General features: G+C 60.9%; 48 protein-coding genes, 1 tRNA gene and 1 pseudogene (1 of these 50 running past the window's edge). 22 read left to right on the top strand and 28 right to left on the bottom strand.

From position 1 onward, the window contains the following. Positions 1 to 101: 101 nt before the first annotated feature. Together tusD and IE061_RS15115 are read right to left on the bottom strand one after the other, a co-directional pair. Positions 102 to 491: a sulfurtransferase complex subunit TusD gene (gene tusD / locus IE061_RS15120; RefSeq protein ID WP_039177900.1), complete on the bottom strand. Its 390-nt coding sequence runs from the start codon at positions 489 to 491 to the stop codon at positions 102 to 104. A 101-nt stretch (positions 492 to 592) separates the two neighbouring features. After that, the gene (locus tag IE061_RS15115) at positions 593 to 1,270 is read right to left on the bottom strand and encodes a Bax inhibitor-1/YccA family protein (RefSeq protein WP_039177898.1); all 678 of its coding nucleotides are present in this window, start codon (positions 1,268 to 1,270) and stop codon (positions 593 to 595) included. Between the two features lie 161 nt (positions 1,271 to 1,431). Between IE061_RS15115 and IE061_RS15110 the strand changes: the two genes are divergently transcribed. Continuing rightward, positions 1,432 to 2,193, top strand: a complete 762-nt coding sequence (locus IE061_RS15110) for a dienelactone hydrolase family protein (RefSeq protein ID WP_193461963.1) — start codon at positions 1,432 to 1,434, stop codon at positions 2,191 to 2,193. Positions 2,194 to 2,274: 81 nt separating this feature from the next. Here IE061_RS15110 and IE061_RS15105 read toward each other — a convergent pair whose 3' ends face one another. The 3 genes from IE061_RS15105 to IE061_RS15095 form a co-directional block, all read right to left on the bottom strand. Next, the gene (locus IE061_RS15105; RefSeq protein WP_016913867.1) at positions 2,275 to 2,439 is read right to left on the bottom strand and encodes a hypothetical protein; all 165 of its coding nucleotides are present in this window, start codon (positions 2,437 to 2,439) and stop codon (positions 2,275 to 2,277) included. A gap of 104 nt (positions 2,440 to 2,543) precedes the next feature. After that, complete coding sequence (locus tag IE061_RS15100) at positions 2,544 to 3,542, bottom strand: aldo/keto reductase (protein ID WP_193461962.1); 999 nt, start codon at positions 3,540 to 3,542, stop codon at positions 2,544 to 2,546. A 29-nt stretch (positions 3,543 to 3,571) separates the two neighbouring features. After that, positions 3,572 to 4,567: a hydrolase gene (locus IE061_RS15095; RefSeq protein ID WP_193461961.1), complete on the bottom strand. Its 996-nt coding sequence runs from the start codon at positions 4,565 to 4,567 to the stop codon at positions 3,572 to 3,574. 111 nt (positions 4,568 to 4,678) lie between these two features. Here IE061_RS15095 and IE061_RS15090 point away from each other — a divergent pair, with 111 nt between their 5' ends. Next, on the top strand, positions 4,679 to 4,873 hold the full coding sequence (locus IE061_RS15090; RefSeq protein WP_016913870.1) for a hypothetical protein: 195 nt from the start codon (positions 4,679 to 4,681) through the stop codon (positions 4,871 to 4,873). Positions 4,874 to 4,875: 2 nt separating this feature from the next. On the opposite strand, the gene IE061_RS15085 is transcribed toward IE061_RS15090, so the two are convergent. The 5 genes from IE061_RS15085 to IE061_RS15065 form a co-directional block, all read right to left on the bottom strand. Then, positions 4,876 to 5,121, bottom strand: a complete 246-nt coding sequence (locus IE061_RS15085; protein WP_230478482.1) for a hypothetical protein — start codon at positions 5,119 to 5,121, stop codon at positions 4,876 to 4,878. A gap of 13 nt (positions 5,122 to 5,134) precedes the next feature. After that, the gene (locus IE061_RS15080) at positions 5,135 to 5,854 is read right to left on the bottom strand and encodes a DUF6694 family lipoprotein (RefSeq protein ID WP_193461960.1); all 720 of its coding nucleotides are present in this window, start codon (positions 5,852 to 5,854) and stop codon (positions 5,135 to 5,137) included. Between the two features lie 80 nt (positions 5,855 to 5,934). Next, on the bottom strand, positions 5,935 to 6,909 hold the full coding sequence (locus tag IE061_RS15075; protein WP_230478483.1) for an Abi family protein: 975 nt from the start codon (positions 6,907 to 6,909) through the stop codon (positions 5,935 to 5,937). A 293-nt stretch (positions 6,910 to 7,202) separates the two neighbouring features. Next, a tRNA-Ser gene (locus IE061_RS15070) sits at positions 7,203 to 7,293 on the bottom strand. Between the two features lie 58 nt (positions 7,294 to 7,351). Then, complete coding sequence (locus IE061_RS15065; RefSeq protein WP_193461958.1) at positions 7,352 to 9,058, bottom strand: potassium/proton antiporter; 1,707 nt, start codon at positions 9,056 to 9,058, stop codon at positions 7,352 to 7,354. A gap of 268 nt (positions 9,059 to 9,326) precedes the next feature. Here IE061_RS15065 and IE061_RS15060 point away from each other — a divergent pair, with 268 nt between their 5' ends. Both IE061_RS15060 and IE061_RS15055 read left to right on the top strand, forming a co-directional pair. Continuing rightward, entirely contained in the window at positions 9,327 to 10,412 is a 1,086-nt protein-coding gene (locus IE061_RS15060; protein ID WP_308429562.1) for an ABC transporter substrate-binding protein, read from the top strand. A 21-nt stretch (positions 10,413 to 10,433) separates the two neighbouring features. Beyond that, complete coding sequence (locus IE061_RS15055; protein ID WP_193461956.1) at positions 10,434 to 11,822, top strand: exonuclease domain-containing protein; 1,389 nt, start codon at positions 10,434 to 10,436, stop codon at positions 11,820 to 11,822. Positions 11,823 to 11,858: 36 nt separating this feature from the next. On the opposite strand, the gene IE061_RS15050 is transcribed toward IE061_RS15055, so the two are convergent. The 3 genes and pseudogenes from IE061_RS15050 to IE061_RS15040 form a co-directional block, all read right to left on the bottom strand. Then, positions 11,859 to 12,665, bottom strand: coding sequence for an alpha/beta fold hydrolase (locus IE061_RS15050; protein WP_039177879.1), 807 nt, complete (start codon positions 12,663 to 12,665; stop codon positions 11,859 to 11,861). A 16-nt stretch (positions 12,666 to 12,681) separates the two neighbouring features. Beyond that, positions 12,682 to 13,350 carry a 7-cyano-7-deazaguanine/7-aminomethyl-7-deazaguanine transporter gene (locus IE061_RS15045; protein ID WP_016913879.1) on the bottom strand — a complete coding sequence of 223 codons (669 nt, stop codon included), beginning with the start codon at positions 13,348 to 13,350 and terminating at the stop codon, positions 12,682 to 12,684. Between the two features lie 138 nt (positions 13,351 to 13,488). Next, a pseudogene (locus IE061_RS15040) lies at positions 13,489 to 15,426 on the bottom strand (propionyl-CoA synthetase); the annotation flags it as partial. Between the two features lie 255 nt (positions 15,427 to 15,681). On the opposite strand from IE061_RS15040, the gene IE061_RS15035 reads away from it, so the two are divergent. Further along, entirely contained in the window at positions 15,682 to 16,002 is a 321-nt protein-coding gene (locus tag IE061_RS15035) for an ArsR/SmtB family transcription factor (protein ID WP_039177873.1), read from the top strand. A 10-nt stretch (positions 16,003 to 16,012) separates the two neighbouring features. Here the strand turns inward: IE061_RS15035 and sohB are convergent, their stop codons facing one another. Beyond that, entirely contained in the window at positions 16,013 to 17,059 is a 1,047-nt protein-coding gene (gene sohB / locus IE061_RS15030) for a protease SohB (RefSeq protein WP_144984840.1), read from the bottom strand. A gap of 162 nt (positions 17,060 to 17,221) precedes the next feature. Here sohB and IE061_RS15025 point away from each other — a divergent pair, with 162 nt between their 5' ends. Next, positions 17,222 to 17,533, top strand: a complete 312-nt coding sequence (locus tag IE061_RS15025) for an SCP2 sterol-binding domain-containing protein (RefSeq protein ID WP_144984837.1) — start codon at positions 17,222 to 17,224, stop codon at positions 17,531 to 17,533. A gap of 4 nt (positions 17,534 to 17,537) precedes the next feature. Here IE061_RS15025 and nudC read toward each other — a convergent pair whose 3' ends face one another. The 4 genes from nudC to IE061_RS15005 are packed head-to-tail and all read right to left on the bottom strand — an operon-like array spanning position 17,538 to position 20,304. Beyond that, positions 17,538 to 18,311, bottom strand: a complete 774-nt coding sequence (gene nudC / locus IE061_RS15020) for an NAD(+) diphosphatase (protein ID WP_144984834.1) — start codon at positions 18,309 to 18,311, stop codon at positions 17,538 to 17,540. Continuing rightward, the gene (gene dnaQ / locus IE061_RS15015) at positions 18,304 to 19,053 is read right to left on the bottom strand and encodes a DNA polymerase III subunit epsilon (RefSeq protein ID WP_144984830.1); all 750 of its coding nucleotides are present in this window, start codon (positions 19,051 to 19,053) and stop codon (positions 18,304 to 18,306) included. Before dnaQ ends, nudC begins: the two co-directional genes overlap by 8 nt. Then, positions 19,041 to 19,523: a ribonuclease HI gene (gene rnhA / locus IE061_RS15010; protein ID WP_039177860.1), complete on the bottom strand. Its 483-nt coding sequence runs from the start codon at positions 19,521 to 19,523 to the stop codon at positions 19,041 to 19,043. The genes dnaQ and rnhA overlap by 13 nt, the downstream gene beginning before the upstream one ends. Beyond that, the gene (locus IE061_RS15005; RefSeq protein ID WP_144984827.1) at positions 19,516 to 20,304 is read right to left on the bottom strand and encodes a class I SAM-dependent methyltransferase; all 789 of its coding nucleotides are present in this window, start codon (positions 20,302 to 20,304) and stop codon (positions 19,516 to 19,518) included. Before IE061_RS15005 ends, rnhA begins: the two co-directional genes overlap by 8 nt. 110 nt (positions 20,305 to 20,414) lie before the next feature. Between IE061_RS15005 and gloB the strand changes: the two genes are divergently transcribed. The 6 genes from gloB to IE061_RS14975 are packed head-to-tail and all read left to right on the top strand — an operon-like array spanning position 20,415 to position 28,134. Continuing rightward, positions 20,415 to 21,182 (top strand): hydroxyacylglutathione hydrolase, encoded by a 768-nt coding sequence (gloB, locus tag IE061_RS15000; protein ID WP_144984824.1) that lies wholly within the window; start codon positions 20,415 to 20,417, stop codon positions 21,180 to 21,182. Positions 21,183 to 21,211: 29 nt separating this feature from the next. Continuing rightward, on the top strand, positions 21,212 to 22,435 hold the full coding sequence (locus IE061_RS14995; RefSeq protein ID WP_039177854.1) for a transglycosylase SLT domain-containing protein: 1,224 nt from the start codon (positions 21,212 to 21,214) through the stop codon (positions 22,433 to 22,435). Positions 22,436 to 22,488: 53 nt separating this feature from the next. Then, the gene (locus IE061_RS14990) at positions 22,489 to 24,354 is read left to right on the top strand and encodes an extracellular solute-binding protein (RefSeq protein WP_193461955.1); all 1,866 of its coding nucleotides are present in this window, start codon (positions 22,489 to 22,491) and stop codon (positions 24,352 to 24,354) included. Positions 24,355 to 24,400: 46 nt separating this feature from the next. Next, entirely contained in the window at positions 24,401 to 25,474 is a 1,074-nt protein-coding gene (locus tag IE061_RS14985; RefSeq protein ID WP_039178423.1) for a microcin C ABC transporter permease YejB, read from the top strand. Between the two features lies 1 nt (position 25,475). Further along, the gene (locus tag IE061_RS14980) at positions 25,476 to 26,549 is read left to right on the top strand and encodes an ABC transporter permease (RefSeq protein ID WP_193461954.1); all 1,074 of its coding nucleotides are present in this window, start codon (positions 25,476 to 25,478) and stop codon (positions 26,547 to 26,549) included. Beyond that, complete coding sequence (locus IE061_RS14975) at positions 26,542 to 28,134, top strand: ABC transporter ATP-binding protein (protein ID WP_230478481.1); 1,593 nt, start codon at positions 26,542 to 26,544, stop codon at positions 28,132 to 28,134. The genes IE061_RS14980 and IE061_RS14975 overlap by 8 nt, the downstream gene beginning before the upstream one ends. A 155-nt stretch (positions 28,135 to 28,289) precedes the next feature. Here IE061_RS14975 and IE061_RS14970 read toward each other — a convergent pair whose 3' ends face one another. Together IE061_RS14970 and IE061_RS14965 are read right to left on the bottom strand one after the other, a co-directional pair. Further along, entirely contained in the window at positions 28,290 to 28,994 is a 705-nt protein-coding gene (locus tag IE061_RS14970) for a pseudouridine synthase (protein WP_193461952.1), read from the bottom strand. Further along, complete coding sequence (locus IE061_RS14965) at positions 28,994 to 29,809, bottom strand: amidohydrolase (protein WP_039177846.1); 816 nt, start codon at positions 29,807 to 29,809, stop codon at positions 28,994 to 28,996. The genes IE061_RS14970 and IE061_RS14965 overlap by 1 nt, the downstream gene beginning before the upstream one ends. Positions 29,810 to 29,881: 72 nt before the next feature. Here IE061_RS14965 and rarD point away from each other — a divergent pair, with 72 nt between their 5' ends. Continuing rightward, positions 29,882 to 30,787 carry an EamA family transporter RarD gene (gene rarD / locus IE061_RS14960; protein ID WP_193461951.1) on the top strand — a complete coding sequence of 302 codons (906 nt, stop codon included), beginning with the start codon at positions 29,882 to 29,884 and terminating at the stop codon, positions 30,785 to 30,787. Here the strand turns inward: rarD and IE061_RS14955 are convergent. Next, positions 30,743 to 32,407, bottom strand: coding sequence for a methyl-accepting chemotaxis protein (locus tag IE061_RS14955; RefSeq protein WP_193461950.1), 1,665 nt, complete (start codon positions 32,405 to 32,407; stop codon positions 30,743 to 30,745). The genes rarD and IE061_RS14955 overlap by 45 nt on opposite strands. A gap of 238 nt (positions 32,408 to 32,645) precedes the next feature. Here IE061_RS14955 and IE061_RS14950 point away from each other — a divergent pair, with 238 nt between their 5' ends. The 8 genes from IE061_RS14950 (at position 32,646) to IE061_RS14915 (ending at position 43,845) form a co-directional block, all read left to right on the top strand. Continuing rightward, complete coding sequence (locus IE061_RS14950; protein WP_193461949.1) at positions 32,646 to 34,349, top strand: SulP family inorganic anion transporter; 1,704 nt, start codon at positions 32,646 to 32,648, stop codon at positions 34,347 to 34,349. Positions 34,350 to 34,582: 233 nt separating this feature from the next. Next, on the top strand, positions 34,583 to 35,743 hold the full coding sequence (locus tag IE061_RS14945) for a TAXI family TRAP transporter solute-binding subunit (protein ID WP_193461948.1): 1,161 nt from the start codon (positions 34,583 to 34,585) through the stop codon (positions 35,741 to 35,743). A gap of 49 nt (positions 35,744 to 35,792) precedes the next feature. Then, entirely contained in the window at positions 35,793 to 37,799 is a 2,007-nt protein-coding gene (locus tag IE061_RS14940) for a TRAP transporter permease (protein WP_193461947.1), read from the top strand. Between the two features lie 21 nt (positions 37,800 to 37,820). Continuing rightward, positions 37,821 to 38,966: a TAXI family TRAP transporter solute-binding subunit gene (locus IE061_RS14935; protein WP_193461946.1), complete on the top strand. Its 1,146-nt coding sequence runs from the start codon at positions 37,821 to 37,823 to the stop codon at positions 38,964 to 38,966. Between the two features lie 274 nt (positions 38,967 to 39,240). Further along, positions 39,241 to 40,737: an enoyl-CoA hydratase/isomerase family protein gene (locus tag IE061_RS14930; protein ID WP_193461945.1), complete on the top strand. Its 1,497-nt coding sequence runs from the start codon at positions 39,241 to 39,243 to the stop codon at positions 40,735 to 40,737. Then, positions 40,734 to 41,927 (top strand): acyl-CoA dehydrogenase family protein, encoded by a 1,194-nt coding sequence (locus IE061_RS14925; RefSeq protein WP_193461944.1) that lies wholly within the window; start codon positions 40,734 to 40,736, stop codon positions 41,925 to 41,927. The genes IE061_RS14930 and IE061_RS14925 overlap by 4 nt, the downstream gene beginning before the upstream one ends. A 9-nt stretch (positions 41,928 to 41,936) precedes the next feature. Further along, complete coding sequence (locus IE061_RS14920) at positions 41,937 to 43,055, top strand: acyl-CoA dehydrogenase family protein (protein WP_193461943.1); 1,119 nt, start codon at positions 41,937 to 41,939, stop codon at positions 43,053 to 43,055. A 10-nt stretch (positions 43,056 to 43,065) separates the two neighbouring features. After that, on the top strand, positions 43,066 to 43,845 hold the full coding sequence (locus tag IE061_RS14915; protein WP_193461942.1) for an enoyl-CoA hydratase/isomerase family protein: 780 nt from the start codon (positions 43,066 to 43,068) through the stop codon (positions 43,843 to 43,845). Here the strand turns inward: IE061_RS14915 and IE061_RS14910 are convergent. The 7 genes from IE061_RS14910 to IE061_RS14880 form a co-directional block, all read right to left on the bottom strand. Next, on the bottom strand, positions 43,827 to 44,786 hold the full coding sequence (locus tag IE061_RS14910) for an NAD(P)H-dependent flavin oxidoreductase (protein WP_193461941.1): 960 nt from the start codon (positions 44,784 to 44,786) through the stop codon (positions 43,827 to 43,829). The two genes, IE061_RS14915 and IE061_RS14910, sit on opposite strands and share 19 nt — an antisense overlap. A gap of 70 nt (positions 44,787 to 44,856) precedes the next feature. Next, a complete protein-coding gene (locus tag IE061_RS14905) occupies positions 44,857 to 45,783 on the bottom strand; it encodes an electron transfer flavoprotein subunit alpha/FixB family protein (protein WP_193461940.1) in 927 nt (308 codons plus the stop codon). A gap of 40 nt (positions 45,784 to 45,823) precedes the next feature. Next, positions 45,824 to 46,573: an electron transfer flavoprotein subunit beta/FixA family protein gene (locus IE061_RS14900; RefSeq protein ID WP_193461939.1), complete on the bottom strand. Its 750-nt coding sequence runs from the start codon at positions 46,571 to 46,573 to the stop codon at positions 45,824 to 45,826. A 149-nt stretch (positions 46,574 to 46,722) separates the two neighbouring features. Beyond that, positions 46,723 to 48,108: a hypothetical protein gene (locus tag IE061_RS14895; protein WP_193461938.1), complete on the bottom strand. Its 1,386-nt coding sequence runs from the start codon at positions 48,106 to 48,108 to the stop codon at positions 46,723 to 46,725. Further along, positions 48,105 to 48,575 (bottom strand): PaaI family thioesterase, encoded by a 471-nt coding sequence (locus IE061_RS14890; protein WP_193461937.1) that lies wholly within the window; start codon positions 48,573 to 48,575, stop codon positions 48,105 to 48,107. The genes IE061_RS14895 and IE061_RS14890 overlap by 4 nt, the downstream gene beginning before the upstream one ends. Beyond that, a complete protein-coding gene (locus IE061_RS14885) occupies positions 48,572 to 50,173 on the bottom strand; it encodes a class I adenylate-forming enzyme family protein (protein WP_096922943.1) in 1,602 nt (533 codons plus the stop codon). Before IE061_RS14885 ends, IE061_RS14890 begins: the two co-directional genes overlap by 4 nt. Beyond that, positions 50,173 to 51,324, bottom strand: a complete 1,152-nt coding sequence (locus IE061_RS14880; protein WP_193461936.1) for an acyl-CoA dehydrogenase family protein — start codon at positions 51,322 to 51,324, stop codon at positions 50,173 to 50,175. The genes IE061_RS14885 and IE061_RS14880 overlap by 1 nt, the downstream gene beginning before the upstream one ends. Positions 51,325 to 51,566: 242 nt before the next feature. Here IE061_RS14880 and IE061_RS14875 point away from each other — a divergent pair, with 242 nt between their 5' ends. Beyond that, positions 51,567 to 53,077: the 5' portion of a 3-hydroxyacyl-CoA dehydrogenase gene (locus IE061_RS14875; protein WP_193461935.1), read on the top strand. The gene runs 22 nt beyond the window's last position; 1,511 of the gene's 1,533 nt are visible here — the first part of the coding sequence; the start codon lies at positions 51,567 to 51,569; its stop codon lies off the right edge, out of view.

Genomic DNA, 53,077 nt, shown 5'->3' with positions numbered 1-53,077 from the left:
CAGGCGGCTGGCAACACGCTATGAGCGACTGGCGAGAAACTACCAGTCGCTACTCAACCTTGTATCCGCCGTCATATGGCTGGCCTAATTGTTAACGCTCCCTAGGCAAAGGTGATCAAGCGATCACACTGCTGCTGTAACGTTAAAAGCTGGCCAAGCCCGGTCAGCGAGAACGGAGCCTCCAGGTTGGCCACGCTCTTGCCATGGCGTTTCGCCTCGGACTCATCGAGCAACCCCCGACGCAAGGCCGCCGCCACGCATACATCGAGCATCACACCGTGGGTATGATGGAGCTCAACCCACGCCTCGCGCAGGTTGAGCTCATCCTGGGGCGGCGTCATCAACGACGACGCATTGTGAACGCCATCGCGGTAGAAGAACACACCGGTAACCCGATGCCCACTCGCAATGACCTGATGGGCAAAGCGCAGCGCTGAATGAGGAGCGGCACTTGAATACGGAGCGCCCATCACTAACAGGCCATACTGCATGGCTCACCTCTCGTTTTAGCGAAGCCAAAAAAACAGACCCTACTGGGTAGGGTCTGTTGGTACTTGCATGATGCTCTCATTCAGTGAGCATCCCTGCTACATCAATCGTTGCTCATGATGCCCAGAATGGACAGCAGGCTGATGAACAGGTTGTAGATCGATACGTAGAGAGTGACGGTCGCCAGAATGTAGTTGGTTTCGCCAGCCCGGTGAACGATCTCACTGGTTTGGTACAGGATTGCCGCCGAAGCGAACAGCACAAAGCCCGCGGACACCATCAAGGAAAGCGCGGGAATGTTGAAGATCAGCCCGGCGACCATGGCCAGCACCAGCACGATCGCGCCAGCCAGCAGGAAGTTGCCCAGGAAGCTGAAGTCTTTCTTGGTGGTCAACGCAACGGCCGACAGACCGATGAACGTCAGCCCCGTCATGGCCAGCGCGTTCATGATCAGCGCGCCACCGTTGGGCAGTGTCAGGTAGGCCGAGATGATGGGGCCCAGCGTAAAGCCCATGAAACCGGTGAACGCGAAGGTTGCCAACAGGCCTGCGGCTGAATTGGCAGTCTTGTGCACCAGGAACATCAGGCCGTAGGCGCCGATGAAGAACACGAAAATGTTCAGCTGCTGAATGCCCATGGCCACAGACACCCCTGCCATGACGGCAGAGAACAGTAGCGTCATCGCCAGCAGCGCGTAGGTGTTTCGCAGAACCTTGTTGGCACTGGCACCACTGACCGTGGTGGTCTGTGCTCTCGCCAGGTTGGAATCGTTAAAAGCCATTATCAGTGCTCCCTATATGGTCATACTCACAACGGACAAGAATGCCGTCCTCAGGTTCCAGACGCAAGTTTTTGTCTTTAAACGCAACGAGTGTCTTGCGTTGTCGCCTCGAGCGGCGATTCAACTATGCTGATATTTCCCGACATACATTGGACACGACAATGCGCCACAAGATCCCTGTCATCATCTCTTCCGTAGGTTGTTTCGCCTTGGCGACGGCCGCCCATGGCTTTACCCCGCAGGGCGAAGACACACGCTATGAGGTCGATGGTGAGTCCTTCAGCGGTTACTTCGTCTCTGGCGGTGACAACCCGAAAGGTAGTGTCATCATCGTCCATGACTGGGACGGCCTGGATGACTATGAGCGCCAGCGCGCCGACATGCTGGCCGAGGAGGGTTACGATGCGTTTGCCGTCGACCTGTTCGGTGAAGGCAATCGCCCCCAGGCCATCGAAGACAAACAGGCTGCCACGCGAGCACTCTATGAAGACCGCGAGCGCATGCGTCAATTGACCCTGGCAGGCCTTGCCCATGCCCGTGAGATAGGCGCCGCTTCACGCAGCGTGATCATGGGGTACTGCTTTGGCGGCGCCGTCGCGCTGGAAATGGCCCGTTCAGGCGAGGCGGATGACATCGCGGCCTATACCAGCTTTCACGGCGGCCTGGACACTCCTGAAGGCCAGGCATACGCAGCCGATACGGCACCCATCTATATCGCCCACGGTGGCGCCGATGATGCGGTGAGCCTGGAGGATGTCGCCACCCTGGCAACGGAGCTCGAAGCCGCAGGCGTTACCTACGAGATTGGCATCTACTCTGGTGCGCCGCACGCCTTCAGCGTATTCGGCAGCGACCGCTATCACGAACGCGCCGACCAGCAGTCCTGGGCCACGTTTCAACAGTGGCTGGCAGAGATGCTTTGATCAGCACCCAAAAAAACGACGGCAGCTTTGAAAGCTGCCGTCGTTTTTTATCCAGCCACGGTCAACGAACAACGCTGCCCCTTACACGGACGATTCGCTATCGCCCTCTTCATCCCGATGCGGTGTCACCACGGTAGAAGCAGACTGGCGGGCATCCTGAGCATTGTAGAGACGCGCATCGATCACGTTCAGTACCGCCAATTGGGCAAACAGTACAGCGAAGCAGATAATCAGACCTTTCAACATGGCGGTATTCCTTAGGGGGCTAACAGCCTGTTAGCATAATTTGGATGTTAGCCAAATGCTGAAAGAATGCAACGGCACCGAAAAAATAAAATGACCCAGGCGCATCAGAACTCTTCGGTATCGATATCCGCCTGCTGTGCATCGCTGTAACGGCTGCCTGCTACCGTCTCTGGGCCCATCATCTGGCGGAGGCTGACCAATACATCCGCATCGAGGCGAAGGTTCTCTGCCGCCAGGTTCTCACGCATGTGCTGGGTAGAACAGCTGCCCGGTATCGGTACGACGTTCTCCCCCTGTGCACAGACCCAGGCCAGCGCCAACTGGGCAGGCGTCCACCCTTGGCGTGCGGCCAGCGCCTTGACATCAGCCAGTGCTTGTACGTTCTGCACCAGGTTATCGCCCGTGAAGCGTGGCATATTGGCCCGCATGTCGCCCTGAGGGAACGTCGTATGCGTGTCCATCGTTCCCGTCAGGAAGCCTCTGCCCAGGGGGCTGAAGGCTACCAACGTCACTCCAAGCGCTTCACAGGCCTGCTTGAGGGCAATTTCGGGGTTGCGGGTCCACAGCGAATACTCGGACTGAACGGCCGCAATGGGGTACTCGGCATGAGCCCTGCGTAACGTCGCTGCTGAAATCTCCGATAGCCCCACCGCGCCCAGCTTGCCCTCCTCTACCAGGCGCCCCAGCGCGCCCACGCTCTCTTCGATCGGCACCTGACGGTCAAGGCGATGCAAGTAGTAGATATCGACATGATCGGTTTTCAGGCGCGCCAAGCTCTCTTCACACTGTCTGCGCAAGGTATCGGGGCGACCGTCGATCACCCGCTGGCCGCGCTCCATGTCCATGGCCATTCCGCCTTTACTGGCCAGCAGCAGCGCGTGACGTTTGTTGGCCAGGGCGCTCCCCAGCAGCCGCTCGTTGGCCGTACCGCCATACAGCGTGGCGGTATCGAAATGGCGATATCCCATCTCGAAGGCTTCTTCCAGGGCACGGATGGCCTCGGCGTCCGATACGCGTTGGCCATACCCATGGGACAGGTTCATGCAGCCCAGGCCAATGCGGGGTGATCCGACCTCGTTCAACCGCTTCAGAAATGCAGACATGAATAACCTCGACTTGCCTATTCAAGTGATCAGGACACGGCGCCGTGTACGGCTATTTGTGCAGCGAGCCAGTGTGGCACGCGGTGTTCGAGATAATAGCGTGGCCGCCATGGCGTGCCTTCGATAAATCCCACATGGCCCCCCTGTGCATGCAGCTCCAGCGTGACGCAAGACGCCCACTCACCGCTCGGCGGCACGCTATGAGGATAAACGAAAGGGTCATCCGACGAATGAATCACCAGCGTGGGTCTTGCGATGCTGCCAATGAAGTAAGCACTGCTACAACGCCGATAATACTCGGCCGCACTGGCAAACCCATGCAAAGGCGCCGTCACGCGACCATCGAAGTCCCAGAAGGTGCGCATTCCCTCCAGACTTTGCAAAGCGCTCAAACGTGCCAACTCTTCCTCGCGGCCCTGGGCTTCGAACGCGTGACGCTTGTTCTCCACGTAGCGGCGCAGGTCACGCAGAAAGCGCGCCTGATACACCTTGGACGCCCCCTGGCTGATACGGTCGGCACAGTGGTCGAGCCGAAAGGGAACCGACACCGCCACAGCAGCCTGTAAAGGGCACTGCTCGCCGGTTTCTCCCAGGTACTTCAGCAACACATTGCCACCCAAGGAGTAACCGACGGCGGCCAGCGGTTTCTGCGGCGCCCGTGCCACCAGTTGGGCTACGATATCGGCCAGATCCTCGCTGGCCCCGGAGTGATACCCTCGGGCTCGGTGATTCGGCTCACCTGAGCAGCCACGCCAGTTCACCGCAACGCTTTGCCAGCCCATGGCCGCCAAGGCCAGCTGCTGGCCAACGATATAGTGAGAAGAAGCACTGCCCGTCAGACCATGCAGCAACAAAGCACAAGGCACCTGTGGCCCTTCAGGCCCATACCAATCCAGGTCGATGAAATCCCCATCCTGCAGGGTCAGGCGTTCACGGTGGCGCGACAGGGCCGCACGGCGACGTAACAGCGGGCTATACACAGTTTGAAGATGGCCATTGACCAGCCAGCGGGACGGCTGAAACACAGGCAGGGCTCCTGTTACACGCTCAAGTGGCCGATAAGCTTAACAAACTTTCGGCAACCGCTGCCGATATGCGCTAGGGTTAACGTACCCATCATGACCAAGGAGAGGATTATGGAACGTTTTGCCGTCTACCGTGCAGTAAAGGAAGGTGCCGAAATCGACGACCAGCCCGAGTGGTGGGTGGTCGACACGAGGGATGAAAACGAACGCGATGGCGAGCTGGTTCGCCACCGAGGCGCCACCAAGCCCGAAGCCGACGATGTGGCCAATACTCTCAACGAGCAAACACACGACGAGCAGCCATAAGGCTACTCATCCACGTCGACCTTGCGCAGGTCTTCCACGGCCACGCCTTCCGGCAAATCGTCGGGCTGAGCAGCCAGCCACACGGGCGACAGGTCGCTATCCTCTCGTCCATCATCATGACGATGCCCTGGTATTCGATAAACCACCCGCTCTCGGCGATGGTCCCAGGCAAACACTTTATCCATGGTGCGCTCCTGCGCAAGTGATACCTCGATCAACACCCGCCTTGGCGGGTGTTGATGCGTCATGTCAGGCGCTTTCTCAAGGCCTTTCCCACAGCATGTCACCGGTGGGGCCATCCAGGCGCAGAACCTCGATACTCAGCTGCGCATCGTCGCTGATCGACGGATTCCCCCATGCTCCGGTGCTATCCGGGGCCAGGCTCCACTCCAGCGTTTCACCAGGCTCGATGCCCCCGGAAATGGTATAGAAGAAGGTTTCATCCACCCAAGGCGTCGACCGCCCCGGGCTTTGCAGTACGCCTCGAAAATGGGCCTGTGCCACCGGTTCGCCCGTATTGTTGGTAACTCGAAGTTCGATCACCGGCGTGCTGCCAGAACCCCCTTCATCGCTTAACCGATACTCGGCACTTTCCACCACGAACCGGCTCAGCATTTCTTGAGCAATGGGCTCTTCCAGCTCATGGCCTTCCTTGTCTTTCTCGGGCAAGTTCCCTGCCAGGGCCAGCACTTGCGGCCCACTCAACCCGTGCAAACTGCGCCGGGCCTCGGTCGCGAGGGCTTCCAGCTCGTCATCACGTAGTTCACTGAGCTGAACGATGGTCAGCCCCTGCTGGGAACGGCGCATCAGCAGCGTATTCACGGCCTCGTCGAAGCGTTCAGCCTCGCTGTCATCCAGTGAAGCACGAATTTCATCGAGGGACCGGTCAAAGTATCGCGGGTTGGAAGCGTCGATGGTCGGGTCTGCAAAAGCAACGCCCGCCATGGCCATCGTCATCGCTACCGCTAATATCCGTTTCATAGAGTCACCATCCTGTTGGTTGATTTAACAACATAAGCTATCTGGTGGCGCTTCGGAAATAGCCTTCGAGGGCGGATTGATCACTTGAAACTGCCCTTCGGGCCAGTGGCAGCCAGTGCTGTCCGCCAGTGATCGGGAAGGTGCATCGCTACGTGGGTGGCTTCGGTCTGCTTTTCTAGAAGGCTATACAACCGCCGCGGCCAGGATGTTCCAGGATTGATTACCACCATCAGGTGGCCAAGCATCACGAAATGGTTATAGATGTAACGGGCCTGTTCACCGGGTGTTTCTGGATGCAAGAGAAGCGGCATCCTACGGATGTGGGGATATTTTTTCGAGAAGCGACGGTTCCATAAGCGTGCATGATGGGCACACACATTACGCAGCTGACTGAGGTTATGAAAAATGCCTTTGGCTATTTCGATGGTCGGTAGATCAAGCTGCTGAATCACTACCTTTTTAATTTCTGTAGGCATGGTGAGTTCAACCCACTGCGATAGCGCTCCAAATGTCAGTGTTTCCGCCATGATCCAGATAGGGGGCAATCCAGCCCCACGATACTTCTGGCGATAGTGCTTTACAAACGCCTCTTCATTGTCTTGTAGATCGTTGGCTGCTCTGGCCACCTGCTTGGCGTGTTTGTAAGGACAATGAAAGTACTGAGCATCCAAATACGCATGCGGTCCTTTTTGAAGAGCAAATGCATTCACCCATAACGAGCGCAGGGAGACTTCCACCCGCTCCAAGGCTTCAATACAAATCAGACGTAACTCACGGTCAAATATATAATGCTGGAGCACATCATCAAACGAGGTACCAGCAACGAAACGGTGGGTACGCCCAACGTCAGCGAGCGCATTAGGCTCTTCAAAAGGCAACCAGTAAGCGCTTAAGCGGTAATAGCCAATATGCGTGAGGTAATGCTCGGCACGAGCGGTATCTGGCACATTCATGCCCCGCTTGCGGAGTAGCGACACTTGCTGCTCAATAGGGATAGGAGGCTTGTCATAGTACATTTTGGAAGCCCCAAAATAGTAACCCCCCAGTTTGAGCATCACCGCAGCGCGCTGCAGGATAGGCTTGGGGGGTGTTGTTGAAATCTATTATAGGCATGTTGCTCATCAGCAGCAAGATAAACCCCGCGTTGACAGGTACTGGTTAATCGACAAGGCCCACCTGATACATATCCATGGTATCAAGCAGGCAGGCAGGCAGGCAGGCAGGCGCCCTGACGATAGCGTCCCTTTAAGTAGCGCTGGCAACGAATACAGATGGAGATAAATACATTCTCGGCCAAATCACACGCATAAAAAAAGCCCCTGACGAATCAGGAGCTTTTTCAAATAAGTGGCGGAGGGACAGGGATTCGAACCCTGGATAGGCTATTAACCTATGCCGGTTTTCAAGACCGGTGCATTCAACCGCTCTGCCATCCCTCCGGCTTATGGGTGCGTATAATAACAGCTTTCCCTTGGAAGTCAACGCCTTTTGAATCAATTAGTAGAGTCTTAAGCCTACTCGGGTAATGTCGCCGCCTTCCATCTCGCTGACCACCCAGTGAATGCCGTGCCAGTCCACGTCGTCCCCCACCACCGGGTGGCCGCCTACCCGCAGGGAGACGAACTCGGCCAGGGTCATCTCCTGCTCGCCGGGGCTCAGGGTCAGGCCGTAGGCCTGGGCGATGTCTTGCATCTGAGCGGTGCCGTCCAGGGTAAAGGTACCGAAGAACGCCCGCTCCTGCTTGAGCTTGGCATCGCCATTGAACAAGCGATTCAGGGCCACCAGGTCTTCACTGCGACCAATCACGCAGATCACATCCCCCAGCTTCAATCGGGTGCTGCCTTTGGGGTGGAGCATGACGTGGTTGCGGAACAGCGACGAGATCAAGGCGCCGGAGGGAAACCGCAGCAGCCGGATAGGCACATCGTCCAGGTCCTGGTTTTCCACCGTGTAGACGAACATTTCAAAATCGTTTTCCGGCAGGATGCCCAACGGGCCGCGCCGATTGGGCGTGGTGCCCACAGGCACCTGCACCTTCAACCAGCGGGCCACCAGATTGAGCGAACCGCCTTGAATCAGCAGCGACATCAACACCACGGCGAAGGCCACGTTGAAGTAAAGCGAAGCATTTTCGACGCCGCCAATAACCGGGAAAATGGCCAGCACGATAGGCACGGCACCCCGCAAGCCAACCCAGGCAATAAAGAAGGTCTCGCGCCAGCGGAACTTGAAAAACGGCTTGATGGTGATCAGTACCGCCAGCGGCCGCGCGACAAAGATCAATGCCAACGCCACTAAACTGGCCGGCAACGCCACTTCCCAGAGCTGGCTGGGCACGACCAGCAGGCCCAGCACCAGAAACAGGCCAATCTGGCTTAACCAGGCCAGCCCGTCATGCACCGGTAGAATAAAGTTGAGGTGCCTGCCTGGCTGATTGCCGATCATCAGCCCAGCCAGGTAAATGGCCAGGAAGCCACTGCCGCCCAGCACGCTGGTAAGGCCAAAGACACTGAACCCCAAGGCAAGCGCCAGCATGGAGTAGAGGCCTGGCGCCAGGTCCAGCCAGCGCAACAACTTGGCGCTGCCCCAGCCGCCCGCCACGCCCACCAGCAGGCCGATGCCGAACTGAGAAACGAAAAACAGCAGCGTCTCGCTGATGCCACCAATATCCCCCACCAGCATCTCGACCAGCATCAGCGTCAGGAAAATCGCCATCGGGTCGTTGGTGCCTGACTCGATCTCCAACGTTGCCCCAACCCGCTCGTTGAGGTTTACCCCACGGCCACTGAGCATCGAGAACACGGCCGCCGCGTCGGTGGAGCCGACAATAGCCCCCACCAGCAGCCCCTGAATCAAGGTGAGGTCGAAGACCCACATGGCGATAACGCCCACGATGGCGCTGGTGATGAACACCCCCAGCGTTGCCAGCGAAAGGGCTGGACGAAACCCTACGCGAAACGTCTTGAGTCGTGTACGCAACCCACCATCCAGCAGAATCATGGCCAGCGCCAGATGGCCGATGATGAAGGCCATGGAGTAGTCATCGAACTCGAGACCCAATAAGCCCTCCTCCCCGGCCAGCATTCCCAGCCCCAGGAAGATCAGCAGCAGCGGTACGCCCATCATGGAGGACAAGCGGCTCGCTAGAATGCTAAGCGCCATGAGGGTACCGCCTACCAGAAAGAAGGTATTAATAGTGTCCATGAGTCTCCGTCTCTACATCAATGCCTTTCTATTATTGCATGTCCAAGCGAATTTTACTGGGCGAGTTGGCCAGATGGCCCCAGGGCTAGCCAGAGACTTCCCCAGACAGCTAAACTCCGCCGTCGTACCCTCTGGAGTTCAGGTTATGTTGAACGCATTATTGCGTGCCCGTTCCATACTTACCCTAGTCTTAGCGTTTTTTTTATTATTTTCAATTTCAGCCACTTACGCAAATGATACAGAAACACCCGACACTCGCTCCGCGCCCTTGCAGCTTGAAAGTGATCTGGTGCTGCCTGAAGGGCTGTGGCCAAGCACTCCCCCCCCCGAGGTAGAAGCGGCGCCCGTCGGAAGCGACAAGCCTGAGACATCTTCCCCGGAACAAGCATCCAGTGAAGACGATGCTCCCAGTATGGCGCTGGTACCACCGCCTCCTCTGGACCCACCGCCCATGAAGCGTCTCAGCCTGATGCTGGATTGGTACCTGAGCCCCCAGCATGCCCCCCTGATCGTTGCCAGGGAGCGCGGGCTATTTGCCCTACAAGGGCTGGAGGTGGAGCTGCAGACGCCCGCCGACCCGGCTATCGCCATCAAGCTGCTGGCGGCCGGCGAGGTAGACCTGGCGCTGTCGCGCCAGCCGCTGCTACACCTGAGTGTGCATGATGGTGCCCCCATCGTACGGATTGCCACGCTGGTCGAAACCCCGTTGAATGCCGTGGTCGTGGCAGGCACCGCCACTTCGCCCGACCCCCTCCAGGGATTGGGCAGAGTCCACTATGGCTTTTCGACCCGCGAAGGGCGCGACCTGCTGGCGGAACCGCTGGTGCCCCTGTCGCTGCGGCAAATCGATGAATTTTCGCCCGCCGAAAACGTCCACTTCGATGCGGCCGGCGCCCTGCGCGAGGGGCGCGTCGACGCCATTGCCGACGGCTTTTATCTGACCCTGCCGGAAGAGCTGGCCTCAGACGGTATCGTCACCCACACGGTGCGTTATCAAGCGCTTGACATTCCCCGCCATGACGGCCTGATCCTGCTGGCCAACAGCGATTCTGTCGCGCGGCGTGCAGCCACCTGGTCGCGCCTGGTGACGGCCCTGGAAGAAGCCAGCAACTGGATCGTCGACCACCCCGATGAGGCCTGGCAACTGGTGATCAACACTCAGCCAGTGCTCGACAACCCGGTCAACCAGGGCGCCTGGGCAAATATCGTGCGCCGCTTGGCGCTGAGCCCGGCCGCTTTGGATGAGCGTCGTTACAGCGCCTTCGAACGTTACCTGCTGGCCTCCGGCACGATAGACGCCACGCTGCCTGCCTCCCGGCTGGCACTCAATCCGCATACCCTGGCCGAGCCATAAGCGCGCCCAGGCGGGAGCCGCATGAACGATACGCCACTGATTTTCATCGACATAGAAACCACCGGCACACGCGCTACCCGTGACCGCATCACGGAAATTGCCGCCTTGAAAATCAACGGCGGTCACGTCGTGGAGCGCTGGGTCAGCCTGATTCAGCCCACAACGGGAGTACCGGCCCATATCAGCCGACTGACAGGAATCGACGATGCAATGCTCAGGGAGGCGCCCACCTTTGCTTGCATTGCCGAGGAGCTCAACGGGTGGTTGGGGCGTGACACGCTGGTGGCGCACAACGCTCGCTTCGATGCAGGCTTCCTGCGCAACGAGTTCAAACGCGCTGGAATTGCTTACCGACCCAGGGTGATCTGCACCCTGCGCCTTGCCCGGCGACTGGCACCGCAGCTGGCCAAGCACAATCTGACGGCATTGCTGGCCCATTACGACGTTCCCAGAACCAACGCCCACCGAGCCGAAGAGGATGCGCAAGCCCTGTGGGGCCTTTGGCAAACCTGGCAACAGCGGTTCGATGCACCGACCTGGCAGGCGGCGTTGGCTGACGAGCAGCGTCACCGCAGCCTGCCCGCGCACCTTCCCAGCGAGCAGCTGGCGGGGCTGCCGGAAGCACCGGGCGTCTACCTGTTTTATGGGCACAACCGCCTGCCGCTCTATGTGGGAAAGAGCGTCAACCTGCGCTTGCGGGTGCTCGGCCACTTCCAGCGTGATCATCAGGATGACAAGGAAATGCGCCTGGCCCAGCAGATCCAGCACGTGGAATGGGAGGAAACGGCAGGCGATCTGAGCGCCCAACTGCGAGAAGCGCAGCTGGTAAAGCAGTTGATGCCCATCATGAACCGACAGCTACGCCGCCAGGGCAAGCTACACACCTGGTACTGGCCGGACGATGCGGCGCAGCCCACGCTGGCCAATGGCAAGCTGCTGGGGCAACCTCAGCCGGGGAAGCTGTTTGGCCTGTTCCGCAGCGCCAAGGAAGCCAAGGAGGCACTTCGCCACTTGGCCGAAGCACATCAGCTCTGCCCGCAGGTATTGGGGCTGGAAAAGGGCAAGGGGCGCTGCTTTGCCCACCAGCTGGGGCGATGCCGGGGGGCGTGTTGCGGCGAGGAAACACGAGAGGCACACACGCTGCGTGCCCAGCAAGCGCTGGCGGGCCTGCAGATCAGCGCCTGGCCGTGGCCTGGCCGCATCATTCTGCGCGAACAGAGCTGCCCCACGGGTCCGGCGGCCTATCACTTGATCGATCACTGGTGCTATCTGGGCAGCGCCCCATCGCGGCAGGCGGCGCTGGCGTTGAAAACACCTGCCGGGCAGTTCGATATGGATACCTACCGCATTCTCAACCGCTTCATCCGCGACGCCGATCAGCACGGGCTGTCGATCGAGCCGCTGGGTTGAGTGGCTGGATTGGTGGTTGGATTGAGTGGGCCAGCGTCAGGAGTGCGCCGCAATAAAAGCGTCGACCCCCTGCTGAAACGCTTCGGGCTGGTCGGCATGCAGCCAATGCCCAGCATTCTTCAGCGTCACCAGGCGGGCCCGTGGCAGCACTTCGCGTAGCCTGGGCAGCATCTCATCCGTCACGTAGTGAGAGTTGGCCCCACGCAGCACCAGCGTTGGCCCCTCGTAGGCAGCCTCTCCTTCCGGCTCACCGATGATGTGCTCATAGCCACGCTGAATTTCGTCCAGACCCACGCGAATGCTCATCCCCCCCTGCTCGTCTCGTACCAGGTTGGTGGCCAGGAACAGGCGCGTGGGCCGCTCGCTGACATGCTCCGCCAATAGCGCATCGGCTTCTCGGCGGTTGGCAGGCTTGGCGTCTCTGACGCGATTCAGCGCCGCGAACACATCGTCATGACCATGCTGGTAGGCCACCGGAGCGATGTCAGCCACCATCAGCGACAGGCAGCGCTCGGGGGCTTGCCGAGCCAGCGTCATGGCCACTTTTCCGCCCATGGAGTGGCCAAGAATATGCGCATCCTCGATGGAGAGCTTGTCCATCACGGCCAGCACGTCATCGCTCATGGCGGTGTAGCGCATGCCTTCGGCATGGGGCGAGCGGCCATGATTGCGCAGATCCACCGCCACCACCCGGCGCTTGCGCTGCCACACCTTGAGATGCGAGCGCCAGTTGTCGGCACTTCCCAACAATCCATGAATGACGATCAGCGGCGCTTGCTCAGGTGCTTCCACCTCGGCGGGCAGATCGATCACGTGCAGGTCGACAGTGGCCTGTTCGGTCATGGGGGCTCCTTGATGATTAAGCGGTGCGTGGTTCGGCGTCTGTCTGGCCGGTCCATACCACCAGCCTGCGCGTCAGCCACGCCAGCAATAAGCCGTACAGCGGCAGGAAGAACAACAGGCTGATCGCCAGTTTGATGACGTAATCCACCGTGGCAATTTCCACCCAATGGGCGGCCATGAACGGATCGGGGCTGTTGTAAAAGGCGGTCGCAAAAAAGGCAAAGGTATCCGCCAGGTTACCCAGGATGGTGGAGCAGACCGGCGCTACCCACCAGGCCCATTGGCGCAACCGGTCAAAGACCTGCACATCCAGCAATTGGCCCAGCACGTAGGCCAGGAAGCTGGCCAGGGCAATCCGCGCCACGAACAGGTTCCACTCGCCCAGCGCTTCCAGGCCCGCGAAACTGCCACGGGGAAACACTACCGACACCACATAGGATACCAGCAGCGCGGGAAACATGACCCGTAATACGATAGTGCGTGCAGGCCCTTTACCAAACAGGCGCACGGTCAGGTCGGTGGCCAGAAAGATGAACGGAAAGCTGAAGGCTCCCCAGGTGGTGTGAAAGCCGAACAGCGTAAAGGGAAGCTGCACCAGATAGTTGCTGGCGGCAATGATGGCAATATGGAAAAGGACCATTACCGTCAGGCAACGGCGATGCTGAAGATCGGTGAGCGCAAACATGGAGCGAGACCTTTTTTTGGTGGCAAGAGGGGTTAGGGAACCCTCGTGAACAGCGTAATGACGCTACTGGGGCGCGCATTATACGCCTTCTCGCTGGTAATGAAAGCCGCCCAGGCTATCCGGGCGGCCAACCTGGTTTCAGTCCTGCTGCGGCTTCGCTTGCTCAGCGGCACCGATCTGACGCTGGCACATGGCTTCATGCACGTCATCGAGACTGGTGGGGTCATCGATGGTCGATGGAATACCGTAGGACTTGCCATCGGCGATATTGCGCAGCAGCTTGCGCAATATCTTGCCCGAACGGGTTTTCGGTAGCCGATTGACCACCAGCACCTGCTTGAAGCAGGCAATCGGGCCGATATGTTCACGCACTCGCTCGATCAGCTCGGCTTCCAGCGTCGCTTCGTCGCCCTGGAAGCCATCCTTGGGGATGACCAGTCCTATCGGGAGCTGCCCTTTCAACTCGTCATGAATGCCAATCACCGCGCATTCGGCCACCGCCGGGTGGGCACCCACCACTTCCTCCATTTCACCGGTGGAGAGGCGATGCCCCGCCACATTGATCACGTCATCGGTGCGCCCCATGATGAACAGGTAGCCCTCCTCATCGAAATAGCCGCCATCTCCGGTGAGGTAAAAACCTGGGAAAGCTGCCATGTAGGCGCTGTGGAAACGCTGCGGGTCCCGCCATACGCCGATCAGGCAACCTGGAGGCAACGGCTGCTTGATCACCACGCTGCCCTGCTGCATGGACTCGGCCTGCTCACCGTCGCGATCCAGAATGCGTACGTCGAAGCCGGGCACGGGATATGTGGCCGAACCGGCCTTGGTGGGCACGGTTTCGATGCCGGGCAAGTTGGCGGCAATTGGCCAGCCGGTTTCGGTTTGCCACCAGTGATCGATCACCGGCACGTCCAGCAGGTCATCCAGCCAATGGAACGTGGGGGGATCTAGCCGCTCCCCCGCCACATACAGATGTTTCAGGCTGCTGATATCGTATTGCGAGAGTCGCTTGGCGTCCGGGTCCTCTTTCTTGATGGCCCGGAACGCCGTAGGCGCCGTAAAGAAGCTCTTGACGCCATACTCCTCGATCAGCCGCCAGAACGCCCCGGCATCCGGCGTGCGCACGGGCTTGCCTTCGTACACCACCGTGGTGCAGCCACGCAGCAGCGGCGCATAGACGATATAGGAGTGCCCGACGACCCACCCCACATCAGAAGCCGTGAACATCACGTCGCCCGGCGCCAGGTCGTAAATGGCCTCCATGGAGTAGTGCAACGCCACGGCGTAACCACCCGTATCGCGCACCACGCCCTTGGGCTTGCCCGTGGTACCTGAGGTGTACAGGATATACAGCGGGTCGGTCGCCTTGACGGGCACACAGTCGGCGGCCTGGGCGCTGGCTTCGAGCGTCGCCCAATCGTGATCCTCCGGCTGCAGCTCGGCCCGGTGGGCATCGCGTTGGAACACCACGCACGCCTGTGGTTTGAAGCTGCTCAGCTCGATGGCACGCTCCACGATGGGCTTGTAAGGCAGCACCTTATCGACCTCGACCCCGCAAGAAGCCGCAATCACCACCTTGGGCTCGGCATCTTCGATGCGTACTGCCAGCTCGTGGGGGGCAAAGCCGCCAAAGACCACGGAGTGCACCGCGCCCAGGCGGGCACAGGCGTACATGGCAATCAGCGCCTCGGGCACCATGGGCATGTAGATGATCACCCGGTCACCTTGGGTGACGCCCAGCTGTGCCAAGCCACCGGCTACCTTGGCGACTCGGTCACGCAGCTGACGGTAAGTGAGCGTCTGTTTGCAGCGGGTGACCGGCGAGTCCCAGAAAATGGCCGCCTGTTCGCCGCGGCCCTGCTCTACGTGCACGTCGATGGCGGCGTGACAGATATTGAGCACACCATCGCCGAACCAGCGGGCGTGCTGCTGCTCGTCGTAACTGAGGATGGTGCTGGGAGGGGTGAACCAGGGCAGCTTGCGAGCCTGCTCGGCCCAGAACGCTTCTGGCTGTTCCACCGACTGGCGGTAAACGGAGTGATAACGATTCATGGTGGCCTTGTCATTGTTGTGAGCTTGATTGTTGACACTCTACAAAGCAAAGCATGCTTTCACCCTCATACTATCGGCTTAAATTCGACCAAAGCAAAAGCAAAAAACACCAATTGTCGACAAAAAATCAGCACTTATCATTGATAGAACGTTAAACGTGGTTTTGGACAAAAAGCGCTAAATTAATGATCATTCAACAACCAAATCCTCGCGACGCGACGATGGCTACATAATCAATAACAACGCTGTCACCACAGTGTAGGCAAGGAGAGTTTCATGTCTGCTTCTACTAGCGCCGCTGCACGCCTTCTGGAACACAATGGACTCGCCATTGAGGCAGGCACTCAATTGCTCAAGGCCCTGGCCAATGAAAAACGTTTGCAAATCCTTTGCTTGCTGGCAGAAACGGAACTGTCTGTCACGCAGATCAATCAACAGCTGGCGTTGAGCCAGTCCGCGCTCTCCCAGCATTTGGCCATTCTACGGCGCGACAAACTGGTCGAGACGCGCCGCGAATCACAAACCATCTATTACTCGCTCAACAGTGACAGTGCCAGGGCGATCATCAGCACCCTGGCCCAACACTATGCGGCCTGATTTTTTCAGGTCAACGACGCAGCCAACCGGCTGATTCGATCACCCCCAACGCTTTCACCAGCGCATTTTCGATACCCGCCGACACTGCAAGGCCAAACCTGCGCCCCATGGTTTTCGGCGGCTCCAGCTTCACCCGGTATACCTGCGCATCGGCCATGCGCTCGACCAGGTAGGCTTCGCTGGTGCCTACGCTGTCCACCAGTTTGTTTTCCAGCGCTTCGCTGCCGTACCAGATTTCTCCCGTGGCCAGCTGTTCGATGTCCATCTCGGGACGGTGGCTGGCAACGAAAGATTTGAACAGGCGATGGGTATTCTCCAAGTCATCAATGAACTTCTCACGCCCTTCCTGGGTGTTTTCTCCCAATATCGTCAAAGTACGCTTGTACTTGCCGGCAGTGAGCAACTCCACATCGATATCGTTGCGTTTGAGCAAACGATGAATATTGGGCACCTGGGCCACGACGCCGATGGAGCCAATGACCGCAAACGGGGCCGCTTTGATGTGGTGAGCGGTACACGCCATCATGTAGCCACCGCTGGCCGCGACCTTATCGATACACACCGTGGTGGTGAGCCCTGCTTCTCGCAGTCTGTCCAATTGGGCCGACGCCAGGCCATAGGCGTGCACCAACCCACCGGCTGACTCCAGGCGCACCACCACTTCGTCACTGGCAGTGGCCACCTCGATCACCGCCGACACTTCCTGGGCAAAGGTTTCAGCCTGGGAGGCCTTGATATCGCCATGGAAATCCAGCACCCACACTTTTTGAACAGAATCAGAGGGATTCTTACCCTGCTTGGCCGCCTTTTGCCGCGCTTTCTCTTCCTGACGAAAGGCCTTGATCAGTTTCTTGCGGGCGCCCTGCTCGGTGGTACTGACTCGCAGCCGTCGGCCACGGGCTCGACGCTGATCGTTCAGTGATTCCACCTGCAACTTCAGCCCCGATGACGGGGACTCCTTGCTACGCATCACCAGCATCAGCAACGCTGCCGCTGCTGCCAATACCAGCGTGGTTTGCAGCAGGAAGGTGCCCATTTCCACCAACCATTCCGCCATGATTCGTCTCCTCAGGTATTTTTAAACGCTGGAAAGTATTAATGTACAGGCTTTATCCGCAGATTGTGAGGAAGTGTCAACGAGGCTTGATTAAAACAACTGTTTGAAATACTCTCGTGAGATAACGTCAATCCGCACCAACTCGTTACGTGAGCATACCTTATGTCATCCAATACGCTTGAAAAACTGCAATCTCGTTTTAATCCCGACGCAGCCAAAGGCATGAACGAAGTCTTCCAGTTTCATTTTTCCGATGCTGGCAGCCACTATCTTTCGGTTCAGGACGGTAGCTTGGGGGTGCATGAAGGCGAGCACGACGACCCGTCTGTGAGCTTGAGCCTGAGCACCGATACCCTCAAGGGCATCATGAGTGGCGACATCAACGGCATGACCGCGTTCATGACCGGCAAGCTCAAGGCGACCGGCAACGTCATGCTGGCCACCAAGCTGACCAGCCTGTTCCCGGCCAAGTAAGCCATCAGCGCCAACGGGCCAGATGCGTCTCGATCAAATCCCGTGAAATAGAGTACGGCGGCGGCAGCGCAGGCAGCTGCCGCGGCGAAAACCAGGCGGCATCGCTGATTTCGACCCCATCGATGGTGATTCGCTGGGTCGTGGCCTCGGCGAAATAGCCCAGCATAAGCGAATGCGGGAAAGGCCAGGCCTGACTGTGGTGGTAGCGCAGTTGGTCCACGTGCACGCCTACCTCTTCGAACACTTCCCGATGCACGGCCTCTTCTGCCGACTCCCCCGGCTCGATGAACCCCGCCAGGGTAGAGTAGCGGCCGGGCGGAAAACGCGGGCTGCGCGCCAGCAGCATGGCTTCACCCCGGGTCACCAGCGTGATGATACAGGGTGAAATTCGCGGGTAGTTGCGATGCCCGCACGCATAGCAGTGCATGGCGAACTCGGCTTCCAGCTTGGATGCCCGCTCACCGCAGCGGCTACAAAAACGGTGGTTTTCCAGCCAGGCGCCTACCTGCAATGCCGTGGCCAGCAGGCTAAACCAAGAAGCTGGCAGCTCTGCCAACCACTGGCGCCCTTCTATCCAGGCATCCCCAGGCTCACTCTCCAGCTGCAAGGCCACGGGCTCATCATGCCAGTAGCACAAGGGCTGCATGTGCTCGTCCCAGGGTTGATGGGGCTGAAGCGGGGATAGCTCACCCACCAGCGGTGCCGGCGCAATGTGACTGCGCGCGACGCGAATCACTCGGCCTTCACGCGCATGGTGCGGGATTTCACGCCTAAGCATCGGCCGTACCACTCTCGCCGCTTGCCGACAGCCAACGCAGTTGATGCGCCTGACACTTTGCCTGATGAGCGGCCTGCTCTTCTGCGCTGGGGCGAATCACTCGTAGCTGACCTGGCGCCAACGACAGCCGCTGAACCGACAGCCCTTCGTTGGCCTGGCGCTCTTCGCGCTGGTCATTGCCACTCTCGGCATCCAGGGTCAACGCCGTTTGCCCACCGGTCATCGCCAGGTAGACATCGGCCAGAATTTCCGCATCCAGCAAGGCCCCGTGAAGCACTCGGTGGCCGTTATCGATGTCGTACCGTTTGCAGAGCGCGTCCAGATTGTTGCGTTGGCCAGGGTGCATTTCGCGGGCCATGACCAGCGTGTCCAGGATACGGCAGTGCTCCCTGACCGGCCCCAGTATCGGCGACTTGCGCCGCTTGTTGAGCATGTTCAGTTCGTGGTCGATGAAGCCCACGTCGAACGGCGCGTTGTGAATGACCAGCTCGGCCCCATCGATGAAGGCCCAGAACGCGTCGGCAATCTGAGCAAATACCGGCTCGTTGGCTACTTTGGCATCATCGATGCCGTGGACGGCCACCACCTCGGCATCGATATGACGCTCAGGGTTGATGTATTGGTGATACGTGCGCCCGGTAAACCGCCGATTGACCATTTCGACGGCGCCAATCTCTACCAGACGGTGGCCATCCTTGGGGTCGATACCAGTCGTTTCGGTATCCAGAATTACTTGGCGCATGGGGTCTTGCTCCTCTGGTGCTCATCAATGGCCTCGTTGGCCAAGGCGTCGGCGCGCTCGTTACCGGGGTGGCCACTATGCCCTTTGACCCAGTGCCATTCGACACGATGGCGCTGGGTCTCTTCATGCAGGGATTTCCAGAGCTCGGCATTTTTCACCGGCTGCTTGGAGGCGGTTTTCCAGCCACGTTTCATCCAGTTGTGAATCCACTGGGTAATGCCTTGGCGAACGTACTGCGAATCGGTCCACAACGCCACATCACAGGGCTTGTTGAGCGTGCGCAGCGCCATGATGGCCGCCATCAATTCCATACGATTATTGGTGGTGTTCGCTTCGAAGCCTTTCAAGGTCTTCTCATGGGTACCGCTGACCAGCAGCACTCCCCATCCGCCGGGGCCAGGATTGCCACGACACGCCCCATCGGTATACACCGTGACACGGGGCAGCCCATTGGCTGCTTGGTTACTCACGCTCACTATCCTTTTCTATACAACGTTTTCCAGCGGGTAGCCGGGCGGCTGCGCTGGTGCGTGTGGCACCGATCGATGATGAAACCGGCGTACGCAAACCAAACTTGACGCGTTGAATGGGAGCATGACGCTGCCGACGCTGCGCCTGAATCATGTAACTCTCACCCAGCGGCATGTTGTGGCGTCGGCCAAGCCGCTCCCAGCGTTCGCGACAAGTGGTGCTCATGGGGCCACGAAAACAGCAGTAGTCTACGCGCTCCACCTCGAAATCGACAAACGCGAGCCAGTCCCGCAAGCGGTTCAACGTGCGCCACTGACCTTGCCAAGGATACTCGGCCTTGCGCCACCGGCGACTGAGCCCGTTGAGGCCCACTGGATTGAAGCCAAACAGCACCAGCACGCCGTTGTCTGCCGTGACCCGCGCGGCTTCCTGGAGCGTGTGGTGCGCATCCGGCAAATATTCGAGCCAATGATGAATCACCATGACGTCCAGACAGCGGTCCGGGAGTGCCAGCTGTTCCGGGGGGCAAATCAGGGTGGATTCACTCTGGGCGGCCTCTCTGCTGGGCGCCCAGACCACTTGATGAGCAATGCCGGACATGGTCATCAATGGCGGGGCCATGCCCATCTCCAGGCTGTGCCCACCTTTTCTGCCTTCCACCACGGGCCCAAGGCAAGCACGCTGCGCATCCCACAAAGCGCGCCCAGCGTCTGTCTGCCAGTAGGCTCGCGCCTCTGCAAGCGAGTGGGCAAGGCGCGGTGCATTGGGCGAATTTGACATGAACGGCACTTGCCTCCACAGTATTGGGCTTTTGAGGGGCGCGCTGCCACGCTACGCAGCGCACGGCAAATTTTTCAAGCAGGTCTGACAAACTCCGAGGGATCTCGCCCATGATGAGCGTGACACCGATACCCGCCTTAAGCGACAACTATATTTGGCTGATAAGACAGGATAACAGTCAAGGCGTCTGCGTGGTGGACCCCGGTGAAGCGCCTCCCGTGATCGATTTCCTCGAGCGGGAATCCCTGACCCTCGATACGATCCTGATCACCCATCACCATCATGACCACACCGGCGGGCTGGCGGCACTGAAAGCGCGCTACTCGCCCATGGTGATTGGCCCGCACAACCCGGATATTCAGGGTATCGACCAGCGCGTCGGCGAGGGCGAGCAGGTAAGAGTACTGGGCCGCGCCTTCGAAGTGATGGAAACCCCAGGCCATACGCTCGATCATATCAGCTACTTTACGCCAGGTATCCCCGCCCTTCTTTTCTGTGGCGACACGTTGTTTCATGCCGGCTGTGGCCGCCTTTTCGAAGGCACACCAGAGCAGATGCTGACTTCATTGCGTCGTCTTGCGGAACTCCCCCAGGAAACACTGGTCTTTGCAGCGCATGAATATACTCAGGCAAATCTGAGCTTTGCACGTGCTGCGGATCCTGAAAACGATGCTGTAACACGCGCACAACAGGAGTGCGAAAAGGCCCGGGCGCTAGGCAGGCCCACCTTACCCAGCACGATAGGACGCGAGCTGACGATCAACCCCTACCTGCGTGTCGGTACCGAAAGTGTGCGCCAAGCCGCAGGCATGCAAGGGGCAAATGACGACGAACTCGCTACGTTCACCACTCTGCGTGAGTGGAAGAACCGTTTTTAAGAACGCTATCGAATAGAAACGAACACACTATGACTTATCGAACGCTTCGCCAGCGCTTGCTATTGAGCGCCGGCAGTACGGTTATTATGGGCCTTTTTTTGGCCGCCGCTGCGAATACTCAAGCCTCTGCCACGGATCCCCAATGGGGCTCCCACACCAGCAATACCGACTCCTCTGCGCTAGGTGATGCCGAGGATGCCTTGACGGCCCGACCCACTGCGTTTCAGCACCACTTCTGGGAAGCTCTCGAACTGCAACCCCAGGACGCCTGGAGCATCCTGCGCTCGAGTTTTCAGTGGCAGGAGAAGCACCTGCCCGCCGATGCCCAGGCACGGGTAGACGAGTGGATTCAATTCTACAGCGCCAGCCCCCAGAATATCGCTTCGATCACCGAGCGTGCCACGCCTTGGCTTGCCTGGATTGCCCAACAGGTATCCGAGCGAGGCCTGCCCGGTGAAATTGCCCTGATCCCCTTTGTCGAAAGCTCTTTCGACCCCAGCGCCCGCAGCCATATGGGTGCCGCCGGATTATGGCAGTTCATGCCCGGCACCGGTGATGCACTGGGCCTGGTTCGCAACGGTCAGTACGATGGCCGCCTGGACGTGGTGACCTCCACGGATGCAGCGCTCAACTACCTGGAAATGCAGGCCGACGAGTGGTACGAAGGCGACATCATGCTCTCCCTGGCGGCTTACAATGCCGGCGCTGGCACAGTCAATCGTGCTCGCCAGCAGGCTCAGAATCAGGGCATGGCGGGCCACTACTGGGATTTGGCGCTACCCAACGAGACCATGCAGTACGTTCCCAAATTGAAAGCCATTGCCACCATCATCGACAATCCTGAACGTTACGGCGTCAGTTTGCCTGACATTCACGCGGAACCGGCCTTCGCCAAAGTACAGCTGGAGCAGCCCGTCAGCCTGGCACAAGCCTCTCGCTTGCTGGATGTCAGCCAGTCGGCCCTGGCCGAGCTGAACCCGGGCCTGCTGAATGGCAGCATCGACCCCAACAGCGCTCAAACACTGTTGGTACCCGAGGAAGTGGACACCCAGGTGCTGGCGCAGCTATCGCAGACAAGCGGCAGCTACGCGGCGGCAAACTCCCCTTCCGTACACCGCGTTGAACGCGGTGACAATCTTTCCACAATTGCCGCGCGCTATAATCTTGATCAGCAAGATTTAATCAGGTGGAATGGGCTGGATCGCCCAGAAGCCCTGCAGCCCGGTCAGTTGCTCTCGTTATCGGATGGCTAGCGCGACCAGCCCCCCGTGATCACCTCCGGTTTTGCCACTACAGGACGTTACCAATGCCACGCGGTGAGTTGTTGTCAAAAGCAGTCCTACTGGTCAGTGGCCTATTGCTGAGTGCCACTCTATGGGCTTCACCGCTAGGTGAGAGTGGTGTTCCCGTCCCCACGGTGCACGGGCTATCGCTTTACGATAGCCCTGAGCTGCCCGAAGACTTTGCCTACTTCCCCCACGTCAACCCGCAGGCTCCCAAGGGCGGCTCCATCACCCATACCGCCGTGGGTGGCAGTTTCGACTCCACCAACCCTTTCATCATTCGCGGTACTCCGGCCACCGGCATTTCACAAATTTACGACACGCTGATGGCCAGCAACCCCAACGAGCCGTTCAGCCTGTATGGCCTGCTGGCCCGTGGCGTGCGCCTGGACCCTGAGCGCGAGTGGATCGAGTTCGACCTGCACGAGCAGGCACGCTTTCAGGATGGTGAGCCGGTCACCGCTTACGATGTGGTGTTCACCTTTGACCTGCTGCGCGAACAGGGCAACCCTTTCTACGCCAGCTACTACGCGGGGGTCGAACGGGTCACGGCCATCAATGAGCATCAGGTGCGTTTCGAGTTCAATGACACCCAGTCCCGAGAACTGCCTTTGATCGTCGCGCAGCTGCCGATCTTGCCGCGCCATTACTGGGAACCGCGCGACTTTACCGCCCCCACCCTGGCGGCCCATCCGGGGTCTGGCCCCTACCGCATCAGCGAGGTCGACCCTGGCCGTCGCATCGTCTACCAGCGCGACGACAATTACTGGGGCAAGGACCTTCCCGTCAATGTCGGGCGCTATAACATCGACCGCATCACCTACGAGTACTATCGGGATCGTGATATCGCCTGGGAGGCTTTCAAGGCGGGCTTGACCGATTTTCGTATCGATGCCCGCGCCGCCACCTGGGCGATTGGCTACGACTTTCCGGCCTATCGCCAGGGGCAGGTCAAACGGATTACCGTTCCCGATGTCAATCCCTCGATGATGCAGGCCTTCGTGTTCAACCTGCGGCGCGAGAAATTCCAGGACCCACGGGTACGCGAGGCGCTGAGCCTCACCTTCGATTTTCCGTGGCTGAACACCAATATTTTTTACGGCACGTATTATCGTACCGAGAGCTTCTTTCAAAACTCCGAGATGGAAGCCGTCGGCCTGCCTACCGAAGAAGAGCTGGCGCTGCTGGAGCCCTTCCGTGACGAGCTGCTGGCATCGCATCGATCCGAGCGGCTGTTTACCGACCCGCTGCCCATCGAGCAGCCTGTCGAGCTACGCGAGCGACTCAGGCGTGCGCTGACGCTGCTGGAAGACGCAGGGTATGTGGTGGAGGATGGCGTGTTGGTCAACGAGCAGACGGGGCGCCCGCTAAGTCTGGAAGTATTGATGTACGACTCCGGCATGGAGCGCGTGGTCCAGCCCATGCTGCGTAACATGGCGCGCCTGGGTATCCAGACCTCCATGCGCATCGTCGATATCAACCAGTACCTGAACCGCGTGCGCAGCTACGATTACGACATGGTCATCAGCCACTTCCCCCAATCCAACAACCCCGGCAACGAGCAGCGCGATTATTGGACCAGCGCGGCCGCCGAGTCACCGCAGAGTCGTAACCGTATGGCTCTGGCGCATCCGGCCGTGGACTCGCTGGTGGAACAGCTGATTCGCGCCGAGGATCGAGCAACCCTCGATACCATTACCCACGCGCTGGACCGTGTGCTGCGCTGGGGCTTTTATGTGATTCCCCACTACCACTCGGGGGAAACCCGGATTGCCGTGTGGGACAAGTTTGGTTATCCCGACCCGGCACCCGCCTACGCCATGGACCTGGATGCCTGGTGGGTCGACAGTGAGCGCGAAGCTGCGCTGGAGCGTCGCAACCGCCGCTGAACGCAGAACAAGACAACCGCTCAACTCTCATTTCATGGGGTGCACCTTGGCACGCTACACACTTCGTCGATTGCTACTGATGATTCCGACACTGCTCGGCATCATGCTGCTGAACTTCGTGATCGTTCAGGCAGCGCCGGGAGGGCCTATCGACCAGATGCTGGCCCGTTTCGAAGGAGCCGACGCCATGGCCAGCACGCGCCTGGACATGGGCGGTGCCGATATCCAGGTAAGCGATGACTCCCGTGGCGCGCGCGGTATCGACCCACGCTTCATCGAACAGCTGGAGCAGCAGTTCGGGTTCGACAAACCCGCCCATGAGCGCTTTATCGGCATGATGCTGGACTATCTGACCTTCGATTTTGGCACCAGCTTCTTTCGCGACCGCCCGGTGATCGAGCTGATGATCGAGCGCTTGCCGGTTTCCATCTCGCTGGGCCTGTGGACCACCCTGCTGGTCTACCTGATTTCGATTCCGCTAGGCATTCGCAAGGCGCTGCGTCACGGGTCTCGATTCGACGTGTGGAGCTCAGGGCTCGTCATCGTCGGCTACGCCATCCCGGGCTTTCTGTTCGCCATCCTGCTGATCGTGCTGTTTGCGGGGGGCTCGTATCTGGACTGGTTCCCGCTGAGAGGCCTCACTTCCCCCGATTTTGCCGACCTCTCCACCTGGGGCAAAATCAAGGACTATTTCTGGCATATCACGCTACCGGTACTGGCCGCCGCCATCGGCAGTTTCGCCACGCTCACCATGCTGACCAAGAACAGCTTCCTGGATGAAATCCACAAGCAGTATGTGTTGACGGCGCGCGCCAAGGGCGCCGACGAGCAGCGTATCCTGTATGGTCACGTGTTTCGTAATGCCATGCTGATCATCATTGCCGGACTACCGTCGGCGATGATCGGCATTTTCTTTACCGGTGCGCTACTCATCGAAGTGATTTTCTCGCTGGATGGCCTGGGGCTACTGGGTTTCGAGGCGGTCATGCAACGCGACTACCCGGTCATCTTCGGCACCCTGTTCCTGTATACCGTCATCGGGCTGGTGCTCAAGCTGATTTCCGACCTGACCTACGTGTGGGTCGACCCACGTATCGATTTCGCCTCCAGGGAGTCCTGATATGCACGCCATCTCCTCCCGCCTTTCCCCGATTACCCGGCGGCGCTGGGCGGCGTTCAAGGCCAACCGGCGGGCACGCATCTCGCTGTGGCTGTTTGGCGTACTGTTCATCATCAGCCTGTTCGCGGAGCTGATCGCCAACGACAAACCCATCGTGATGCAGTTCGAAGGGCAGTGGTACGTTCCCTTGCTGGTCGACTATCCGGAAACCGAGTTCGGCGGCTTTTTGCCCACCCGAACCGACTATCTCGATCCGTTCATCCAACAGCAGATCAGCGACCATGGCTGGGCGCTATGGCCCATCATCCCCTTTTCGTATCAAACCCTCGATATGCAGATGAGCCGTCCTTCCCCGGCCCCACCCGATGGGCGCCACTGGCTGGGCACCGATGATCAAGGGCGCGATGTCATGGCCCGGGTGATTTACGGCTTTCGCCTCTCGGTGGCTTTCGCGCTGGTGTTGACCGCAGGCTCGCTGGTCATCGGAGTCATTGCCGGTGGCCTGCAGGGCTATTTCGGCGGCAAGGTGGATCTCATCGGCCAGCGTTTCACGGAAATATGGTCCGGGCTGCCGGTGCTGTTCCTGCTGATCATTCTGGCCAGCTTCGTGCAGCCGGGTTTCTGGTGGCTACTGGGCATCATGCTGCTGTTTTCCTGGCTAGGTCTGGTGGATATCGTGCGCGCCGAATTCCTGCGCGCCCGTAACCTGGAGTACGTGCGGGCTGCCAAGGCCATGGGGCTTCCTTCCCGACTCATCATGTGGCGCCATGTCCTGCCCAACGCCATGGTGGCAACGCTTACATTCATTCCGTTCATCTTTACCGGCGCCATCGGCACCTTGACGGCACTCGACTTTCTGGGCTTCGGCTTGCCCCCTGGCGCCCCCTCGCTGGGTGAACTGGCGGCACAGGGCAAGAACAACCTGCATGCGCCCTGGCTCGGCATCACGGCCTTCATGACGCTGGCCATCATGCTGTCACTGCTGGTATTCATCGGTGAGGGCCTGCGGGATGCCTTCGACCCTCGCCACGTCAAGCAAGGCGCCAATGCTGCCCGGGAAGCCGCCCATGTCTGAACTTAGCTCTGCCCCTCTGCTGCACCTGAACGACTTCAGCGTGGCGTTCGATGGCCAGGTGGTGGTCGACAAACTGTCGCTGTCGCTGAATGCGGGGGAAACCCTGGCCATCGTCGGAGAGTCCGGCTCGGGCAAGTCGGTCTCCGCGCTGGGCGCCATTGGCTTGCTGCCCAGCAATGCCCAGGTCGTTGGCCAGCGCCTGCTGGAAGGCCGTGACGTGAGCCAGCTGCGTGAGCGCGACTGGAACACGCTGCGGGGCAACCGCGTCGGGTTCATTTTTCAGGAGCCGATGACATCGCTCAACCCGCTGCATCGCATTGGCAAGCAGATAGGGGAAACCCTGCGCTTGCATCAAGGGTTGAGCGGACAAGCGGCCAGGCAGCGGGCGCGTACTCTGCTGGAGCAGGTCAAACTGCCCCGCCCAGACGAGCTGCTGGACGCCTGGCCTCACCAGCTCTCGGGAGGCCAGCGCCAGCGCGTCATGATCGCCATGGCCATCGCCAACAACCCCGCACTGTTGATTGCCGACGAACCCACCACGGCGCTGGACGTCACGGTACAGCAGGAAATTCTGGCATTGCTCAAGGAGCTACGCGATCACCACGGCATGGGGCTGCTGCTGATCAGCCACGACCTCAACCTGGTGCGGCGTCATGCCGATCGTGTCTGCGTGATGTATCGCGGCAAGGTAGAAGAAACCGGGCCCGTCGCACAGGTCTTCGCCAACCCGCAAAGCGACTACACCCGAGCACTCATCGCCGCCGAGCCGGAGGGCCGACCTGCAGCGCCGCTCAGCAATGCTGCCCTGCTGAGCGCCCGCCAGCTGCGCGTCAGCTTCAAACGACCCAAGACGCGGCTGTTCCAGCGCCAGCCCCCGGCTTTCGAAGCGCTGAAAACCACCGATCTGCACATAGCGCCCGGTGAAACCCTGGGCATCGTGGGCGAATCCGGGTCGGGCAAGACCACGCTGGCCTCGGCCATCATGCGGCTAGTGCCCAGTGAGGGAGATGTCAGCCTGGGCGATGCACGGCTGAGCGAGCTGACGGGAGACGCTCTGCGTCGCCAGCGCCATCGGCTGCAGATGGTGTTTCAGGACCCCTACGGCGCGCTTTCTCCACGCATGCCCGTGTTCGACATCGTCAGCGAAGGGTTGCGCTTTCACTTTCCGCGCCTGAGCGACAGCGAGGTCCGCGAGCGCGTCCGCCAGACCCTGAAGGAAGTCGGCCTGCCCGAAAGCTGTGCCGACCGCTACCCTCACGAGTTTTCAGGCGGCCAACGCCAGCGTATTGCCGTGGCCCGGGCCATCATCCTGGAGCCCGAGCTGCTGGTCCTCGACGAGCCCACCTCTGCCCTGGACCGCACCGTGCAAAAGCAGCTGGTCACGCTACTGCGGGAACTGCAGGCCAGGCGGCAGCTCAGCTATCTGTTCATCAGCCACGACCTGGCCGTCGTCCGCGCCATGGCACACCGCATCATGGTGTTGAAAGATGGCGAGGTGGTCGAACAGGGGGATTGTCTTGACGTGCTGGCCAACCCTCGCCACCCGTATACCCAAGCGCTTTTGAGTGCGGCCCACCTTTCATGATCTGACTGAGAGTCAGATCACGAAGGGCATTTCTGGCAAAAGCCATCGCTGGCGGATAGCGCTCGACCCGAGCCTCTCCGCCAGCGCCTGAAAACATTCAAAGGCGTGGTTACTATTTTCAGGCCAGACAAGATAACGGTATAAATATGGCCCGTTTAAAAGCTGTCGATCTCTTGCTGGGTCAGCGCCCGCCACTCGCCCGGTGCCAAATCATCGGGCAGCGCGAGGCTACCGATCGAGTGCCGATGGAGCGCCTCGACGTGGTTGCCCAAGGCAGCAAACATCCGCTTTACCTGATGGTAGCGGCCTTCGGTAATGGTCAGCTCTGCCTGCTGCGGGGTAATGAAACGCAGCGTGGCCGGCTGGGTGGGGGTCTCTTCACCTTCGAGCAGCAGGCCTTCGGCCACGCGCTCGACCGCCTGCTGAGCTACCTCACCTTCCATGGGCTCGGCCAGTTCGGCGAGATACACCTTGGCACAGCGGTGGCGCGGCGATGTCACTCGGTGGGACCACTGCCCGTCATCGGTCAATAGCAGCAGTCCGGTGGTGTCCACATCCAGGCGCCCTACCGGCTGAAGGCGTTCTACCTTGGGCTCATCGATGATATCGATGACCCGCGGATACAGTCCCCGGCGTGCAGTACACTCCACGTCCTTGGGCTTGTGCAGCATGATATAGCGCAGCCCCACCAGCTCGAGACGCTCGCCATTCAGACGCACCTCGTCCTGGGCCGTGTCGATATGGGTGGCGGCTTGCTTGATGGGCTCGCCATTCAGCGTCACTTCGCCATTTTTCAAGGCGCGCTTGGCGAGGCTGCGGGTCAGCGCAGAGGTTTCACTCAAAAAACGATCAAGGCGCATTATTGGCCCACTCCTGGCAGTAGCGAAAAGCGATCGGCATCTTGCCAGGCAGGAAATTTGTCACGAAAGGCATCCAGTTCCGTCTTGTCGAGCGTTCCGGTATCGATGAACGCGGTATGGGCAGGATGGTCGATGAGCGGTTCACCCTTGAAATCGACCAGCATGGAGTCGCCGCTATAGGCCAGCCCCTTGGCGTCTTCGCCCACACGATTGACGCCTATCACGTAGGCGAGGTTTTCCACCGCGCGTGCTTGCAGCAGCGTGCGCCACGGATGGCGACGAGGGGCGGGCCAGTTAGCCACGCACAGCACGGCATCATACTCGAAATGCTCGCCTTCTGCTGGCTGCTGGCGCATCCACACGGGAAACCGCAGGTCGTAGCAAACGCTGAGCTGCAGCTTGAATCCCTTGAGTTCGACGATCTGCCGTGCCGACCCCATGCCGTATCGCTCATGCTCTCCCGCCATACGGAACAGGTGACGCTTGTCGTAGTAGCGCAGTTCGCCGTCGGGCGTTGCCCATACCATGCGGTTGTAGTACTGGCCATCCTCCACGACGGCCACGCTACCGGTCATCACGCAACCTCGAGCCTGCGCTTGCGCTTGCAGCCAGGCCACGCTCTGGCTCTCGGCCATGGGCTGGGCCATCTCGCGAGAGTTCATGGTAAAGCCGGTGGCGAACATTTCGGGCAGCACGATCAAGTCCGTGTCCCGGCTATCCAGGTCGCCCAGCAGTTTGGCCAAATGCGTGTGGTTGGCGTGGGGGTCTTCCCAGCGCAAATCGCACTGCACCAGGCTGGTTTTCAGTTGGCTCATGCCATGCCTCCTTTGCATCAATGTCTTGGCCGATTGTGTGCTAGATTAGCATTTTTAGTTAATGAGGCTGCTATGCTTCCATCTGCACCCAGAGACCCTGAAGCGGTCAAGGGCGTCATGTTCGGTTTGACCGCCTATACCATGTGGGGTTGTTTTCCGCTGTTCTTTGCGTTGTTCGATGGAATACCCGCCTTTGAAATTCTGATCCACCGCATTTTGTGGTCATGCCTGTTCCTGGTCGGGCTGATCAGCGTCCTGCGTCGCTGGCCTCCGGTGGTGGCCGCGCTGGTCGAGCCCAGACGCCTGGGCAGGGTGCTCGCCTGCGCGCTGCTGATTGCCTTCAACTGGGGCATCTACATCTATGCCGTGGAGAGCAAGCAGGTGCTGCAAGCCAGTCTGGGCTACTTTCTCACCCCGCTGGTCAACGTTGCGTTGGGCATGCTGGTGCTCAGAGAAGTGATGGCCCGACTACAGCTGGTGGCGCTTGGTCTCGCCAGCCTGGCGATTGCCGTGCAATTCGTCATGCTGGGGGAGTTGCCGTGGATCAGCCTACTGCTGGCGCTGAGTTTCGGCAGTTATGGGCTCTTTCGCAAGCAGGTGCCGCTGGATGGGCTGTCTGGCCTGTTCGTGGAAACACTGCTGCTCTTCCCGCTGGCCCTGTTGGCGCTGAGCTGGATGAGCTGGCAAGGCACGTCACACTTCCTGCACGACGCGCCCATGTCGGCGTTACTGGTAGCCAGCGGCATCCTCACGGCCCTGCCGCTGATGGCGTTTGCCGGGGCCGCACGCCGCTTGCGGCTGGCCACCCTGGGGTTCTTGATGTACATCAACCCCAGCATTCAGTTTTTGATTGCACTGACTGTGTTTGGAGAGCCGCTGGGCCTGATTCAGCTCGTCACGTTTCTGATGATCTGGACAGGCCTGGCGCTTTATTCATGGTCGTCCTGGCAAACACGACCGCGCCAGGCGGCCGCTTGAGGGCAGCGAGGCAGGTGCCTGCTCAACGGCTTGAAGCTGTGCGGCTTGCTCAGGCTGATAGCCCACACGGAAGCCACCCCAGTGCTTGCCGTGCACATGAATGGGAACCGACAGGTCGTGCATGATCTCGCCCGTGTCGCGCTTGTAGGTTTGCAGCAGCAGCGGCTGCTCATGGGCACCACAGCGGCGACCGGTAGGGTCATCGAAAATGCGCTTGCTGCGGCAATATTTCAGGTCGTGTTGCGGGTCGCCAGTGGGTTCACGGCTCACCGCCGCGTTATGGGTGGGCACATAGCCATTGCGGTCACAGGCAATCGCGTAGCTCAGGCCGTGACCTGCCAACAGCGGCTCCTGAAGGGCGGGCAGTTGCTGGTCGGTGAAGGCATCGAAGCCGGTATGATAAAGCGGCGGCTGGGTCCCGGGGATCACCGCATAATCCGGATGGAACAGCGCGGCCTCTGATAGCTCGCCTCGGCTCAAGGCCTTTTCGAACAGCTTGCCAATCTGGTCAGCGGTTTGTCGAGCCACCTTGAATACTTGCTGATGGCGCCCTTCAAGATGCTGCTGGGCCAGCTCTGCATCCACGCTTTCAGCAGCCTCCATCAAGGCGTGAGCTTGCTGGGCAAGGGCGTGCATGTGGCGGTTCCCTTCATCTACATCGTGTTCCAGCTGGTCGAGGCTGTCCGCCACGGTCTGGCTATGGGCCCGCGTACTGTCCATGGCACCCGCCACGTTGGTGATTTCCTGCTGCACCTGGTCGAACTCTTGGGTAATGGTGGCCAGGCTGCTTCCTACCTGCTGCATCTCCTGAGCCCGGTCACGTACCCGGGTCATCAGCCCGCCCATGGTACTGACGACACTCTGGCCGCTTTGGTGCATATCCTTGACCAGCCCATCGATACTCTGGGTAGCCGTGGACGTTTTCAACGCCAGGTCGCGCACCTCCCCCGCCACCACCGCAAAGCCTCGGCCATGCTCGCCGGCCCTGGCAGCCTCGATAGACGCATTCAGCGACAACAAGTGGGTCTGTTCGGCCACCCCTTCGATCATCGAGGTCACGCTGCGCACCCGTTCGATCTTGTCGTTCAGCTCGGTGAGCATATCTAACGCCTGGCCGGAGCGCTCGGCCACATCAGTCATGTCCTGAATGATATCGGCCAGCGCATCATGGTTGTCATGACTTGCCCGCTGGGCACTTTCGGCCAGGGTCGCTACCTGTGTCGCGCTGGCGCTAACCTGCATGATGGCGGCATTGATGGCGCCCATACTGGAAGAGGCCTCACTGGCCATGTTTTCTTGTTTGGCGAGACGTTGGGCCATCAGGTCTGCGTAGTGGGACACCTCCGCCGAGGCAATGGCGGTACTGCTGGCGCGATGCATCAGGCGATACGCCATGCCACGTAGCGCACCATAGTCCTGAATCGGCCTGATACTGCGGGGCACCGATACCAAACGCTGATGATCGGCACGGTACACCTCGTACAGGGCGGCGGCCACCAGCGCCACCCCCGCGACAAGGGCACTGGCGAGCCCAGCATACGCCCAGAAACCTCCCCGCCAGGTCATCCCGACGGCAGCACTGATCAACAGTAGTGGTAACAGCCAGCGAAGCAGTCGCATAGTGAGTACTCTTTTATTGTTGAGATCGTCGAGTCATGGCGCAATACATATTGAGGTTTACCACACAGCCAGCTTAACCAGTTCCGTATTTGAAATAAGTAGCACTTTGGGGGGATAGCAAAAGGTAATATTTGGCCTTGAGGCGAGTGGGCATGACATTTTTATAACTAAACAGGCTAAACTATGTTCCGTTTTGCAGGTCCCGTTTTTCCTGATATGGCCAACGCTGCGAGAAACCATGTTGAAGCGCTATTTGCCCATTCTTGCCTGGCTACCCCACTATCATCGGCGCCTGCTGGGGGCCGACCTCATGGCGGGCCTGATCGTGACGGTCATGGTCATTCCCCAGTCGCTGGCATACGCCCTGCTGGCCGGGCTGCCTGCGGTGGTAGGACTTTACGCCAGTCTACTGCCCCAACTGCTCTACACCTTGTTGGGCACCAGCCGAACCCTGGCGGTAGGCCCCGTAGCCATCATCGCACTGATGACGGGGGCGGCACTCTCGTCGGTGGCTGCCCCCGGTAGTGCCGAATACCTGCAAGCCGCACTGGTACTGTCGCTGCTCTCGGGCATGATGCTGCTGGTCATGGGCAGCCTGAGAATGGGTTTTTTCAGTAACTTCCTGAGTCATCCGGTCATCTCTGGCTTCCTGACGGCTTCCGGCATTCTGATTGCGGTGAGCCAGCTGGGTGGCCTATTGGGGATTGCCAGCAGCGGCTTTACGCTCGTCGAACGGCTCATGACGCTGCTGCCCAACCTGCCTGACATCAATCCCTATACGGTGACCATTGGCGTGGGGACGCTGCTGTTTCTGGTGGCCCTGCGCCGCTACGGCAAACGCTCGTTGACCTGGCTAGGCGTGCCTGCATCCCTGGCTGACCTGCTGACCAAGGCAGGCCCGGTATTTGCCGTGCTGATCACGACGCTGGTCACCTGGCACTGGCAGCTGGCCTATCAGGGTGTGGCGGTGGTGGGTACGATTCCCAGCGGCTTGCCCGCGTTCAGCCTGCCCTGGGGAGACGCCTCGCTCTGGCGGGCGCTATTGATTCCTGCCCTGTTGATCAGTCTGGTGGGATTTGTGGAGTCGGTCTCCATGGGCCAGATGCTGGCCGCCAAACGCCGCCAACGCATTTCACCCAATCAGGAGTTGATCGGCCTGGGCGCCGCTAATCTGGCGGCAGGTTTTACCAGCGGCATGCCGGTCACCGGCGGTCTCTCGCGCACCGTGATCAACTACGATGCGGGAGCGCAAACCCCAGCCGCAGGTGCCTTTGCCGCCCTGGGCATTGGGCTGGTGACGCTGGCGTTTACCGGCTGGCTCTACTACCTGCCCATCGCCACCCTGGCGGCCACCATCACGGTCTCCATCCTGACGCTGGTGGACATTCCCATGCTGCGCCAGACCTGGCGCTACTCCCGCAGTGACTTTGCCGCCATGGCGGTCACGATTCTGCTGACCCTGGTCGAAGGCATTGAGGCCGGTATCATTGGCGGCGTCACGCTCTCCATCGCGCTTTTTCTCTATCGCACCAGCCGCCCCCACAGCGCGCTGGTAGGTCGGGTGCCCAACACCGAGCATTTTCGCAATACCGAGCGCCATGATGTCGAAACCACCCCAAATGCGGCGCTGCTGCGAATCGACGAGAGCCTCTACTTCGCCAACGCCCGCTACCTCGAAGATACCGTCTACAACCTGGTGGCCAGCCGACCCGAGCTGGAACACGTGGTATTGATCTGTTCGGCCGTCAATTTGATCGACGCCTCTGCCCTGGAAAGCCTGGATGCCATCAACGCACGCCTGAAGGATTCCGATGTGAAGCTGCATCTTGCCGAGGTCAAGGGGCCGGTCATGGATCAACTGAAAAAGAGCGACTTTCTCGAAGAGCTGTCTGGCCGCGTATTTTTGAGCACCTATGCTGCCTGGCGTGAATTTTCCCAATAGCCCAATCTTTCAAGCCATTGAAAATTAATTGAAAAGCCGAGCCATTGCTCGGCTTTTTGCGTTTAGCAATCGTCATTTTTGGGTACTTCATCAAACGGCGTTGACAGCCTCTGCTGGCTTACCTACTATCACCTGACCACTTAGCAGAATCAAATACCGCATAGCAAAACACATTGTAGCAAAGCGTAACAACCCGATAGCAACCATCACAACCACAATAAAGGAGCATGAAAATGCATCCATTCGCTCACCGCCTGCTCATCGCCACCCTGCCGCTTTCTCTACTGGGCGCTGCCGTCAGCCACGCCAGTGAAATAGAGCTGCCGCGCACCATGGCCTGGACGGCCTACGGCACCAACTCCAGCGGCTACGCCCAGGCCGTTGCCATCGGCAACATGCTGCAGAACCATTACGGCTCTTCGGTGCGCATACTACCCGGCGACAACGACGTTTCCCGCATGACGCCCCTGAAACAAGGGCGTGTCGACCTGTGCGCCTGCGGTATCGCCAGCTACTACGGCGCCGAAGGGGTCATGATGTTCGCTGATCGCGACTGGGGCCCACAGCCGCTGCGCGTGATCACCACGTCCACGGCGTCATTCGGCCTGTCATTGGCCGTGGCAGGCGACCTGGGCGTTGAAACCCCGGCGGACCTGGCTGGCAAGCGCATTGCCTACATTCGTGGTGACGATGCGCTGAACAAAGGCACCGAGGCGTATCTGGCCTTCGGTGGGCTTACCTGGGACAACGTGGAGCGCGTCGACTATCCGGGTTACGCCCGCTCCTTCGACGGCATCATCGCCGGTGATGTCGATGCCTCCTTCACGACGACCGTGACGCCCCCTGCGCAGCAGCTGGCCAGCAGCCCCAGAGGCATCAGCTGGCCGGTACTCGACCCAAACGATGAAGCAGGCTGGGAGCGCATGGCGGCAGTTGCCCCCTATTTTCAGCCCCATGAAGTCACCGCAGGCGCGGGCGGCATCAGCGCGGACAACCCGGTTCCCAGCGCCAGCTACCCTTATCCCATCGTCGTGGCCAATCAGGACCTGGATTACAAGGTCGCCTATGGTCTGATTCGAGCCATGAATGACCATTACGACGATTACAAGGACAACGCGCCGGGAGCCGTGGGCTACGCGCTGGAGTACCAGGATCTACAGTGGGTGGTGCCGTTCCACGATGCGGTGGTGGAGTACTACAAGGAAATCGATGTATGGACCGATGATATGCAGGCTCACCAGGATCAGCTGGTCGAGCGGCAAAATGTCCTGCTGCAAGCCTGGGAAGCGTTCATGGCAGACGCACCCAGCGACTCGGACGCGTTCACTACTGAGTGGATGGCGGCCCGCGCCTCGGCATTGACCGACGCCGGATTCGAGCCGATTTTCGAGTAACTCGCCTCGGGGCGGCGCTCGCCGCCCCAGCTGATTGATGGAACGCCCTATGACCACCGATACCGCGCCTGTTAATGCCCCGCAGGTCAAAGAAAAGATCAGCCAAATCCGCGAGCTGCCACCTGCGCTTCGCTGGGTTCCCGCCGCCGTCACCGTGCTGCTGATGATGATGACGCTGGATTACCTGTTCAACTGGGGCTGGCTCACCTTCGTGACCGGGCTCGAAACCCAGTTCTATTACGCAGTAGTGGCACTGCTGCTGCCGCTGGTCTTTCTGCTATGGCCCATGCTCAGCCGACAGCAGGACCAGACCATCCCCTGGTACGACTACCTGCTCAGCGCCATCACCTTGGTGATTGGCGGCTACTTCGTCTATAACGCGGTGTCCATTCTCGAGCGCGGCTGGGCATTTTCAGCCCCGGACACTGCCATTTACGCCAGCTACGCCTACTGGGTTCTCATCATCGAAGCTGCCCGCCGGGCGGGCGGCCTGCCGATTGCCATCATTGCCGGGCTATTCTCTCTTTACCCCTTGGTGGCGGATATCGTACCGGGCCCGATTCAAGCGTTTCCTTCCAGCCTGTCTGAAACGGCCATGTACCATACCATGAGCACCGAGAGCATCATGGGGGTGCCACTGCAGGCCTTTGCCGGGCTGGTCATCGGTTTTCTGGTGTTTGGCGTCGTGCTGCAAAAAAGCGGCGGCGGCAAGTTTTTCATCAACCTGGCCTTTGCACTGCTGGGCCATGTGCGCGGCGGCCCTGCCAAGGTATCGATTTTCTCCAGCGGCCTGATGGGCTCCATGAGCGGCAGCGTGATCAGCAACGTGCTGACCACCGGGGTGCTGTCGATCCCCGCCATGCGCCGCATCGGCATGAGCCGTTCGTTCGCTGGCGGCGTCGAAGCCTGTGCATCCACCGGGGGCGTGCTGATGCCACCGGTCATGGGCGCCACCGCCTTCGTCATGGCCATGTTCCTGGACGTGCCCTACTCCACCATTGCGCTGGCCGCCGTCATTCCCTCGATTCTTTATTTTCTGGGGCTGTTCATCCAGATCGACGCTTACGCTGCCCGCCATGATGTCAAGGGGTTGCCTGCGGCAGAGCTGCCGTCGGTCTGGCAAACTCTCAAGGAGGGCTGGTACTTCATCTTCGTCTTTGGCCTGCTGGTGTGGATGCTGCTGGTCATGCAGCGCGAAGCGGTGGCACCGTTCTACGCAACCGCCCTGCTGCTGGTACTCAACCAGCTTTCCCGCCAGAACCGCTGGGGATGGAAGGATGTTGCCGACACGCTATCTTCGGCTGCCAAGCTGTTTGCCGAACTCATCGCCATTCTGGCAGGGGTGGGCATGCTGGTGGGCGCGCTCTCCATGACCGGCCTTTCAGGCACCATTGCCAACGACTTCATCAACATCGCCGGGGGCAGCGTACCGCTGCTGCTGATCATGGGGGCGGTCACCAGCTTCGTGCTGGGCATTGGCATGACCGTGACCGCAGCCTACATCTTCCTGGCCGTGGCGCTGGCCCCGGCGCTGATTCAAGGCGGCGGCCTGGACCCCATGGCAGTGCACATGTTCATTCTCTACTGGGGCATGCTGAGCTTCATCACGCCTCCCGTGGCGCTGGGAGCTTTTGCCGCCGCCACGGTGGCGGGCGCCCGCCCCATGGAGACCGGCCTGCAGGCCATGCGTCTGGGCAGCGTGATCTACTTCATTCCCTTCCTGTTCGTCCTCAATCCGGCGCTGATCATGCAGGGCGAGCCTCTGATGATCGTCGCCGTGTTCATCCAGGCCATCATCGGCATCGTCCTGTTCGCATCGGCCATGCAGGGCTATCTGATGGGCGTCGGGCGGCTGGGGTACGGCATGCTGCAAGAGGCGGTCATTCGTGCTCTGGTGCTGATAGCGGGCCTGCTGCTGGCGCTCCCCGGGGGCGGTATGGTTCCGCTGAGCCAGTGGGAGTTGATTGGCCTGGCCGCGGCAGCACTATTGCCAGGGGTTGTCCTTGCGCGACTTAGCCAGCGCCACCACCAGCGCTCGCTGACGGCCAACGCTTGATACCCACCACGAGGAGATATCATGAACACAAGAACAACGCTTACCCTCGCCCTCAGTAGCGTCACCGCTGGCCTGCTGGCTGCAGGCAGCGCCAGCGCCATGCCCAGCACCTTGAACTGGACGGCGTATGGCACGGGCACCAGCGGCCACGCCCAGATCATGGCGATCAGCCAGCTGCTTCAGGAGGAGCATGGCACTCAGTCCCGGGTCATTCCCGGTGAAAACGACACCATGCGCATGACGCCGCTCAAAACCGGCCGCGTGGATCTGTGTGCCTGCGGTATTGCCAGCTACTACGGCTCGGAAGGCGTCATGATGTTTGCCGGACCGGACTGGGGGCCCCAACCCATTCGCGTCATTTCCACCGCCATGGCCAGCTTCGGGCTGGGCATGGCGGTAGCTGGCGATGTGGAGATCGACTCCATCGCCGACCTCAAGGGCAAGCGGCTAGCCTACCTGCGTGGCGACGATGCCCTGAACAAGGCCGCCGAAGCCTATCTGGCGTTTGCCGGGCTGACCTGGGATGACGTGCAGCGTGTCGATTTCCCCGGTTACAACGCCGCCTTCGACGGCATCATCAGCGGCCGTGCCGATGCGGCGATTACCACCACGGTCACTCCGGCGGCCCAGCGCTTGGCGGCCAGCCCACGCGGCTTGCAGTGGCCAGCGCTACCCACGGACGATGAGGCAGGCTGGGCACGCATGCTGGAGGTAGCCCCCTACTTTCAGCCCCACGACGTGACCTCTGGCGCGGGTATCGATGCCGAGCAGCCGCTGGCCAGCGCCAGCTACCCCTACCCGATCATGGTGAGTAACGCCGACCTGGCACCGGAAACCGTTACCGGGCTGATCACCACGCTGGTGGAGTCCTTTGACGACTACAAGGACAACGCCCCCGGTGCCAGCGGCTATGCGCTGGAAAACCAGAACCTGACCTGGGTGGTGCCCTTCCACGATGCCGTGGTGGCTTACTACCAACAGACCGGCGTGTGGAACGATGCCATGGAGGCCCATCAGAACGCCCTGATAGCGCGGCAACAGCTGCTGATGGAGACCTGGGAAGCGTATCAAGCCGATGCCCCCGAAGACGAAACGGCGTTCATCGACGGCTGGATGCAGGTGCGTCGCACCGCGCTGGAAGAGGCCGAGTTGAACCCGGTGTTCTAGGGCCAGCGGTGAGCTGATTTACGCTGACGTGGTGGGTGTCCCATGCGCACCTCATCGCCAGGCCTACCTCGACAAGCCTGCCTCACGCCGCGCTTCATATTTCGCCTCATATTTTACCCCAGGCCGCCACTGTGCGGCCTTTTATTCGAAGCCATAAGTTCCGCAATGCAAAACAACGTTTTGAATTATTGACTCCAGCGGCGTCTTTCGCCATGATCGATGTATATTCCAAATAACAATGCTTAGTTTCACATAGCGAAACACGGGAGCCATCATGAGTGTTCACTACCAGCGGCATGGCGAGGTGGGCGTCATCAGTATCGCCAACCCACCGGTCAACGCTTTGAGCCAGGCTGTGCGGCGCGGTTTGCTCGACGCGCTGCAAGAAGGCATCGCCGACCAGCAGGCCCAGGCGCTGGTGGTCATGGCCGAGGGGCGCACGTTCATCGCCGGGGCAGATATCCGCGAATTTGGCAAACCGCCACAGGCGCCGCTTCTGCCAGACGTGATTAGCCAACTGGAAGCATGTCCCAAACCGCTGGTGGCATCGCTGCACGGCACGGCGCTGGGGGGTGGCCTGGAAGTAGCGCTGGGCTGTCACTATCGCGTGGCGCTGGCAAGCACTCGTGTTGGCCTGCCAGAAGTGAAGCTCGGCCTGCTGCCCGGCGCAGGCGGCACCCAACGCCTACCCCGACTGACGGGTGTGGCAAATGCGCTGGACATCATCACCAGCGGGCGCTTCGTTGAGGCCACGGAAGCCCATGCCATCGGAATCCTCGATGCCATCAGCGACGCCGCAACGCCGCTGGAAGCCGGGCTTGCCGCTGCACGAGCAGTGCTGGCGGGAGAGCAGACAACGCGTATTACCGGGCAGCTCCCCGCACCCGACGCCAACCATCAAGCCATTGCCACCATGCGGGCGCAGCTTGAACGCAGCGTCCCGGAGCTGTTTTCGCCGTTTCGCATCGTCGAAGCCATCGATGCCTGCACCCAGGCGGCATCGCTGGAAGAGGGCCTGCGCCAGGAGCGGGCACTGTTTCTGGCCTGTATGGACTCCCATCAACGGGCAGGGCTGATCCACCTATTTTTTGCCGCCCGAAGCCCTCACTTGGTACCCGGCGTAGAGAACGCGGCCCCCTTCACCCAGCTAGCCCTGATCGGTGAACACCCGCTGTTCGACACGCTGCAGCAGGCCGCCCAGCGGGCGGGGATAACGCTGACACCCACAGCAGAGGCCAACACCGAACTGTGCCTGCTGGCGCCCGGCGCGGATGCCAGCACCTGCCCCGGCCAAGCCGTCACGCTAGCGCTGCGGCCACTTACTGCCCCCATCAGCGCAGCCCTTGACGCAGCCATTGACACTCACATCGACACAGACCTGCCCTCGGCCTCCTTGAGCCTGGTGCTGGCTGAGCATGGCGCCTTCCATGAACTGGTCAATCACCACGCCAGCGCGCTGGACCAGCAGCGGGCGGCGTTAACCCTCAAGGCATTGCGGGCCAATGTGGTCGTGACGCGCTCCCCTGGCGTGCTGAGTACCCTGCATGACGCCGCCGCGCAAGCGCCTGCCCAGGGCACCCAAACGGCGCTGGAGCAGGCCAGCCTGGCCTTGGCCCAGCAGGGAGCCTTCTACCGGGAAAGCGATATCGATCTGCTTTCGGTGGAAGCCCTGGGCTACCCCCGGCATTCAGGCGGGGCTCACCGCCAGGCCACGCTGGCCCAGCCCGCCTCCGACACCTCATCGACCACTGCCAGGAATGCACACTCATGAACCTGACGTTTAGCCCCGAAGAGCAGGCGTTCCGCGAGGAAGTCCGCCAATTTCTCAGCGACTCACTGCCCGAGGACATCCGTGAGCGGGTACGCCTGGGGCGCCATTTGCGCGCCGACGACCACCTGCGCTGGCAGAACATTCTCAGTGAACGGGGGTGGCTCGCCGCCAACTGGCCAGTCGAACACGGTGGCCCGGGCTGGGGGCCGGTGCAGCGGCATATCTTCGATGAAGAGTGCGCCGCCGCCCACGCTCCCACGGTCGTCCCCTTTGGCGTCAACATGGTGGCGCCGGTGATCATGAAGTTCGGCAGTGTCGCGCAGCAGCAACACTACCTGCCGCGCATTCTCGACAATCAGGATTGGTGGTGCCAGGGCTACTCCGAGCCGGGCGCTGGCTCGGACCTGGCCGGATTGTCGACCCGTGCGGTGCGTGACGGTGACCACTATGTGGTCAACGGCCAGAAAACCTGGACCACCCTGGGTCAGCACGCCAACATGATGTTCTGCCTGGTACGCACCGACCCCCAGGCCAAAAAGCAGGCAGGCATCAGCTTTTTATTGATCGATATGCAGACCCCCGGCATTACCGTGCGCCCGATCATCACTCTCGACGGTGCCCATGAAGTCAACGAGGTGTTCCTCGATAACGTGCGCGTACCGGTGGAGAACCGCGTGGGTGACGAGGGCCAGGGCTGGACCTGCGCCAAGTTCCTGCTCACCCACGAGCGCACCGGCATTGCCGGGCTGGGCCACGCCAAGCAGGCGCTGCGCCATTTGAAGTCGCTGGCCTCCCGTATGCAGCATCGCGGCAAGCCGCTGCTGGCGCTGCCCAGCTTTCGCCAACGGGTGATCAAAGCCGAGCTGGAGCTGATGGCGCTGGAAGTCACCAACCTGCGGGTGATTGCCGCCTCCCGGGAGGGCGGCGTTCCCGGGGCGGAAAGCTCCCTACTGAAAGTACGCGGCTCGGAGCTGCGCCAGGAGCTCAGCGAACTGACCCGCCGTGCGCTGGGGCCTGCCGCGCTGCCGTTCTTTCCCGAGTTTCTCCACGGTGACGACACGTTGGAAGACGACGCCGCCCAGAGCGCTGCTGCCAGCGCTCAGTATTTCAATCGGCGCAAGCTGTCGATTTATGGCGGGGCCAACGAGATTCAAAAGAGCATCGTCGCTAAAACCATTCTAGGCATGTAAGGGGTCACCATGGATTTCGCACTCACCGACGAGCAGCGCATGCTCGAAGAGACACTGACACGCCTGGTGGCCGACCAGGTATCCCCTGAACAACGCCGCGCCCTGCTGGAAGCGCCGTCACACGCCGCCAGCCCCCTGTGGCGCACCTTTGCCGAACTGGGGCTGCTGCATATGCCGTTCAGCGAAGACGTGGGAGGGCTGGGCGGCGACGGCACCGACCTGATGATCATCATGCAGGCACTGGGGCGCGGCCTGGTCCCGGAAGCCTACCTGTTTGGGCTGGTCATGCCGGGGCAACTGCTGGCGCTATGTGGCAGTCCAGCACAGCAGGCACGCTGGCTGGCCCCATTACTGGAAGGTGAACACCAGCTTGCCCTGGCCTGGCAAGAGCACGCCGCCCGCTATGACGCGTTCGATATATCGACCCACGCGCGCCAGCACAACGGCCAGTGGCTGCTCAACGGCCGCAAGGACGTGGTCATGAACCTGGCCAATGCCGCCGCCACGCTGGTTACCGCCCAACTGCCCAATGGCCAGTTAGGCGTGTTCATCGTGCCTGCCGATGCCCAGGGCGTTTCGCAGCGCACCTATCGCACCATGGATGACCAGCCCGCCGGTGACATGATGTTGGACGACGTGGCCCTGCCGCTGGAGCACTGCCTGAGCGAAGACGCCGGTGAGGCACTGGCAGAGGTATTGGCCCTGGGCCGGGCAGCGCTGTGCGCCGGCGCCATCGGTGCCATGGAAACCGCCTGCGACCAGACGCTGGCGTACCTGAAAGAGCGCAAGCAGTTTGGCCTGCCGCTGGCCACGTTTCAGGCGCTGCAGCACCGCATGGTGGACATGCACCTGCACCTAGAGCAGTCGCGCTCCATGGCGATTCTTGCCGCCACCAGCCTCTCGCTGCCCGCCCAGGAACGGGATGCCAAGCTGGCCGCGGCCAAGGCGTACTGCGGTGAATCAGCGCGTTTCATCGCCGAACAGGCCATTCAGCTGCACGGCGGCATGGGCATGACCGAAGAGTGCTACGTGGCCCACTACGCCAAGCACCTGGTCATGTTCGATCACTACCTGGGCGATAGCGACTTCCACCTTGAAACGCTGAGCGAACAGCTGGACGCTGCCTGAGGAGCCGAATATGAGTCAGCAAGCCACGCCGCTCGTGCGGGTCCACCCAACGGCAGACGGTATTGCCCACATCGCCATTGCGCGCCCAGCGGTGCGCAATGCCCTCAACGAGCCCACGGCCCTGGCACTCAACGAAGCCCTTGCCAGGGCGGCGGCGGACTCACAGGTGCGCTGCGTGATTCTCAGCGGCGAAGGCAGCGCCTTCTGCGCCGGTGCCGACCTGGCAGAGTTCGAGAAAGCCACCACACAGCCCGCCAGCGAGCGGCTGGCGACGCTCTTTCTTCCTGCCCTGCGCACCATGATGACCATGGAGAAACCGGTGATCGCAGCGGTCAGCGGTGCCGCTGCAGGGATTGGCGTCTCCTATGTGCTGGCCAGCGACATGGTGGTCATGGGCCGCTCGGCGTACCTGAAGCTGGCTTTTATCACTATTGGCCTGATTCCTGATGGCGGCGCATGCTGGCATTTGGTGCGCAAGCTGGGTCATGCCCAGGCCTTTGAAATGGCGGCGCTGGCCACCCCCATCGACGCCGAGCGCTGCGTGGCGCTTGGTCTGGCCAATCGAGTGGTGGAGGATGATCAGGTGCTAGCGGAGGCCCGAGGGCTGGCGCAGGCGCTGGTGGCGCAATCTCCCCAGGCACTGGGAGCCACGAAACGCGCCTTGCGACAGGCAGCCAACCTGTCGCTCGACGACACCTTGACGCTGGAAGGCTCGCTGCAGGATGCCTGTAAAACCACGGAGGATTTTCAAGCGCGCGTGGCCGCCTTTCGTCAGCGCCGTCGCAACTGATCCCGTGCTTGTTGGTAATCCACACGCAGGGTGGCCACTTCATCGGCCACGCTGTTGAGCGTCGTGATACCGCCCACCCCCTGCCCTGCGCCCCAAATATCCCGCCATGCCTTGGCTTTGCTGCTGCCACCTGACCCATAGCGCATGGCGCTCTTGTCGCCCTCGGGCAGCGCATTCGGGTCCAGCCCGGCCAGCTCGATGCTCTGGCGAAGATAGTTGCCGTGCACGCCGGTAAACAGGTTGGTGTAGACGATATCCCCGGCAGCAGCCTCCAGCACCATCTGCTGATAAGCAGGCTGGGCATTGGCTTCCCGGGTAGCAATGAAGCGCGTGCCCATATACACCATGTCCACGCCCAGCGCCTGCGCGGCGGCGATCTGCTCGCCTTTGGTAATCGCACCCGCCAGCACCAGAGGCCCATCGTAGAACTGCCGAACCTCGGCCACGAAGGCAAAGGGGTTGAGCCGCCCCGCATGGCCGCCTGCGCCATGGCACACCAGAATCAGCCCATCCACTCCGGCATCGATGGCTTTTTGGGCGTGCCTGATCGTCGTCACATCGTGAAACACCTGGCCGCCGTAGGCGTGTACCTGCTCGACCACCCGGTTGGGCGCATGCAGGCTGGTGATGATCAGCGGCACCTTGAACTCCGCGCACAGCGCTACATCGTGGTCCAGGCGGTCATTGGTGGGGTGCACGATCTGATTCACCGCAAACGGTGCGGCGGGCTCTTGCGGGTGCTGAGCGTCATAGGCGTCCAGCGTCGAGGTAATCTGCTGCAGCCACTCCCGAAGCACTTCCGCAGGCCTGGCGTTCAGCGCCGGAAACGCGCCAATAATCCCCGCCTGACACTGGGCAATGACCAGCTCAGGGCCGGAAACGATGAACATGGGAGAGCCGATGACCGGCAGCGTCATTGAGGCAGTCAGTTGGGTCAGCATAAGCTACTCGCTAATTGTTATTAAAAGCTGGATGCGAAAAAAGCCCCTTTCGGGGCTTTTTAGAGGAGGTTTACAGCTTGCTCTCCAGCTCCGGCAGGATCTCGAACAGATCCCCCACCAGGCCGTAGTCGGCTACCTGGAAGATCGGGGCCTCTTCGTCCTTGTTGATCGCCACGATCACATTGGAGTCTTTCATCCCCGCCAGGTGCTGAATCGCGCCGCTGATGCCCACGGCAATGTAGAGCTCGGGGGCGACGATCTTGCCGGTCTGGCCCACCTGCATGTCGTTGGGCACGAAGCCTGCATCCACCGCCGCACGAGACGCGCCAATGGCGGCGCCCAGCTTGTCGGCAATGCCGTCCAGCAGTTTGAAGTTTTCGCCGTTGCCCATGCCGCGGCCGCCGGAGATGACGACCTTGGCTCCGCCGAGTTCCGGGCGGTCGCTCTGCGCCAGCTCCTGCTTCACGAAACGGGACTGGGCGTTGTCGACGACCACGTCCACGGCGTCCACGCTGGCGCTGCCGCCGCTGCCTACCGCATCGAAGGCGGTGGTGCGCACGGTGATGACTTTCAGCGGGTCGTCGCTTTTCACCGTGGCGATGGCGTTACCGGCGTAGATCGGGCGCAGGAAGGTGTCGGCGCTCTCGACGCCAATCACTTCCGACAGTTGGCTGACGTCTTTCAGCGCGGCCAGCCGGGGCAGCACGTTCTTGCCGGTGGTGGAGGCGCTGGTCAGCACGTGGGTGTAGTCGTCGGCCAGGGCGACCAGCAGCGCGCCCATGGGCTCGGCAAGCTGATGGGCGTAGACGGCGTTGTCTGCCACGCGCACCTTGCTCACGCCGTCGAGTGTCGCGGCGGCTTCGACGGCGGCCTGGACGCCTTCACCGGCGACCAGTACATCGATATCGCCACCGATCGCCTGGGCGGCTGCCACGACGTGGGCGGTGGCGCTGGCCAGTTGGCCGTCATGCAGGTCGGCAAGTACCAGAATGCTCATGAGATCAGTTCCTTTCAAAGCGCGTTATCTAAGCACGTTGTCAAAGCACCTTGGCTTCGTTTTTCAGTTTATCGATCAGCTCGTCCACCGAGGCGACCTTGATACCGCCCTTGCGCTCGGCGGGTGACTCGACCTTGAGCAGCGTGACGTTCGACGCGACCTCGACCCCATAGTCGGCGGGGGTCTTGACGTCCAGCGGCTTTTTCTTGGCCTTCATGATGTCCGGCAGCTTGGCATAGCGCGGCTCGTTGAGGCGCAGGTCGGTGGTGACGATGGCGGGCAGCGTGAGGGCGACGGTTTGCAGGCCGCCGTCGATTTCACGGGTCACGTTCACCTTGTCGCCATCGATGGCGACTTCCGAGGCAAACGTGCCCTGGGGCAGATTGGTCAGCGCCGCCAGCATCTGGCCGGTCTGGTTGTTGTCGGTGTCGATGGCCTGCTTGCCAAGAATCACCAGACCAGGCTGCTCTTCATCCACCACCTTGGCCAGCAGTTTGGCCACCGCCAGCGATTCGACGCGCTCGTCGGTCTCGATGTGGATGGCGCGATCGGCGCCCAGCGCCAGCGCGGTGCGCAGCTGCTCCTGGGCAGCCTTGGGGCCTACCGTCACGGCGACCACTTCGCTGGCTGTCCCCTTCTCTTTCAAACGTACGGCCTCTTCCACGGCGATTTCGCAGAAGGGGTTCATGGCCATCTTGACGTTGGTCAGATCCACATCGGAGTGATCCGCCTTGACGCGGATCTTGACGTTGTAGTCGATGACGCGTTTTACCGCGACGAGGATTTTCATAAGGCATGCTCCCACGATTGAATCATCAGCTTTTTAGCTCTTCAGCTTTTAGGCCTTAATTCCGCATAGTAAAATAATATTTCACTTTATAAAAGAAACAATAAAAAAACGCCTGCCAAAGGTCAAGCGTTTCAGACAACGACCGCCTGCTAAAACGGCGACCAGCCAAACCAGAGCGCCAGCAGCGGAATCGACGCCACCAAAAAACGCCCATTCCAGCGGTAGCCAATGCGGGTCGCGGGCACGCCGGTAAAGCGCGACAGAATCAGCATCGACGCCGTCATGGGCGACGACATCAGCGCCAGTGCCCAACCCACCATCAACGACGCCCCGATCAGCGCCGGTGTCAGCCCAGGGATGTCCAGAGTGGGCAGCAGGCCCACCAGCAGCGTCACGGTGACGATGGGGTTGACGCCTATTTGCGCCAGCCCCACGACCATCAGCATCGCCAAGACTGCGTTGAAGGTGCCCAGCGGGCCGAGCACCGCCAGCAGCGGCCCAAGCTGCTGGGTATCCACCAGGCCCACGCACAGATGCCCCAGGTAGCCCGCCGCCCCCAGCACCACGATCTCGTTGGCGCTGGGCGACAGCAGCCAGGGGAGCTGGCGATGAACCGCCGTTAGCGCTGCAGGCAGCCCGGCGTAACCCAGCCGGCGCCGCTGCCAGGCAAGCCATAGCAGCGCCCCGCTGGGGGCTCCCAGCAGTGCGGCAATCGGCAGACGCACGTCGAGCAGCCAGGCCAGCGAAAACACCAGTGCCACGATGCCGATCAGCAGCACACTGAACTGGGCCAGAGGGCACAGCGAGGGGGAAACGGAGGATTTGTTGGCGGGCGGATGCGGACCCGTCAGGTAATCCACCGCCCAGCCCGTCATGAAAATCAGCCCAGCCGCTCCCAGAATGTAAGGGGCAAGCTGTAGCCAGGTGACCTGGGGAAGGCTGGAAAGCACCACGGCCACCCCGATGCCCATGGGCGAAATCAGCGGGGCCAGCGAAAAGCCGCGCAATAGCGCCAGCATCATACGACGCTGGCGCGCCTGCTGCACCCAGGTACGGCCCTGGGCGGCGCTCAGGGTATTGCTCTTTTCGATCATGGCGGCAAACAGGTTGAGCACGCCAATGTTCAGAATGATCCCAAACAGCGCCGACCCCAGCGAGAGAATCGGGTAGCGGCGGCCCGGGGGCTGCAGCAGCATGCTCTGGCCACAGCGGCGCACCAGACGGGAGCGATAGGCGGGCAACCTGAGCATACTGAGCGCCACCACGAAAGTGGCAAAGAACGCAAAGCGCCCACTTGCCTCGAACAGCAGTTGGCCAGGGGTTGGCGAGCGCCACAGCGCCAGCAAAGTCAGAAGGCCCGCTGCACACAGCAGCCCCTTGGCCATGCGCGTCAACTGGCCCTGCAGGGTCGACAGGTAAAGCAGCAGCGCGACAATGCCCACGGCCTGCCACAGCACGTTGCCCCCTACCAGATGGACCAGGGTGGCCAGCGTTACCAGCAGCAGACAGGAGACCCGCACACGGGCTGGGCTCACTCGTTTGGCTCCTCCGCCTGCGGGTCCGGCATGCCGTGAGCCGACTCGCTGCCGCTGCGGCGGCGAAACGACCCCTCGCCCATGGCCACGAGGCGGCCCTGGTCATCGACGATGTCACCGCTGGTCATGTAGGTCTTTTGGCCGCCCCCGCGCAGAGTGCCCGTGGCGCGCAATACGCCCTGCCGGGCGGGCCCCACGAAGGTGGTGGTCAGCGACAGCGTCATGCCACGACGAATGTTGCCCGGCACATCGCAGTGCAGGCCCGCCAGGCTCAGCGCGCTATCCAGCATCGAGGCCAGCACACCGCCGTGGACGTTGCCGCTGCGGTTCAGGTGCTTGGGCTCGATGGTGAGTTCCACCACCGCGCGCCCCTCTTGCCACTCGACTACGTGCATCCCCAGCAATTCGTGATAGCCCATCAGCGCCTGGGGCGTGGTCGAGGCGCTTGGGCTGCCTGTTTCGCTCATGAGGCGCTCTCCTGCTGGGCCAGATCCCGCAGCCGCCCTTTCAAAATTTTCCCGCTGGCGGTGGAAGGCAGTGACTCCATCAAGACAATTTGAGTCGGCCGTTTGTAGGGCGCCAGCCGTTCGGCAATGAAAGCTTTGAGTTCGGCCATATCGACCTCGATACCCGGCTCGCACTGCACGAACGCCACCACTTCCTCATTGCCCGCCACCTGCCGCCCCACCACGGCGGTCAAGGTGACTGCCGGATGCTCGTTGATCACCGCCTCCACGTCCGGCGGGTAGATATTGAAGCCCGAACGGATGATCAGCTCTTTACTGCGGCCGACGATGTAGAGCCGATCGTCGTGATCCAGCCTGGCGATGTCACCGGTATTGAGCCAGCCATCTTCCGTCAGGGTGGCGCGGGTCGCCTCCGGCTGGCGGAAATAGCCTTTCATGACGTTGGGGCCACGCACCCAGAGTTCGCCCACTTCTTCTCCTGCGTTCTCGGTGGTGCCGTGACTGCCCAAGGGCTCCAGCCGATACTCCAGCAGCGGCAGCACCCGGCCCACGGTGCTGCTCTGGTGGCGGTCGTCGATACGCGTCTGGCTGATGGTCGGGCTGGCTTCGGTGAGGCCATAACCATTGTGCAGGGTCAGGCCAAACGCGGCCTCGACCCGGGTCTTGGTATCGCTGTCCAGGGGTGAACCGCCTGCCGAGATATAAATGAGCGCCGGTGCTTCCAACGCCCGCTGCTCGCGCTTCAGGTACTCCAGGGCCCGAGCGTACATGGCGGGCACCCCCTGCAGTACGGTAATGCGCTCCTCTTTCAGAGTGGCCAGCAGGTGCGGCGCCTCGAAGCGCGGCACGGTATACAGGCAAGCCCCGTTGTACAGCGAGCCCATGCACACCGACGAGAGGCCAAACACATGGGACATGGGCAGCACGCCATACACCCGCTGCCCTTCGTTGAGATGGCGCATGCCGCCGGAAATCGAGGCGATATACAGAATGCCACGATGGGTGAGCATCACGCCTTTCGGCGTGCCGGTGGTGCCCGAGGTGTAGATCATCGCCGCCACCTGTTCGGCACCGCTGGCTTCTACGGGCTCGGGCTCACTATCGCACAGTGGCGAAATGGCCAGGCTACCCAGTTGAGGGTGCTGGTAACGGTCGGCTGCGTGGCGCTGGGCGTGCTGAACCGCTTCGGCAGATGCTTCGCAGGTATAGAAGATACGCCGTGGCTGGCAATTCCCGCGAATCGCGTCCACCTCTTGCGCCGACAAACGCGAGTTGACGATGGCTACCCAGACGTCCAGTTCACTGGCGGCCAACAGCAACACCACCAGTGCCCGACAGTTTTCACTGACCGTCATGATCCGGTCGCCGGGGCGCACGCCCAAGGCGCCCAGCCACTCGCAGGCGGCCCGAATCTCCTGGCCCAGCTCGGCGTAGCTCCAGCGGACGCTGCCATCCACCAGCGCAGGGTGATCCGCCAGGCGCCGAGCGTTTTCCAGCACGCGGGTGCTCAAGCGCTCGGGTAGCTCCGCCAACAGCTCGCTCGCTAAGCGACCAAAGATCGTCTCGTCTGGCGCTTGGTAAGGGACCGACAGAGCCATCAGGACGCCTCCCGCACCATGTTGCGCGCAATCACCAGCTGCTGGATCTGCGTCGTTCCTTCGTAAATGCGGAACAGACGCACATCGCGATAAAAGCGCTCTACGGCGTATTCCGACATGTAACCTGCTCCGCCATGAACCTGTACGGCCCGGTCGGCCACGCGGCCGACCATTTCGGCACAGAACAGTTTGCAGCAGGAGGCCAGGGTGGAGACGTTTTCGCCATCGTCCTTGCGTCTGGCGGCGTCCATCACCATGGTTTTGCCCGCATAGGCCTCGGTCTTGCTATCCGCCAGCATCGCCTGCACCAGCTGGTGCTCTGCCAGCGGCGCGCCAAACTGCTTGCGCTCCATGGTGTAGCGCAGCGACTCTTCCACCAGCCGTTCGGCCACGCCCACGCACACCGCAGAGATATGCAGCCGCCCACGGTCGAGCACCTTCATGGCAGTCTTGAAGCCCTGGCCCTCTTGACCGCCAATGATGTTCTCAGCGGGCACCCGGCAGTTGTCGAAAATGATATCGCAGGTATGCGCGCCCTTTTGGCCCATCTTGTTATCTGCGGGGCCACGAATCAGGCCTGGCGTATCACCCTCAACGATGAACGCAGAAATACCGCCCGCGCCTTTGTTGTCCGGGTCGGTACGCGCCATCACGGTGAACAGGTCGGCTTCCGGGCCGTTGGTGATATAGCGCTTGGTACCGTTCAAGAGGTAGTGGTCGCCATCGCGGACGGCGGTGGTGCGCAGGCTGGCAGCATCCGACCCAGAGTCGGGCTCGGTGAGGCAGAACGAGCTGAGAATCTCGCCGGTGGCCAGCCGCGGCACGTACTTGGCTTTCTGTGCGTCGGTGCCATCGATCAAGATCCCCTGGGCGCCGATGCCGTTGTTGGTACCAAACACCGAACGAAACGCCGGGGAGGTCTTGCCGATCTCCATGGCTACCAGAGCTTCCTCTTCCATGGTGAGCCCGAGGCCGCCGTACTCTTCGGGGATCGACAGTCCGAACAGCCCCATCTCCTTCATCTCGGCCAGGATCTCGGGTGGCACTGCATCCTCTTCGGCCAGCCTGGCTTCATTGGGAATCAAACGCTCCCGGACGAAACGGGCAATGGTATCAACCAACTGATTCAGCAGTTCGGGATCACGGATCATGACGGCTCCTGGGGCAACGATATTTTTATGGTTGGCGTTTTCGGGGCAGTGATGCCTGCCAATGCGCTTGATAGATGGTCGACACCTCTGCCCTGCACACTGCCTCGCCTAATTGTTTTGCATGGCGAAACCAGCGCTCACTCTCTTGTCAGGCACTTTTGCATAGCCTAGGATGGCAGTCAATAAACGAAATGCTATTTTGCAATGCAGAACAAAAACGCTCACAGCGAGGATGTTGACCCATGTCCAATGACCCAATCGCCCATTCGTTCACCACCCTCGGCATTGTCGGCACGGGGGCCATGGGGAGAGGCATTGCCCAGCTCGCCGCGCAGGCGGGTCTGAAGGTCATGCTATTTGATGTCAAGGAAGGCGCGGTGGCGGAAGCGAAAGCCTTTATTCAAGGATTATGGCAGCGCAGCGCCGACAAGCAGCGAATGACCCAGGTTCAGGCCGAGCAGTATGGCGAGCGACTGGTCGAGGCCCGCGACCTCACCGCCCTGGCCCCTTGCGACATCGTCGTCGAAGCCATTGTCGAGAAGCTGGACGCCAAACAGGAATTGTTTGGCGATTTGGAGAGCATCGTTCGCCACGATGCCGTGCTGGCCACCAACACTTCTTCGCTGTCGGTGACCGCGATTGCGGCCGCCTGCCAGCACCCTGAACGGGTGATTGGCTTTCACTTCTTCAACCCAGTACCGCTGATGAAAATCGTCGAGGTGATTCCGGGGCTGAGAACGGATCACAGCGTTACCCAGCGGGTCGATGCGCTGGGGTCTGCCATGGGCCACTTCACCGCCCAGGCCACCGACACCCCCGGTTTTCTGGTCAATCATGCCGGGCGCGCCTTTGGCACCGAAGCGCTGCGTATTCTGAGCGAGAGCGTGGCCGACCCCGCCACCATTGACCGCATCATGGTCGACCAAGGCGGCTTTCGCATGGGGCCATTCACGCTGCTGGACCTGACCGGTCTCGACGTTTCCCATGCGGTGATGGAGTCGGTGTACCACCAATATTATGAAGAGCCGCGCTTTCGGCCCTCACCCCTGACCCGCCAGCGGCTTTCGGCGGGCCTGCTGGGGCGCAAGACCGGCGAAGGCTTCTACCGCTACGTGGAGGGCCAGCAGCAGATGCCAGAGGAGCGCCCCCGCCGGGCGACGCCTGCTTGCCCGGTGTGGATCAGCCGAGAGGACTCGGACAGCGCCACTCAGCTTGCCGGGCTGGTCGAGGCCGCTGGTTGGCCGCTGGAGAGCGGGCAGCAGCCTTCTCCCGAGGCGCTGTGCCTGTTGACACCGCTGGGTGAAGATACCACCCAGTGCGCCCTACGCCAGGGCCTGAACGCCGAGCAGTGCGTGGCGGTGGACATGCTGGCAGGGCTTGCAAAGCGCCGCAGCCTGATGGCGTCGCCCTTGACCCGCGAAAGCTTCATCGAGGCTGCGGCCAGCCTGCTCAATGCCGATGGCACGCCGGTCAGCACACTTCAGGACAGCAATGGCTTCGTGCTGCAGCGGATGGTGGCCTGCATCGTCAATGTCGGGGCGGATATCGCTCAGCAAGGGGTCGCAGCGCCTGCCACCATCGACCGGGCGGTAGAACTCGGTTTGGGCTATCCGTTCGGCCCGCTACGCATGGGCGACCACTACGGCGCCTCGCGCATCCTGACCATTTTGCACAACCTGCTGCACGCCACCGGCGACCCCCGCTACCGCCCCAGCCCGTGGCTGCGCCGCCGCGCTGCGCTGGGCATGTCCCT

Origin of the sequence: Vreelandella hamiltonii (assembly GCF_014651795.1) — a bacterium.
In the GTDB taxonomy this organism is placed as follows: domain Bacteria; phylum Pseudomonadota; class Gammaproteobacteria; order Pseudomonadales; family Halomonadaceae; genus Vreelandella; species Vreelandella hamiltonii.
Note: the sequence above shows the minus strand (reverse complement) of the source record. Positions and strands in the feature narration are given on the sequence as shown.

Bases quoted from the DNA above. Each gene is read 5' to 3' on its own strand.
- IE061_RS15045 (WP_016913879.1), bottom strand. From the start codon at position 13,350: ATGTTTGCGCTCACCGATCTTCAGCATCGCCGTTGCCTGACGGTAATG.
- IE061_RS14930 (WP_193461945.1), top strand. From the start codon at position 39,241: ATGAGTGTTCACTACCAGCGGCATGGCGAGGTGGGCGTCATCAGTATC.
- IE061_RS15115 (WP_039177898.1), bottom strand. From the start codon at position 1,270: ATGGCTTTTAACGATTCCAACCTGGCGAGAGCACAGACCACCACGGTC.
- IE061_RS15055 (WP_193461956.1), top strand. From the start codon at position 10,434: ATGAACGATACGCCACTGATTTTCATCGACATAGAAACCACCGGCACA.
- IE061_RS15005 (WP_144984827.1), bottom strand. From the start codon at position 20,304: ATGTCAAATTCGCCCAATGCACCGCGCCTTGCCCACTCGCTTGCAGAG.
- IE061_RS15100 (WP_193461962.1), bottom strand. From the start codon at position 3,542: ATGTCTGCATTTCTGAAGCGGTTGAACGAGGTCGGATCACCCCGCATT.
- IE061_RS15065 (WP_193461958.1), bottom strand. From the start codon at position 9,058: ATGGACACTATTAATACCTTCTTTCTGGTAGGCGGTACCCTCATGGCG.
- IE061_RS14905 (WP_193461940.1), bottom strand. From the start codon at position 45,783: ATGAGCATTCTGGTACTTGCCGACCTGCATGACGGCCAACTGGCCAGC.
- IE061_RS15035 (WP_039177873.1), top strand. From the start codon at position 15,682: ATGTCTGCTTCTACTAGCGCCGCTGCACGCCTTCTGGAACACAATGGA.
- IE061_RS14955 (WP_193461950.1), bottom strand. From the start codon at position 32,407: ATGCGACTGCTTCGCTGGCTGTTACCACTACTGTTGATCAGTGCTGCC.
- IE061_RS15110 (WP_193461963.1), top strand. From the start codon at position 1,432: ATGCGCCACAAGATCCCTGTCATCATCTCTTCCGTAGGTTGTTTCGCC.
- IE061_RS15080 (WP_193461960.1), bottom strand. From the start codon at position 5,854: ATGAAACGGATATTAGCGGTAGCGATGACGATGGCCATGGCGGGCGTT.
- IE061_RS14915 (WP_193461942.1), top strand. From the start codon at position 43,066: ATGAGTCAGCAAGCCACGCCGCTCGTGCGGGTCCACCCAACGGCAGAC.
- IE061_RS14945 (WP_193461948.1), top strand. From the start codon at position 34,583: ATGCATCCATTCGCTCACCGCCTGCTCATCGCCACCCTGCCGCTTTCT.
- sohB (WP_144984840.1), bottom strand. From the start codon at position 17,059: ATGGCGGAATGGTTGGTGGAAATGGGCACCTTCCTGCTGCAAACCACG.
- IE061_RS14980 (WP_193461954.1), top strand. From the start codon at position 25,476: ATGCACGCCATCTCCTCCCGCCTTTCCCCGATTACCCGGCGGCGCTGG.
- IE061_RS14965 (WP_039177846.1), bottom strand. From the start codon at position 29,809: ATGAGCCAACTGAAAACCAGCCTGGTGCAGTGCGATTTGCGCTGGGAA.
- IE061_RS15075 (WP_230478483.1), bottom strand. From the start codon at position 6,909: ATGCTCAAACTGGGGGGTTACTATTTTGGGGCTTCCAAAATGTACTAT.
- IE061_RS14920 (WP_193461943.1), top strand. From the start codon at position 41,937: ATGGATTTCGCACTCACCGACGAGCAGCGCATGCTCGAAGAGACACTG.
- tusD (WP_039177900.1), bottom strand. From the start codon at position 491: ATGCAGTATGGCCTGTTAGTGATGGGCGCTCCGTATTCAAGTGCCGCT.
- IE061_RS14890 (WP_193461937.1), bottom strand. From the start codon at position 48,575: ATGAGCGAAACAGGCAGCCCAAGCGCCTCGACCACGCCCCAGGCGCTG.
- IE061_RS15090 (WP_016913870.1), top strand. From the start codon at position 4,679: ATGGAACGTTTTGCCGTCTACCGTGCAGTAAAGGAAGGTGCCGAAATC.
- IE061_RS15105 (WP_016913867.1), bottom strand. From the start codon at position 2,439: ATGTTGAAAGGTCTGATTATCTGCTTCGCTGTACTGTTTGCCCAATTG.
- IE061_RS14950 (WP_193461949.1), top strand. From the start codon at position 32,646: ATGTTGAAGCGCTATTTGCCCATTCTTGCCTGGCTACCCCACTATCAT.
- IE061_RS14935 (WP_193461946.1), top strand. From the start codon at position 37,821: ATGAACACAAGAACAACGCTTACCCTCGCCCTCAGTAGCGTCACCGCT.
- gloB (WP_144984824.1), top strand. From the start codon at position 20,415: ATGATGAGCGTGACACCGATACCCGCCTTAAGCGACAACTATATTTGG.
- IE061_RS14975 (WP_230478481.1), top strand. From the start codon at position 26,542: ATGTCTGAACTTAGCTCTGCCCCTCTGCTGCACCTGAACGACTTCAGC.
- IE061_RS14995 (WP_039177854.1), top strand. From the start codon at position 21,212: ATGACTTATCGAACGCTTCGCCAGCGCTTGCTATTGAGCGCCGGCAGT.
- IE061_RS14940 (WP_193461947.1), top strand. From the start codon at position 35,793: ATGACCACCGATACCGCGCCTGTTAATGCCCCGCAGGTCAAAGAAAAG.
- rarD (WP_193461951.1), top strand. From the start codon at position 29,882: ATGCTTCCATCTGCACCCAGAGACCCTGAAGCGGTCAAGGGCGTCATG.
- IE061_RS14990 (WP_193461955.1), top strand. From the start codon at position 22,489: ATGCCACGCGGTGAGTTGTTGTCAAAAGCAGTCCTACTGGTCAGTGGC.
- IE061_RS14970 (WP_193461952.1), bottom strand. From the start codon at position 28,994: ATGCGCCTTGATCGTTTTTTGAGTGAAACCTCTGCGCTGACCCGCAGC.
- IE061_RS14910 (WP_193461941.1), bottom strand. From the start codon at position 44,786: ATGCTGACCCAACTGACTGCCTCAATGACGCTGCCGGTCATCGGCTCT.
- dnaQ (WP_144984830.1), bottom strand. From the start codon at position 19,053: ATGCGCCAAGTAATTCTGGATACCGAAACGACTGGTATCGACCCCAAG.
- IE061_RS15025 (WP_144984837.1), top strand. From the start codon at position 17,222: ATGTCATCCAATACGCTTGAAAAACTGCAATCTCGTTTTAATCCCGAC.
- IE061_RS14925 (WP_193461944.1), top strand. From the start codon at position 40,734: ATGAACCTGACGTTTAGCCCCGAAGAGCAGGCGTTCCGCGAGGAAGTC.
- IE061_RS15085 (WP_230478482.1), bottom strand. From the start codon at position 5,121: ATGACGCATCAACACCCGCCAAGGCGGGTGTTGATCGAGGTATCACTT.
- IE061_RS14900 (WP_193461939.1), bottom strand. From the start codon at position 46,573: ATGAAAATCCTCGTCGCGGTAAAACGCGTCATCGACTACAACGTCAAG.
- nudC (WP_144984834.1), bottom strand. From the start codon at position 18,311: ATGCTTAGGCGTGAAATCCCGCACCATGCGCGTGAAGGCCGAGTGATT.
- IE061_RS14885 (WP_096922943.1), bottom strand. From the start codon at position 50,173: ATGGCTCTGTCGGTCCCTTACCAAGCGCCAGACGAGACGATCTTTGGT.
- IE061_RS14880 (WP_193461936.1), bottom strand. From the start codon at position 51,324: ATGATCCGTGATCCCGAACTGCTGAATCAGTTGGTTGATACCATTGCC.
- IE061_RS15050 (WP_039177879.1), bottom strand. From the start codon at position 12,665: ATGACCGAACAGGCCACTGTCGACCTGCACGTGATCGATCTGCCCGCC.